Annotated in this window: 49 protein-coding genes and 1 pseudogene (1 of these 50 running past the window's edge); 38 read left to right on the top strand and 12 right to left on the bottom strand. The window is 40.2% G+C overall.

The annotated features are described in order from the left end of the window. Positions 1 to 145, top strand: partial view of a nucleotide pyrophosphohydrolase gene (locus HMPREF9703_RS05960; RefSeq protein ID WP_004636393.1) — the 3' portion only. The gene continues 155 nt to the left of window position 1, outside the view; the window shows 145 of its 300 coding nt (coding positions 156-300); the start codon falls outside the window, past its left edge; it ends in the stop codon at positions 143 to 145. 71 nt (positions 146 to 216) lie between these two features. Here the strand turns inward: HMPREF9703_RS05960 and HMPREF9703_RS05955 are convergent, their stop codons facing one another. Both HMPREF9703_RS05955 and HMPREF9703_RS05950 read right to left on the bottom strand, forming a co-directional pair. Continuing rightward, entirely contained in the window at positions 217 to 405 is a 189-nt protein-coding gene (locus tag HMPREF9703_RS05955; RefSeq protein ID WP_004636391.1) for a hypothetical protein, read from the bottom strand. A 45-nt stretch (positions 406 to 450) separates the two neighbouring features. Continuing rightward, positions 451 to 1,755: a Y-family DNA polymerase gene (locus HMPREF9703_RS05950; RefSeq protein ID WP_004636390.1), complete on the bottom strand. Its 1,305-nt coding sequence runs from the start codon at positions 1,753 to 1,755 to the stop codon at positions 451 to 453. A 152-nt stretch (positions 1,756 to 1,907) separates the two neighbouring features. Here HMPREF9703_RS05950 and HMPREF9703_RS05945 point away from each other — a divergent pair, with 152 nt between their 5' ends. Continuing rightward, the gene (locus HMPREF9703_RS05945) at positions 1,908 to 2,627 is read left to right on the top strand and encodes a pseudouridine synthase (RefSeq protein ID WP_004636387.1); all 720 of its coding nucleotides are present in this window, start codon (positions 1,908 to 1,910) and stop codon (positions 2,625 to 2,627) included. A 65-nt stretch (positions 2,628 to 2,692) separates the two neighbouring features. Here the strand turns inward: HMPREF9703_RS05945 and HMPREF9703_RS08980 are convergent, their stop codons facing one another. Both HMPREF9703_RS08980 and HMPREF9703_RS05940 read right to left on the bottom strand, forming a co-directional pair. After that, the gene (locus HMPREF9703_RS08980) at positions 2,693 to 2,941 is read right to left on the bottom strand and encodes a hypothetical protein (protein ID WP_142970582.1); all 249 of its coding nucleotides are present in this window, start codon (positions 2,939 to 2,941) and stop codon (positions 2,693 to 2,695) included. A gap of 39 nt (positions 2,942 to 2,980) precedes the next feature. Continuing rightward, entirely contained in the window at positions 2,981 to 3,859 is an 879-nt protein-coding gene (locus HMPREF9703_RS05940; protein ID WP_004636386.1) for an NAD(P)H-hydrate dehydratase, read from the bottom strand. A 211-nt stretch (positions 3,860 to 4,070) separates the two neighbouring features. On the opposite strand from HMPREF9703_RS05940, the gene HMPREF9703_RS05935 reads away from it, so the two are divergent. The 16 genes from HMPREF9703_RS05935 to dnaJ all read left to right on the top strand — a co-directional run bounded on the left by HMPREF9703_RS05935 (position 4,071) and on the right by dnaJ (position 20,652). Then, entirely contained in the window at positions 4,071 to 4,325 is a 255-nt protein-coding gene (locus HMPREF9703_RS05935; RefSeq protein ID WP_004636383.1) for a hypothetical protein, read from the top strand. A gap of 189 nt (positions 4,326 to 4,514) precedes the next feature. Beyond that, positions 4,515 to 4,697, top strand: coding sequence for a hypothetical protein (locus tag HMPREF9703_RS05930; RefSeq protein WP_004636382.1), 183 nt, complete (start codon positions 4,515 to 4,517; stop codon positions 4,695 to 4,697). A gap of 167 nt (positions 4,698 to 4,864) precedes the next feature. Next, positions 4,865 to 5,062, top strand: coding sequence for a hypothetical protein (locus tag HMPREF9703_RS05925; RefSeq protein ID WP_004636380.1), 198 nt, complete (start codon positions 4,865 to 4,867; stop codon positions 5,060 to 5,062). Positions 5,063 to 5,237: 175 nt separating this feature from the next. Beyond that, positions 5,238 to 6,653, top strand: a complete 1,416-nt coding sequence (pepV, locus tag HMPREF9703_RS05920; RefSeq protein ID WP_004636379.1) for a dipeptidase PepV — start codon at positions 5,238 to 5,240, stop codon at positions 6,651 to 6,653. 386 nt (positions 6,654 to 7,039) lie between these two features. After that, complete coding sequence (gene gcvT, locus HMPREF9703_RS05915; protein ID WP_004636377.1) at positions 7,040 to 8,143, top strand: glycine cleavage system aminomethyltransferase GcvT; 1,104 nt, start codon at positions 7,040 to 7,042, stop codon at positions 8,141 to 8,143. 49 nt (positions 8,144 to 8,192) lie between these two features. Next, complete coding sequence (gcvH, locus tag HMPREF9703_RS05910) at positions 8,193 to 8,573, top strand: glycine cleavage system protein GcvH (protein ID WP_004636375.1); 381 nt, start codon at positions 8,193 to 8,195, stop codon at positions 8,571 to 8,573. A gap of 42 nt (positions 8,574 to 8,615) precedes the next feature. Continuing rightward, on the top strand, positions 8,616 to 9,971 hold the full coding sequence (gene gcvPA, locus HMPREF9703_RS05905; RefSeq protein WP_004636374.1) for an aminomethyl-transferring glycine dehydrogenase subunit GcvPA: 1,356 nt from the start codon (positions 8,616 to 8,618) through the stop codon (positions 9,969 to 9,971). Further along, positions 9,971 to 11,458 (top strand): aminomethyl-transferring glycine dehydrogenase subunit GcvPB, encoded by a 1,488-nt coding sequence (gcvPB, locus tag HMPREF9703_RS05900; RefSeq protein ID WP_004636371.1) that lies wholly within the window; start codon positions 9,971 to 9,973, stop codon positions 11,456 to 11,458. The genes gcvPA and gcvPB overlap by 1 nt, the downstream gene beginning before the upstream one ends. An 83-nt stretch (positions 11,459 to 11,541) precedes the next feature. Then, on the top strand, positions 11,542 to 12,036 hold the full coding sequence (locus HMPREF9703_RS05895; protein ID WP_004636369.1) for a nucleoside 2-deoxyribosyltransferase: 495 nt from the start codon (positions 11,542 to 11,544) through the stop codon (positions 12,034 to 12,036). A gap of 54 nt (positions 12,037 to 12,090) precedes the next feature. Continuing rightward, positions 12,091 to 13,623, top strand: a complete 1,533-nt coding sequence (locus HMPREF9703_RS05890) for a ClC family H(+)/Cl(-) exchange transporter (protein ID WP_004636367.1) — start codon at positions 12,091 to 12,093, stop codon at positions 13,621 to 13,623. Between the two features lie 129 nt (positions 13,624 to 13,752). Then, the gene (gene truB, locus HMPREF9703_RS05885) at positions 13,753 to 14,664 is read left to right on the top strand and encodes a tRNA pseudouridine(55) synthase TruB (RefSeq protein WP_004636366.1); all 912 of its coding nucleotides are present in this window, start codon (positions 13,753 to 13,755) and stop codon (positions 14,662 to 14,664) included. A 9-nt stretch (positions 14,665 to 14,673) separates the two neighbouring features. After that, positions 14,674 to 15,633, top strand: coding sequence for a riboflavin biosynthesis protein RibF (gene ribF / locus HMPREF9703_RS05880; RefSeq protein WP_004636363.1), 960 nt, complete (start codon positions 14,674 to 14,676; stop codon positions 15,631 to 15,633). A gap of 232 nt (positions 15,634 to 15,865) precedes the next feature. Further along, positions 15,866 to 16,897, top strand: coding sequence for a heat-inducible transcriptional repressor HrcA (gene hrcA / locus HMPREF9703_RS05875; protein WP_004636362.1), 1,032 nt, complete (start codon positions 15,866 to 15,868; stop codon positions 16,895 to 16,897). A gap of 15 nt (positions 16,898 to 16,912) precedes the next feature. Further along, positions 16,913 to 17,488 (top strand): nucleotide exchange factor GrpE, encoded by a 576-nt coding sequence (gene grpE, locus HMPREF9703_RS05870; RefSeq protein ID WP_004636359.1) that lies wholly within the window; start codon positions 16,913 to 16,915, stop codon positions 17,486 to 17,488. A gap of 80 nt (positions 17,489 to 17,568) precedes the next feature. Beyond that, on the top strand, positions 17,569 to 19,401 hold the full coding sequence (dnaK, locus tag HMPREF9703_RS05865; RefSeq protein ID WP_004636357.1) for a molecular chaperone DnaK: 1,833 nt from the start codon (positions 17,569 to 17,571) through the stop codon (positions 19,399 to 19,401). Between the two features lie 93 nt (positions 19,402 to 19,494). After that, the gene (gene dnaJ / locus HMPREF9703_RS05860; protein WP_004636354.1) at positions 19,495 to 20,652 is read left to right on the top strand and encodes a molecular chaperone DnaJ; all 1,158 of its coding nucleotides are present in this window, start codon (positions 19,495 to 19,497) and stop codon (positions 20,650 to 20,652) included. Between the two features lie 103 nt (positions 20,653 to 20,755). Here the strand turns inward: dnaJ and HMPREF9703_RS05855 are convergent, their stop codons facing one another. Next, positions 20,756 to 22,162 carry an aldehyde dehydrogenase family protein gene (locus HMPREF9703_RS05855; protein ID WP_004636352.1) on the bottom strand — a complete coding sequence of 469 codons (1,407 nt, stop codon included), beginning with the start codon at positions 22,160 to 22,162 and terminating at the stop codon, positions 20,756 to 20,758. A gap of 724 nt (positions 22,163 to 22,886) precedes the next feature. Here HMPREF9703_RS05855 and HMPREF9703_RS05850 point away from each other — a divergent pair. From HMPREF9703_RS05850 to HMPREF9703_RS05830, 5 genes and pseudogenes are all read left to right on the top strand, one after another. After that, positions 22,887 to 30,059 carry a S8 family serine peptidase gene (locus HMPREF9703_RS05850; protein ID WP_218914826.1) on the top strand — a complete coding sequence of 2,391 codons (7,173 nt, stop codon included), beginning with the start codon at positions 22,887 to 22,889 and terminating at the stop codon, positions 30,057 to 30,059. A gap of 295 nt (positions 30,060 to 30,354) precedes the next feature. Further along, positions 30,355 to 32,178 carry a translation elongation factor 4 gene (lepA, locus tag HMPREF9703_RS05845; protein ID WP_004636349.1) on the top strand — a complete coding sequence of 608 codons (1,824 nt, stop codon included), beginning with the start codon at positions 30,355 to 30,357 and terminating at the stop codon, positions 32,176 to 32,178. Between the two features lie 55 nt (positions 32,179 to 32,233). After that, positions 32,234 to 32,971 (top strand): NAD-dependent protein deacylase, encoded by a 738-nt coding sequence (locus HMPREF9703_RS05840; protein WP_004636347.1) that lies wholly within the window; start codon positions 32,234 to 32,236, stop codon positions 32,969 to 32,971. A 12-nt stretch (positions 32,972 to 32,983) separates the two neighbouring features. Next, positions 32,984 to 33,610, top strand: a pseudogene (locus HMPREF9703_RS05835) (DNA-3-methyladenine glycosylase). A gap of 172 nt (positions 33,611 to 33,782) precedes the next feature. Further along, positions 33,783 to 34,493, top strand: a complete 711-nt coding sequence (locus tag HMPREF9703_RS05830) for a prepilin peptidase (RefSeq protein WP_004636344.1) — start codon at positions 33,783 to 33,785, stop codon at positions 34,491 to 34,493. Positions 34,494 to 34,564: 71 nt separating this feature from the next. Here HMPREF9703_RS05830 and HMPREF9703_RS05825 read toward each other — a convergent pair whose 3' ends face one another. Beyond that, the gene (locus HMPREF9703_RS05825; RefSeq protein ID WP_004636343.1) at positions 34,565 to 35,101 is read right to left on the bottom strand and encodes a hypothetical protein; all 537 of its coding nucleotides are present in this window, start codon (positions 35,099 to 35,101) and stop codon (positions 34,565 to 34,567) included. Positions 35,102 to 35,391: 290 nt separating this feature from the next. Further along, on the bottom strand, positions 35,392 to 36,318 hold the full coding sequence (locus tag HMPREF9703_RS05820; protein WP_004636341.1) for an alpha/beta hydrolase: 927 nt from the start codon (positions 36,316 to 36,318) through the stop codon (positions 35,392 to 35,394). A gap of 222 nt (positions 36,319 to 36,540) precedes the next feature. Here HMPREF9703_RS05820 and HMPREF9703_RS05815 point away from each other — a divergent pair, with 222 nt between their 5' ends. Further along, positions 36,541 to 37,695 (top strand): hypothetical protein, encoded by a 1,155-nt coding sequence (locus tag HMPREF9703_RS05815; RefSeq protein WP_004636339.1) that lies wholly within the window; start codon positions 36,541 to 36,543, stop codon positions 37,693 to 37,695. 77 nt (positions 37,696 to 37,772) lie between these two features. Here HMPREF9703_RS05815 and HMPREF9703_RS05810 read toward each other — a convergent pair whose 3' ends face one another. Then, the gene (locus HMPREF9703_RS05810) at positions 37,773 to 39,623 is read right to left on the bottom strand and encodes an acyltransferase family protein (protein ID WP_004636338.1); all 1,851 of its coding nucleotides are present in this window, start codon (positions 39,621 to 39,623) and stop codon (positions 37,773 to 37,775) included. A gap of 210 nt (positions 39,624 to 39,833) precedes the next feature. On the opposite strand from HMPREF9703_RS05810, the gene HMPREF9703_RS05805 reads away from it, so the two are divergent. Then, the gene (locus HMPREF9703_RS05805) at positions 39,834 to 41,201 is read left to right on the top strand and encodes an alanine/glycine:cation symporter family protein (RefSeq protein WP_004636335.1); all 1,368 of its coding nucleotides are present in this window, start codon (positions 39,834 to 39,836) and stop codon (positions 41,199 to 41,201) included. Between the two features lie 44 nt (positions 41,202 to 41,245). On the opposite strand, the gene HMPREF9703_RS05800 is transcribed toward HMPREF9703_RS05805, so the two are convergent. Together HMPREF9703_RS05800 and HMPREF9703_RS05795 are read right to left on the bottom strand one after the other, a co-directional pair. Next, positions 41,246 to 41,638, bottom strand: coding sequence for a ribonuclease HI family protein (locus HMPREF9703_RS05800; protein ID WP_004636333.1), 393 nt, complete (start codon positions 41,636 to 41,638; stop codon positions 41,246 to 41,248). Continuing rightward, entirely contained in the window at positions 41,635 to 41,850 is a 216-nt protein-coding gene (locus tag HMPREF9703_RS05795; RefSeq protein WP_004636331.1) for a cold-shock protein, read from the bottom strand. The genes HMPREF9703_RS05800 and HMPREF9703_RS05795 overlap by 4 nt, the downstream gene beginning before the upstream one ends. A gap of 136 nt (positions 41,851 to 41,986) precedes the next feature. Here HMPREF9703_RS05795 and HMPREF9703_RS05790 point away from each other — a divergent pair, with 136 nt between their 5' ends. From HMPREF9703_RS05790 to HMPREF9703_RS05780, 3 genes are read left to right on the top strand one after another with little or no spacing between them, the layout of a single operon-like run. Then, positions 41,987 to 43,888 carry an ABC-F family ATP-binding cassette domain-containing protein gene (locus tag HMPREF9703_RS05790; RefSeq protein ID WP_004636330.1) on the top strand — a complete coding sequence of 634 codons (1,902 nt, stop codon included), beginning with the start codon at positions 41,987 to 41,989 and terminating at the stop codon, positions 43,886 to 43,888. Between the two features lie 10 nt (positions 43,889 to 43,898). Continuing rightward, positions 43,899 to 44,846: a thymidylate synthase gene (locus tag HMPREF9703_RS05785; RefSeq protein ID WP_004636329.1), complete on the top strand. Its 948-nt coding sequence runs from the start codon at positions 43,899 to 43,901 to the stop codon at positions 44,844 to 44,846. A 12-nt stretch (positions 44,847 to 44,858) separates the two neighbouring features. Further along, complete coding sequence (locus tag HMPREF9703_RS05780; protein ID WP_004636328.1) at positions 44,859 to 45,353, top strand: dihydrofolate reductase; 495 nt, start codon at positions 44,859 to 44,861, stop codon at positions 45,351 to 45,353. A gap of 43 nt (positions 45,354 to 45,396) precedes the next feature. Here HMPREF9703_RS05780 and trhA read toward each other — a convergent pair whose 3' ends face one another. Continuing rightward, positions 45,397 to 46,041, bottom strand: a complete 645-nt coding sequence (gene trhA, locus HMPREF9703_RS05775; protein WP_256998278.1) for a PAQR family membrane homeostasis protein TrhA — start codon at positions 46,039 to 46,041, stop codon at positions 45,397 to 45,399. 171 nt (positions 46,042 to 46,212) lie between these two features. Between trhA and rnc the strand changes: the two genes are divergently transcribed. From rnc to trmD, 10 genes are all read left to right on the top strand, one after another. After that, positions 46,213 to 46,911 carry a ribonuclease III gene (rnc, locus tag HMPREF9703_RS05770; protein ID WP_004636326.1) on the top strand — a complete coding sequence of 233 codons (699 nt, stop codon included), beginning with the start codon at positions 46,213 to 46,215 and terminating at the stop codon, positions 46,909 to 46,911. 34 nt (positions 46,912 to 46,945) lie between these two features. Beyond that, positions 46,946 to 50,518, top strand: a complete 3,573-nt coding sequence (gene smc, locus HMPREF9703_RS05765; RefSeq protein WP_004636325.1) for a chromosome segregation protein SMC — start codon at positions 46,946 to 46,948, stop codon at positions 50,516 to 50,518. A gap of 25 nt (positions 50,519 to 50,543) precedes the next feature. Next, positions 50,544 to 51,362 carry a Cof-type HAD-IIB family hydrolase gene (locus HMPREF9703_RS05760; RefSeq protein WP_004636324.1) on the top strand — a complete coding sequence of 273 codons (819 nt, stop codon included), beginning with the start codon at positions 50,544 to 50,546 and terminating at the stop codon, positions 51,360 to 51,362. Positions 51,363 to 51,393: 31 nt separating this feature from the next. After that, a complete protein-coding gene (gene ftsY, locus HMPREF9703_RS05755) occupies positions 51,394 to 52,683 on the top strand; it encodes a signal recognition particle-docking protein FtsY (RefSeq protein WP_004636323.1) in 1,290 nt (429 codons plus the stop codon). Positions 52,684 to 52,709: 26 nt separating this feature from the next. After that, positions 52,710 to 53,036, top strand: a complete 327-nt coding sequence (locus HMPREF9703_RS05750; protein ID WP_004636322.1) for a putative DNA-binding protein — start codon at positions 52,710 to 52,712, stop codon at positions 53,034 to 53,036. Between the two features lie 18 nt (positions 53,037 to 53,054). Beyond that, entirely contained in the window at positions 53,055 to 54,593 is a 1,539-nt protein-coding gene (ffh, locus tag HMPREF9703_RS05745) for a signal recognition particle protein (protein WP_004636321.1), read from the top strand. Positions 54,594 to 54,758: 165 nt separating this feature from the next. Further along, positions 54,759 to 55,031, top strand: coding sequence for a 30S ribosomal protein S16 (gene rpsP / locus HMPREF9703_RS05740; RefSeq protein ID WP_004636320.1), 273 nt, complete (start codon positions 54,759 to 54,761; stop codon positions 55,029 to 55,031). A 24-nt stretch (positions 55,032 to 55,055) separates the two neighbouring features. Then, complete coding sequence (locus tag HMPREF9703_RS05735) at positions 55,056 to 55,301, top strand: KH domain-containing protein (RefSeq protein ID WP_004636319.1); 246 nt, start codon at positions 55,056 to 55,058, stop codon at positions 55,299 to 55,301. A gap of 70 nt (positions 55,302 to 55,371) precedes the next feature. Then, positions 55,372 to 55,890, top strand: coding sequence for a ribosome maturation factor RimM (gene rimM / locus HMPREF9703_RS05730; protein WP_004636318.1), 519 nt, complete (start codon positions 55,372 to 55,374; stop codon positions 55,888 to 55,890). Then, a complete protein-coding gene (gene trmD, locus HMPREF9703_RS05725) occupies positions 55,890 to 56,624 on the top strand; it encodes a tRNA (guanosine(37)-N1)-methyltransferase TrmD (protein WP_004636317.1) in 735 nt (244 codons plus the stop codon). Before rimM ends, trmD begins: the two co-directional genes overlap by 1 nt. 54 nt (positions 56,625 to 56,678) lie before the next feature. Here trmD and HMPREF9703_RS05720 read toward each other — a convergent pair whose 3' ends face one another. Beyond that, a complete protein-coding gene (locus tag HMPREF9703_RS05720; RefSeq protein ID WP_004636316.1) occupies positions 56,679 to 57,434 on the bottom strand; it encodes a helix-turn-helix transcriptional regulator in 756 nt (251 codons plus the stop codon). Positions 57,435 to 57,671: the final 237 nt, after the last annotated feature.

Here is a 57,671-nt window from a genome sequence, read left to right as displayed (position 1 = left end):
AGAGCACTATCAAGATATGAAGGATGAGTTAGCTGATATTTTAATTTATGCAATTACAATTGCAAATAAGCTAGATGTAGACTTAGATACTATTATTGTAGAAAAAATGAAGAAGAATGCACAAAAATATCCAGTTAATGATTAATATAAACTATAATAAAACAAATCAAAAGCTCACTCCCACCATATTAAGGTTAGTGAGCTTTTTTGGCACCTTCATTTCCGTCCATTCCGCTGTTCATCTTGAAAATTTTTAGTTTCCCAGCTGTCAGCTTGGTACACATGGTCATGTTCGAAGAGTTGGTTAAGGGCGTCGGTGTGGTCAGAGAGCATGAGGCCGATCCACTTCTGCTTGCCACGGTCGGTGTAGCCGAGTTCGTCGGGGGTGTAGTAGATGACATTCATGGTTGGTCAGTCCTTTCTGTTGGTTTTTGTTCATGAGTTAGTCAGTTAGTCGGTGTTGGTGTTGGCTTGGTGGCCACCGAGAAGTTTGCTCCGCTTGATGGCAGTGCCGCCTTGGAGTAAGCTGCTGGCGTGCAGGAGCGAGGTGTAGCCGAAGCGTTGACGGATGCTGTCAATGACGTCATCGAGTCGTTCATCGCGCAGGACTTCATCGGGGGCAGTGAATAAGTCGAGCTGGGTGAATTGCTTGGATTGGCGTTTTCCCAGCGAGATATTGACGGTGCGGACAGGGTGATGATCGTAATATTGGTTGAATAGCTGTAGTGCATATTGGATTAGGCGCTGGGTTGAGTCCGTCGCATCGATGCTCATCTGACGGCGAAATCCGGATGCTTCGCAATGTTTACTATAGCCAATGCCGAGTGAGATAAGACGAGTGACTTGCTGATGTTGGCGTAGACGTAGAGCGATTGCTTCGGTCATCTCTCGAATAACGAGTTCGACTTCGCGTGGATCAGTGTAGTCGCGGTCTAAGATTTGATTCTTAGAGAAAGACGTGCTGGACGGACGATAAACGTCGGACAGTCTAGTACGGTCAATGCCGTGTGCGTGGAAGAAGAGTTGTTCGCCCATAACGCCGAATTTTCGCTTCAGCAGCGTTAAATCAGCTTGGGCTAAGTCATAAATACTGCGGATACCAAGTTGATGTAGCGTGCGTTCGGTCTGCTTGCCAATGCCCCAGAAGTCCGAGAGCGGTGTAATGGGCCACAGTTTTTCTTCGACATCTTGATAGTGCCAAGTTGCCCGGTAAGTGGGAGCGTTGTACTTGGCTTCTTGGTCGAGGGCAAGCTTAGCCAGCAAAGGGTTGTCCCCAATGCCAACTGTGGTGACGAGATGTAGTTCACGGAAGATCTGGCGCTGGATCTTGTGGGCGATCTCAACCGCATGTCCGAATAGTTGCTTGGAACCTGTCACGTCAAGGAACGATTCATCGATACTGTAGATATGTAGATCTTCGTCAGGCACATATTGGCGGAAGATTTGGACAATCTCTAAGTTCTTCTGCAAGTATAAGGCCATGCGTGGTTCGACGATCTGGATTTGAGCATACTTGGGAATGTCATAGACACGCGAGCCAGTCTTAATGCCGTAGCGTTCCTTCACGCGAGGAGAAGAGGCGAGTACTAAGCCACCCTCACGATTGGGCTTGCTGACAACGGCAATCATCGCTTTCAGTGGATGAATGCGTCGTTCTACCGCCTCCACGCTGGCGAAGAAGGACTTCACATCGATGCAGAGAATATCACGTACCGGTTCTTGTTCGTAGCGCATTTTAATTATCGGACGAGTCATAATTCCACCACCTAAAGAGAACATTTGTTTGTTTTATTAAGTTTATTATACGAACAAATGTTTGTGTAGTCAAGGGAGAATAAGTGTTTAAAGAGAAAATGTCAACTGACGTGAGGGGGTGTTTTGTGATACAATAGGGAAGAGGTGATAGGATGAGGTTAGATAAGTTATTGGCCCATAGTGGGTTTGGGACGCGCAAGCAAGTGCGAGGAATTATTAAGGATGAATTAGTGCAAGTTGATGGGGAAGTTGTGATTGATCACGGGCAGCATGTGGATCCAGATAAGCAGGAAATTCGCGTACAGAATGTGGTGGTGAATTATCAGGAATTCGTCTACTTCATGTTGAATAAGCCAGCAGGAGTGATTAGTGCGACTGAGGACCGCATGCATGAGACGGTCTTGGATTTGTTGGAGCCGAGTGATATGTATCATGAGCCCCATCCAGTTGGGCGCTTGGACTTGGATACGGAAGGGTTGCTGATTCTGACCAATGATGGGAAGTTGACGCATCACTTAACATCGCCGAATCGTCATGTATCGAAGGCGTACTTTGCAGTAGTGGAAGGGCTTGTGGATGAGTCCGATGTGGCAGCGTTCGCGGAAGGTCTGACGTTGGACGATGGCTATGAGACGCTTCCGGGTGAGTTGACGATCTTAGAGGTTGATGAAGCAGAAGTATACTCACAGATTGAGCTGATTATTCAAGAAGGAAAGTTCCACCAAGTGAAGCGCATGTTCGAAGCAGTAGATAAGGAAGTGCAGTTCTTGAAGCGCTTGAAGATGGGTAAGTTAAGCTTAGATGAGACACTAGCTCCCGGTGAATATCGTCCGTTGACTGCAGAAGAAGTACAGTTATTGCAAGACTCATAATATAGATATAAAAATGGCCCGCCAACTTTTTTAGAAGTTAGCGGGTTATTTAAGTGGGTTGCGTTTTAGGCGAAAGCACCGATAATGCCAGAAATACTGTAAAATAGCGTTAAGAAGACGAGAAAGCGTAAGGTGAACTGGGAGCGTTCCAAGTCGCGCTCATTGGTGACACGGTTGGGGCTTGGCGTCTGGATGAGGATGACGCCGAAGAGTAGAATACAGCCGTAAAAATAAAGTTGTGGGGCGAAAGCCATACTGAAGTATCCAGCTGGCCAGCCGAGTAAGGTAAGTCCATATAAGGTTCGTCGTGACATATTATCTGCCTTTCTGTTAAGGTGTAAAAATTAATGGGATTAGCGGGGTGTTTCTGACCAGAGTGAATAATTCGCTGGTTTGACCGTCGTGGATGATACATGCAAAGAACGCATGGTTTCAGGGATTGCATCAATTAAGCGTGATGGTAAGACGACATATTGAGTGCGATAGAGTTCATCTGCAATGGTGCTGTGTAAGAAGACGGCACTTAAGATGGCTCGGTTCAGTTGGTTGTATTGGCCGGATAATCCAGCAATCATTCCGGCTAATGTATCGCCCATACCACCCGTTGCCATCCCGGGATTGCCCGCTGTATTCGTCCAGATGTGATCTGAACAATAAACTTCGGTTCGGTGCTGCTTCAAGACAATGATTGCGTCAAGTTGATCGCGCCAGGCTTTGTTCTGTGAAGGGTCTTGTGCATCGGGAGTAAGTCCCGTGATACGTTCCCATTCGCCTAGATGTGGTGTGAGAATGAGTTGAGCGGGATGCGCTTGATGGTCTAATTGGGCATAATAGTAGAGCCCATCTGCATCGATAATGAATGTTTGGTGGCTGGAGACGGTTTCCCACGTGTGTTGGAAAACGGTTTTGGCTTGCGGACTGCGACCTAGACCTGGGCCGATTAAGATGGTATCTGCGGCGTTGATTTGTTCGGTTAAGGCGTCCGTATCATGCATATCCACGCACATCATTTCTGGTTGGGCACTATGAATAGCGGAGAAGCCACTCAAGTGAGTTGCTACGGTAGTCAGACCTGCTCCAGCGTGTACACATGCGCGCGCTGCTAGAATAATTGCTCCCGTCATCTGAGACGAGCCGCCGATTAATAACACCCGCCCATACGTTCCTTTATAACTATTATCCTCACGCTCCGGCAACCATGCCCGTACTAATTCACTTGTAATCTCTCGCATGCGCTCACCCCTCAGCATTCTCTTGTCCTAATAAAGTCACCCCTATATTATCACATTTCCCGTCGCTATGCCAATGTAGTGAAGTGTCCAGTAAGACTATGGCTGTATTTACAAGTGTTAATGGAAAGCAGTACAGACGTAATTTGCTTGAGAAGCATTTCCCTATAAGTTATAATTATATTATAGATAAAATCAAAGAGGTCAAGGGCTAATGGAAGTGTTAGATAGTTGGAAAAGAGTGAATAAAAAAAATCGAAAATTTGCAGATATTTTCGGATATCTTTTGGTATATCCAATGTATCCAAAAGCAGCAATCATTGGTCCTCAAAAAGAAAGTGACCAATTCGAAGAAAAATTAGACAAATGTATCGCAGATAAATATGATTATTTCGCCGATGAATATGGGTATGATAGTGAAGAAAAAAGAAAACGTATTGAGACAAATAAATACGTATTTTATGATTAACACAAATGAAATTAAATAATCAAGCATCTATCCGAGTGGGTAGGTGCTAATTTTTTTGCATAAATATCAGTTGGAACTAGATTAATGAGGAAAAAAGGTGTACAATGAAGTTGATAGATAAGAAAGGGCTTTAAATGAAGTGGAAAAAACTATTTGACTTGCCAGATAAAGTTAGAGAGGCGCTTTACTATGGATATTATGACAAAAATGAATAATGAAACGTTAACTTTTATAAGAATAGTGTTACCATGGGCATCTAAAGAAATAGAAGAAAATGGTGGAACTACGTATTTTTTCAAAGAAAATACACCAGACTATATACTAGAACTATTTGAAGAAATAAAGTCCGAAGTTGAATTTAAGATTAATTGATATAGGGATTCTTAGTAGTTATCAGGAAGTTACTAATATGAATATGAGACAGAATAAAGAATTACTAAAAAATTAAAAGTAAACTAATTTTTAAAGTTAATAATTAGGGTAAATTAGGTAACATATTGAATAAATATTATTAAGTAAAGTAGAAGGAGTACTGAAATATGGACATGGACGTGAAACCGAATAATGAAACAATGGTTTTCTTTGATAAAATTGATCCATGGATTAAACGAATAAAATTCGATAAAAATGATGATATGTTATATATATTTCAAGATGATACTCCGAAAGAGGTATTTGAGTTGTTGGATCAGATCCGACCAGAATTAGGGTTTGACGTTATCATTGTAGACGAATAATCAGTAGTATAAATTAAATATAAAGCATCTACCTTAATGGGTGGGTGCTATTTTTGTACATAAAATAAGAAGGTGGAGAGGAGTTGTGTAATTGTAAGCAGTAGCATATTACTTTGTTCAACTGGGAATTCGTGATAAGATAAGGAGAGAGTGAATTATACTGAGGAGGAATACAATGGTTGAATCAACAATTAATTGGAAAGAACAAGCTCAGAAGTATCAAGAAGCGTTCTTGGAAGATTTGAAGGATCTATTGCGAATTGATTCGGTGCGTAAGGATGATGAAGCAACGGATGAATTCCCGGTAGGGCCAGGACCAGCTATTGCGTTGAAGAAGGTGTTGGAGCTTGGTGAACGTGATGGCTTCAAGACAGAACAATTCGAGAACTGGGCCGGACATATCGAATATGGTGAAGGTGATGAGATTCTTGGGATTCTCGGACACGTCGATGTGGTCCCAGTTGGCACAGGTTGGGATACAGATCCGTTCGAGCCAGTGATTAAGGATGGGCGTCTATATGCACGTGGCGCTAGCGATGATAAGGGACCAACCATGGCAGCTTATTATGCGCTGAAGATGATTAAAGATCTGGACTTACCTATCTCGAAGAAAGCACGTGTTATTATTGGAACTGATGAAGAGAGTGATTGGCAAGGAATCAGTCACTATCTAGAAGTGGCAGAAGAGCCAGACTTTGGGTTCTCACCGGATGCGACGTTCCCGATTATTAATGGGGAAAAAGGGAATCATACGATTGAATTAGAATTTGCGGGAACGAATGAAGGTGGCGTTCAGCTGGTCTCGTTCGATTCTGGACTTCGTGCGAATATGGTCCCTCAAGATGCTGAAGCAGTTGTCTTTGCTGAGAAAGCAGACTTGCTGAAGGAACAGTTCAACGCGTATCTCGAGAATACAGATGCTAAGATTCGTGGAGAAGCGTTAGTCAAGGACAATAAAGTGGAACTGAAGGTAGTCGGTCAGGCCGCTCACGGCTCTAAACCGCAAAGTGGTGTGAATGCTGCGACCTACTTAGCAGATTTCTTAACATCTGTAGATTTAGCGGGTGGTGCGAAGACATTCGTTCATGTAGCGAAGACGTACTTGCATGAGGATCCGTTCGGTAAGAAGATCGGTGTCGATCATGAAGATGATGTGATGGGCAAATTGACCTTGAACTCTGGTATTTATGACTTCAAAGATGGGGAGACAGCAACGATTAATATCAATATGCGCTACCCACAAGGCACGACACCAGAAGCGATTGAAGAGCAGTTCAATCAAGCGCTCGCTGATGAAGATGTGAAAGTTGTACCACAACCCGGTGGAAAAGGGCCACATTACGTACCAAAAGATGATCCATTGGTAAAAACTTTACTTGATGTTTATGCACGTCAGACAGGTCTGGAAGCACATGAGCAAGTAATCGGTGGGGGGACGTACGGACGCTTGATGAGCCGAGGAGTTGCATACGGGGCGATGTTCCCAGATAGTATCGATACGATGCACCAAGCCAATGAGTTTATGGCAATCGATGACTTAATGAACGCTATGGCAATCTATGCGGAAGCCATTTATGAATTATTGAAATAACAACGAATCACTAGCGACTAAGAGCCATTCATGGAGGAGAACTTCATGGGGGCTCTTATTTGTCTTATTATAGGAAAATGAAGCTCTTCAAGATAAGTCGGACATGTGGTGAACTCCGACTTATATAAACCGCTTCCTAACGACAATCTTACGATAAAATAAACATTAATGAGAATAATTATCAGTTGCTAGTAAAAATATAAATGCTTGCATTATCTTAGGAGTAAGCGGTTAATTAAGTTAGCAATTCAATAAATTAGTATGTTCATATGTCTATTTATGAGAAACCATAAAGAATCTTTCGAAAAAATTAATGTAAGGGCTTTAAATTTGAATAGAAACATGATACACTGTAAGTAGCAAAAAAATAAAAAGGGGTGGTCATTGTGACTGATGAACTGAAGAAGACGCCTTTATACGACTATAATGTGAGCCAAGATCTGAAGTTGATTGACTTTGGGGGATGGGCGCTACCAGTAAAATATACCAATATTCAAGAAGAACATCATGCTGTGCGGGAAAAAGTGGGGATGTTCGATGTATCGCACATGGGTGAGATTTTTATCACGGGTGAGAAGGCGACTGAATGGATTAATGGCCTGATTACAAATGACTTGACGAAGATGTCCGTGAATCAATGTCAATATACGGCGCTAACTTATGAAGATGGCGGGATGATTGATGACTTGATTTTCTTTAAATTTGCTGAAGATAAGTATTATGTGACACCGAATGCGTCGAATAAGGATAAGGTATTGAAGTGGTTGCAAGATCATAATGATGGGTCGGTGGAGATTGATGATCAATCCGACGATACCGGTTTAATTGCACTACAAGGGCCCGATGCGGAAGCTGTCTTGAGTAAGGTGACGGATACGGATCTGAGCGAGATTAAGTTCTACCGCTTCAAGCCGGCTGTGCAAGTAGGTGAGGTAGAGACCATCTTAGTGTCACGGACGGGCTATACCGGTGAAGATGGGTTTGAGATCTATGTACCGGGTGAGAAGTTAGAAGATGTTTGGAAGTTATTGTTAGAAGCAGGCGAAGCGTTCGGGTTGCAAGAATGTGGACTCGGAGCACGTGATACGTTGCGATTGGAAGCTGGCTTACCGCTTTATGGCCATGAGTTCAATGAAGAGGTTGATCCGTTGACTGGTGGCATTGGGTTCTTCGTGAAGTTGAATAAGGAACAAGCTTTCATCGGTCAAGAGGCACTGAAAGAGATTAATGGTGAAGAGAAGTCAGAGCGCGTGTCACGTGGGTTCGATGTGACGGGAAAAGGTATCGTTCGTGAAGGTGCTAAGGTCTTACTTGATGGCGAAGAGATCGGGGAAGTCACCTCGGGGACAAAATCACCTACCTTGGATAAGGCAATCGGAATGGCAATTGTTGATCGAAAAAAAGCACCAATCGGAACGGAAGTCGAATTCGAAGTGCGGCGTCGAACTATTCCAGGGATTATTACAAAAAAAGATTGGCTAAAACGATAAATGATAAAAGTAGACAACTGATAACATAACTAAGAAAGGAATGGGTATCATGGCGAACAAGCGATTTTTTACAGAGGAACATGAATGGATTGAAGTGCTAGAGGCAAATCGTATTCGGATTGGGATTACCGACCATGCGCAAGATGAGATGGGTGACGTTGTGTTCGTGGAATTACCGTTCGAAGATGATGAATTCGAAGCGGGAGAAGATTTTGCGATGGTGGAGTCCGTTAAGTCTACTTCAGAGATCTTCATTCCAGCAGCGGGTCGCGTAGTTGCAGTTAATGAGCAATTAGAAGATGAGCCGGAGTTAGTGAATGATTCACCGGAAAATGAAGGCTGGATTGCGGAGTTTGAGCTAGAAGAAGACTTCGATGGTAGTGAATTGATGGATCGTGTGGCTTATGATGAATATTTAGACACACTGTAAGTCTAGGCAATTGGTAGGCCTCTAAGTAAAGGAGTGTTAAATGTGTTCAAACACAGATATTTACCTATAACGGAACAAGATCGAAAAGACATGTTAGAGAAAATCGGTGTGGAGTGTGTGGCGGAATTATTCGAAGATATTCCGGTTTCCTCGCAATCGGAGAGTGGTCAAGGAAGTCGTATTCCTGAGGCTATGAGTGAGTTAGAGTTAATGCGTCATATGAAAGACTTGGCGGGCAAAAATGCAACCGCTAGCACGCATGCGATGTTCTTAGGAGCTGGGGTGTATGACCACTTCATTCCAAGTGTCGTTAATCACGTGCTCTTGCGCCAAGAATTCTTCACGGCCTATACACCGTATCAGCCAGAAGCGAGCCAAGGAGAGTTGCAGGCATTATTTGAGTTCCAGTCGATGATTGCTGAGCTGACAGGAATGCCGATTTCGAACTCCAGTCTGTATGATGGGTTTGCAGCGCTAGGAGAAGCAGGGAACTTAGCAGTTGGTGCTGTGCGCAAGACGAACCGTATTCTCGTATCAGAGGGGATTCACCCGCAAGCGATTGAGACACTGAAGACGTACGGTTATGCTGCGAATTATGATGTGGAGCCAGTTGGAATGGCTGGCGACGTGACTGATTTGGCTGAACTAGAAGAGAAGATTGATAAGGACTTGTCAGCTGTTGTGATCGGTTATCCGAACTTCTTAGGGTCCATTGAAGCTATTCATAAAGTGAAAGAACTACTGGATGGGACAAAAGCTTTACTCATTGTTGTCGCTAATCCGCTAGCCTTGGCAAAGTTAGAAGCACCGGGCAAATTAGGAGCTGATATTGTGGTTGGAGATATGCAACCGCTTGGGCTTAATATGTCATTTGGTGGTCCTCACGCGGGCTTCATGACGGTGACGAAGAAATTGATGCGTAAGATGCCAGGACGTATGGTAGGACAGACCGTCGATGAGAATGGCGATCGAGGCTTTGTGATGACCTTGCAGACACGTGAACAGCACATCCGTCGTGAGAAAGCGACCAGTAATTACAGTTCCAATCAAGCCTTATTTGCCTTGGCATCTGGCGTCTTTATGTCGGCGATGGGTAAAGAAGGAATTGTCGAGATGGCTCAACAAAATATTAATAAATCGCACTACTTCAAGCAACAGTTGCAAGAAGCCGGTTTTGAGATTTTCAACGAGCGACCACTCTTTAACGAATTTGTCGTAAAAGTAAGTAAGCCAGTGGAAGCGATCAATGATGCCTTATTCGAGGAAGGATTCATTGGTGGTTATGATGTTTCTGATTATGTTGAGAGTAGTGAAGCCGTCTTATTGTGTGCCACTGAGAAGAGAACGAAAGAAGAAATCGATGCATTCGTTGAGAAATTTGCGGAGGTGGCTAAATAATGTCAACAGTAGTATATAATGACTTGATTTTTGAAATATCTAGCCCGGGTCGAACGGCTTATAGTTTGCCGGCTAATGATGTGGATGATTACGATTTGCAAGCAGACTTACCGGAAGAATTGGTTCGAAAAGAAAAAGCCGAGCTACCGGAAGTGTCTGAGTTGCAATTGATGCGCCATTACACGGGCTTAGCAGACAAAAACTTCGGGGTTGAGACGGGGATTTATCCACTTGGGTCGTGTACGATGAAGTACAATCCGAAAATTAATGAAGATATTGCGCGTTATGATGGTTTTGCGAATATTCATCCACTACAAGATCCAAAGACGGTTCAAGGTGCGCTGGAGCTAACGTATAACTTACAAGAGTATCTAAAAGATGTTACTGGTATGGATGCGATCACGCCACAACCCGCTGCCGGAGCACAAGGCGAGCTAACCGGACTTTTAATCGTGAAGAAATATCACGAAGAGCGTGGTGAAGGCAAGCAACGGAAGACCATCCTAGTTCCGGACTCAGCGCACGGAACGAACCCAGCAACCGCTGCTGTCTGTGGTTACGATGTGCTAGAGATTAAATCAACGGAAGAAGGTCGTGTGGATCTAGAAGCACTGAAGGCAGCAGTTGGTCCAGATACAGCGGGCTTAATGTTGACAAATCCCAATACAGTGGGTATTTTCGAAAAAGATATCGATGAAATTACAACGATTGTCCACGAAGCGGGTGGGTTGCTTTACTATGACGGAGCGAATGCGAATGCAATCTTAGGAAAAGCAACACCGAGACAGATGGGCTTCGATATTGTTCACTTAAACTTGCACAAGACTTTCAGTGGCCCACATGGAGGTGGAGGTCCAGGTTCAGGTCCCGTTGGTGTCGTCGAGAAGTTGGAAAAATACTTGCCCAACCCGCGTGTGCTTAAAGAGGGGGAGCAATATGTTATTGATCGTTCCAGTGAGTCGTCAATCGGCCGCTTAAAAGGATACTTCGGTAACTTTGGTGTTAATGTTCGGGCATATAGCTATATCTGTTCGTATGGTATGGCTGGCTTGAAGCAAGTATCTGAAGATGCGGTCTTGAATGCGAACTACTTGAAGGCACTCTTGGCACCACACTTCGATACACCATTTGACGCCCATTGTAAGCACGAATTCGTCCTCAGTGGAAATCGTCAGAAAAAAGCCCACAATGTCAATACGAAAGATATGACCAAGCGCTTGCTTGACTTTGGCCACTATGCACCGACAGTGTACTTCCCACTTATTGTCGATGAATGTATGATGATCGAGCCGACCGAGACAGAATCGAAAGAAACATTGGACAATTTTGCCAATACATTGATTCAGATTGCCAAAGAAGCCGCTGAAGATCCTGAAACGGTCCAAACAGCGCCACACCGTACACCAGTTCGCCGTCTAGATGAGACAACTGCGAACCGGAATCCAATCATCACCTATGAAAAACCGTCCGAAGATAATGAAGAATAATCAATAATATATTGTGTCAGTTATATCCTCTTGCTATAATGATGTGTAGCAAGAGGATATTTTTATAGAAGGAGCAAGATAGAATGAGTCAATTAATTTACTTCGCAGCACCGTTATTTACCGAGATGGAGCAACGTTATAATGCGTATGTAGTCGAGCGGATTCGAGAGCAGTACGGGGAGGCGGTTGACGTTTACTTACCGCAAGAGAATGAAGCCATTAATGATAAGTCTGGGTTTGCTGATTCGGTGACAATTGCCCAAGGAGACAATGCTTATCTTGAAAAGGCGGACCTAATCATTGCAGTCTTAGATGGCGTTACGCCAGACAGTGGTGTTTCAGCAGAGATTGGATATTTTTATGGTATGAAAAAGCCCATTCTCGGGCTCTATACGGATATGCGCCAAGGTACGCACGGTAATCAAGCTAAGATCGATGCGCTCGATGAAATAGCAGAATCGCAATTTTCGTACATCAACTTGTATACAGTTGGCTTAGTAAAGCAGCGAGGAAAGATTGTGACGAGTTCGGATGAATTAATTGATGAGATCGGAACTTATCTATCAAGCAAGTCATAATGAACAAGTCTATCGAGCAATTATGAGGAAGTGTATATGAGGAGAGGTGTCGCTGTGTCCAAGCTTAACTGGTCGAAGATTGAATTTGTATGGCGTGGTGTGTTAGTTGGAAGTATTGTTGGGTTCGTTATTTCATTATTTCGTTTGGGACTACATTATGCATTGACGTTTGTATTTTGGGCCTATGAGTACATGAATGAACATCCATGGTGGATTATTCCTTGGGTGCTATTAAGCCTTGTTGTGGCAGGCATTGTGATCAAGCTCGTTCAAGACGAACCTGATATAAAGGGATCCGGTGTTCATGATGTTGAAGGTCATCTAGAAGGCGTGATACAACTGGATTGGTTTTCGGTATTGTGGCGAAAATTTATAGGTGGAATATTAGCGATTGGGTCAGGCTTAGCATTAGGACGCCAAGGCCCCGCTATTCAAATTGGAGGAATGGTTGGCTTAGGCTTACATCAGGCGATTGGCGGTAATCGGTCACAAGAAAATATTATGTTATCAGCAGGTGCCGGAGCTGGGTTGGCTGCGATTTTTAACACCCCAGTATCTGGTATAATGTTTATGATTGAAGAAGTTCATCATAAATTATCTACTTCATTAATTTTAACCACATTTTCAGCTACTGTTACAGCTAATTATATTACGAGTTATTTCTTTGGGATTAATCCAGTTTTATATTTTGATGTATTGGAATTCTTCCCGATGCATTATTATGGGTATTTAATTGGAATGGGAATTATATTAGCGATAGTTGGAAAAATTCATAAAGAATTAGCCATGATGATTCCTAATTGGTTACAAAAATTACCCATCCCCTCATATGCTTTGCCCGTGTTATCTTATTTGATGATTATTCCGGTGGGGCTGTTTTTGCCGATGTTACTAGCTGGAGGGTCTAATCTGATTATTAGTTCAGGATCAGGCGATTTTTCGGTGCGAATATTGTTGGCTCTAGCCTTAGCGCGATTTGTTTTAATGCATGCTTCTTATGATACGGGGGTTCCTGGCGGTGGGTTTACGCCGGTGTTAGCTTTAGGCGCTTTACTTGGTGGAGCTTTTGGAACGGTGCTGATTAATCAAGGATATGTAGATGAGATTTTTTTGAGGTCATTTGTAGTGTATGCGATGGGCGGTTTTTTGACATCATTCACGAGAGCCTCATTAACAGCCGTGTTCTTAATGATGGAATTAACAGGTTCAGTGACTCACTTGATGCCACTTGCTGTTGTAGGATTAACGACGTATACAGTCTCAGAAATGCTTAATTCAGAGTCATTCTATCGCATGGCCTTATTGAAAAAAATCAATCAAATGCCATCTGCGTTAGTTGGGGCGATTGAGTCGTTCGAGGTAGTGGTTAATCGGAATAGTGCGTTAGATCAACAGGCTACAGATGAATTGGATATGCCGACTGGAAGCCAGATTGTCAAGATTTCGCGCCATATGAAGGAATTCATCCCACGCACATCAACCGTTCTACAAGCCAATGATATATTATATATTCAAGCAGACTCAGAGATGATCCATCAAACAATGGAGTATATACAGCAACTGAATAGTTATAATGTAAAAAAATAAATTCAAAAAAACCAAACAGTATGATGTTTGGTTTTTTAGGTGAGAGATAGGCAATATGTCGAAATAGATTAGAGATATAATAACAGGTGTGTTATAATCAATGGTGGATTCTAGTTGAGGAGGCGTATTGTGGACGGATTATTACCTTTATGGAAAGAAAAAGGCATGACCAGTCATGATGTTGTATTTAAATTACGCAAGATATTGCGCACGAAAAAAATCGGACATGCGGGCACATTAGATCCTGATGTGGATGGTGTATTGCCGGTTGCGATCGGAAAAGGGACAAAAGTATTAGAGTTCATGGTGGATTCTGATAAGCGCTACATAGGAGAAGTGACGTTAGGAATAGCGACAACAACAGAAGATGCGAGTGGAGAGATCATAGAACAGATAACGATTTCCCCAGGTGAGTTAGATGAAGCAGCAATTGATCAAGCTTTAGCTACTTTTATTGGTCAGATTCAGCAAGTTCCCCCGATGTATTCAGCAGTGAAAGTGAAAGGGAAACGATTGTATGAATATGCTCGTGAAGGGATTGAAGTTGAGCGTCCGGTTCGTCAAGCCATGATACATAGCTTTAAGCGAACTTCATCCGTGACCTATGAGAATCAGATGGCGCGCTTTTCTTTTGAAGTCCATTGTGGGAAGGGAACCTATGTGAGAACCTTAGCCGTTAATCTAGGCGAGCAGTTAGGATATCCGAGTCATATGTCCCAACTAACGCGAACATTAAGTGCGGGTTTCCAGGCAGAAGCTGCGGTAACCTTGGCAGAAGTTGCCGAATTACAAGTGGCTTCTCAGTTAGATCAAGTAATCCAACCGTTAGAGACAGGTCTCTCTCATTTAGAAACAATGCATTTAACCGATCAACAGTGGTCTCAAGTGCAACATGGCGCTGTTTTTAGACAGTCAGACTGGCCCGTTCAGTCATATCCAGTCGTCTGTTATTACCAAGATCAAGCAGTAGCGATCTATGAAGAACATCCGTCTAAAGCAGGATTAGTGAAACCAAAAAAAGTCTTACGAACAGAAGTGTAGGTGTAAAGAGTGGAAGTAAAAAAAATAAATCATCCGTATAATCCCGAGATGATTCATGATGAAGATATTGTATTAATTTTAGGCTTCTTTGATGGCGTACATAGTGGGCATCAATCCGTCATTGAACAAGGTGTAAAATTAGCGACAAAACATAACTTGAAGGCTGTTGTGATGACCTTTAATCGGCATCCATCACTTGTTTATGATAAGTATGATCCGATTAAACATGCCTATTTAACGATTGATGAGCGTAAGGAAGAATTGATGCGGTCTCTTGGTGTCGATATTCTCTATGAAGTAGGGTTTACATCGAGGTTAGGGGCTCTCTCACCAGAAGAATTTGTAAAACAATATATGATTGACTGGCATGTACAATATGTGGTAGCTGGGTTTGATTATACATACGGACCTGGCGAAGTTGCTAATATGGAGAATTTGCCAGAATATGCGCAAGATCAGTTTGAAGTCGTCGTTGTCCAGAAAAAAGTTCAACAAGGTGAAAAAATTAGCTCTACCCGTATTCGTAAGCTGATCGCAGCAGGAGAAGTAGCAGAGGCGAATAGATTACTGGGGTATTATTATCAGACGACTGGTTATGTGGTACATGGTGATGCGCGTGGCCGTGAGATGGGCTATCCGACTGCCAATATTGCCTCGCACCCTGATGTCTTTATTCCGAAGAATGGGATTTATGCGGTTTTATTTAATGTTTGCGGCAAATGGTACGGTGGTATGGCCTCGATCGGGTATAATGTGACATTTGGCTTCCGCAATAATTATTCTTTGGAAGTAAATATTTTTAACTTTGATCAAGAAATTTATGGCGAAGATGTCAAGATTAAGTGGATTAAATACTTGCGTGAGGAAATCAAGTTTGATGAAGTGGATGAATTAATTGCTCAGCTTGATCGAGATAAAGAAGAATCATTAGAGATCTTAGGTGAGATTGATAAGACGATGATGATGTAAGCTGGTCGAATAATCATTAAAATCAGGTCTAAGCACACTAGATATAAGCTGAAAGTTAGTTTTTATCGGTCTTAGGGCTGATTTTTTGGTATTAGTCAAAATTAATCAAACGTAAGTATTGACATAGTGAGCAGAAATTGTTACACTTATTTATGGAGTTAGCAGTCACCCGTTGTGAGTGCTAATTCTTCTCAAAAGAATAAATGAAACGTGTTGTTTGAGGATGATAACCATGCTAACAGCCAGACAATTATTGATTTTAGAGTTTATTATTCAATATTTTACGCTTGAGGGAGAAGCAGTTGGCTCTAAGACGATTGTGGATCAGACAGATATCAATGCAAGTTCTGCAACGGTTCGCAATGAGATGAGTGTGCTAGAAAAAGAAGGCTACATTCAAAAGACACACTTATCATCAGGAAGAATTCCTTCCTTAAAAGGTTATCGCTTCTATCTAGATTACTTGATGACCCCGGAGAAGATTTCAGATGAACATCTGAGACGGATTAACCAAGCTCTAGATCAGCAAGTGAGTCAACTGAACGAGTTAGTGAAACAGTCAGCTCGCATTTTATCGGAGTTGACCAATTATACAGCCATTGTCTTGGAACCCAATCGAGCTGGTAGTCAGTTGAGCGAGTTTCGAATGATTCCTGTCAGCAAGCATCAAGTGATGTTGATCTTGCAGACAACACATCAATCGATGGAGAGTATGATCTTTCATCTGAGTGATGAGATGGATTTGGTCCATCTGCAGCAGTTAAATCAACTATTTAATGAACAATTAGTTGGCTTAGACTTGCCAAGTGTTATTCGCAAACTTCAAACTGATATACCATTATTGGTAAAACAACACATTGCACCAGCGCAACACATTTTACGACAAGTTGAGCACAGCTTGCATACCATCCAACAGAATCAAATTTATGTATCAGGTAAGACTAATTTGTTGGATTTTATGGAAGAGCTGAATCGCGAACAAGTGAAGGATCTGTTCAATTTGTTGGATAATCAAGAAGCAAAGTTAAGCCATTATCTTCACCCCTTGTCGCAAGATATTGAAGTGAAGATGGGAGCTGAGTTAGATAGCGATATGTTTAATAACTTAAGTCTCATTACGGCCACTTATCATGTGGGCCAGTTCGGTCAAGGAAGAATTGCACTGCTTGGACCGACGAATATGGCTTATTCCAAGACATTCGGACTGATGAATGCTGTCCGGAACGAACTTTCTCAAGCGGTGTTGAACTATTACTTTCAATAGAAATGAGGGATTTTCTTGAGTGAAGAACTAAAAAAAGAAGCAACAACTCAAGATAAATCTGATGAGCCAGTGAAGGTAGAAGAAGCTGAAGCACAAGTTGATGAATCAGCAGAAGAAACCTCAGAGGCATCATCAGAACAATCTGAATTAGTCCAATTACAAGCAGATTATGATGAGTTATCTGATCGCTTGATTCGAACGCAAGCAGAAATGCAAAATATCCAACGGCGCCATAAGCGCGATAAAGAGGCAACGTTGAAGTTTCGTGCGCAAGCGTTAGCGAAAGATATAATTCCAGCGATTGACAACTTAGAGCGAGCATTGCAAACAGAAGTGGACACGACATCTGCTGAGAATTTCAAAAAAGGTGTCCAAATGGTGCTCGACAGCTTACAAGCAGCCTTGAAGCAAAATAATATCGAACAAGTCGAGGCGCTCGGCAAGCCATTTGATCCGACTGTACACGAAGCAGTAGCACAAATTCCGGCCTCTGACGGTCAGGAGAGTGGCGAAGTGATTGAAGTCCTAGAGAAAGGCTACACACTTCATGATCGTGTATTGCGTGCAGCTAAAGTTGTTGTCGCAGAATAATAATTAAGCAATTAAAAAATTTATAATTTATAAAGATTGTCAGTTTTGATTAAAAAATCTAAAAAGTAAGGTGATATTAAATGAGTAAAATTATTGGTATTGACTTAGGTACAACGAACTCAGCCGTAGCTGTTCTTGAAGGTGGCGAACCGACTATTATTCCGAACAAAGAAGGAAACCGCACAACTCCTTCTGTCGTTAGCTTCAAAGATGGCGAAATCCAAGTAGGTGAAGCAGCGAAGCGTTCTGCTATCACAAATGAAAACACAATTCTATCAATTAAACGATTGATCGGTACAGACAAAAAAGTAGAAGCTGAAGGTAAAGAATATACTCCACAAGAGATTTCAGCTTATATCTTACAGCACTTAAAAACCTATGCAGAAGACTACTTGGGTGATGAAGTTACGAAAGCAGTTATTACTGTTCCAGCATACTTCAATGATTCACAACGTCAAGCAACAAAAGATGCAGGGAAGATTGCTGGACTTGAAGTTGAACGTATCGTTAACGAACCAACTGCTGCATCACTAGCATATGGATTAGACAAAGAAGAAGCAGAAGAAAATATCCTAGTCTTTGACTTAGGTGGAGGAACGTTCGATGTCTCTATCCTTGAATTAGGTGACGGGGTTTTTGAAGTACTTTCAACTTCTGGAGACAACGAACTTGGTGGAGACGACTTCGACCAAAAAGTTATCGACCACTTAGTGAAAGAATTCAAACAAGAAAATGGCATTGATTTATCGAAAGACAAAAAAGTTGTTCAACGCTTGAAAGATGCAGCTGAAAAAGCGAAAAAAGAATTATCAAGTGTGTCTTCTACTCAAATTAGCTTGCCATTCATTACAGCAGGTGAAGATGGTCCTCTTCACTTAGAGACTACCTTAACACGTGCTAAATTTGATGAATTAACGGTTGATCTGGTAGACCGCACGAAAAAACCAGTTCGTCAAGCGTTGAAAGATGCAGGATTATCTCAATCAGATATTGACCAAGTCGTTCTAGTGGGTGGATCAACTCGTATTCCAGCTGTTGTTGAAGCCGTGAAAAAAGAAACAGGCAAAGAGCCTAACCGTTCTGTTAACCCAGATGAAGTCGTTGCTTTAGGAGCAGCTATTCAAGGGGGCGTCATCTCAGGTGATGTGAAGGATGTTGTTCTACTTGATGTAACACCATTATCACTTGGAATCGAGACAATGGGTGGCGTGTTCACAACCTTAATCGAACGTAACACAACCATCCCAACCAGCAAGTCACAAGTCTTCTCAACTGCTGCTGACAACCAGCCAGCCGTTGATATTCATGTCTTGCAAGGTGAGCGTTCTATGGCGAAAGATAACAAGACACTGGGTCGTTTCCAATTAAGCGATATTCCACCTGCACCACGAGGCGTTCCACAAATCGAAGTCTCATTCGATATTGATAAGAATGGTATCGTAACAGTTTCTGCAAAAGATCAAGGAACTGGTAAAGAGCAAAATATTACTATTAAATCATCATCTGGTCTGAGCGATGACGAAATCGATCGTATGGTTAAAGATGCGGAACAAAATGCAGAAGCGGATAAAAAACGCCGTGAAGAAGTAGAGCTCCGCAATGAAGCCGACCAGCTTGTTTTCCAAGTTGACAAAACCTTAGATGACTTAGAAGGTAAAGTCGATGAAACTGAAGCACAAAAAGCTAAAGATGCTAAAGATGAATTAAAAGAAGCTCTCGAAAATGACGATCTAGATGCAATTAAAACCAAAAAAGATGCACTAAGCGAAATCGTCCAAGAGTTAACAATGAAATTATACGAACAAGCACAACAAGCTCAGCAAGCAGCGCAACAAGCAGGAGCTGCTGATGGAGCAGACAGCGATGATGATGTGGTTGATGCAGACTTTGAAGAAGTGGATGATGACGAATAATCACCACTTGATATTTAATCGCTAATTAAGAAGAATAGAAAGAGCCAAAGCCTTGTGCTTTTGGCTTTTTCTATGATTGATGGGAGGAATAATATGGCACAAAAAGAAGACTTTTATGATGTACTGGGTGTGTCCAAAGATGCCAGTGATAGAGACATAAAAAAAGCTTACCGTAAGCTATCCAAAAAATATCACCCCGATATTAATGATGCACCAGAAGCTGAAAAAAAATTCAAACAAATTACGGAAGCCTATGAAACGTTAAGTGATGATCAGAAACGGGCTGCTTATGATAAATATGGGCATGCTTCAACTGATCCAAACTTCAATGGAGGTGGCTTTGGCGGTTTTGGTGGACAAGGCGGAGGCGGTAGCTTCGGTGGCTTCGAAGATATTTTTGATCAATTCTTTGGTGGGTCGCGCGGTGGTGCATCTCGTCGCAATCCGAATGCACCCCAACAAGGTCAAGACTTACAGTATGTCATGGATCTAGAATTTGATGAAGCGATCTTCGGGAAAGAAACTAAAATTAAATATACGCGTCAGGAAGAATGCGGGAACTGTGACGGAAGTGGTGCGAAGCCAGGGACTAGTCCAGAACAGTGCTCCCGTTGTGGTGGAAGTGGTCAAGTGATCGGTGAGCAGAACACTCCATTTGGCCGTGTACAGACACAACAAGCTTGTCCGAACTGTAATGGGACGGGGCAGGAGATTAAAGAAAAATGTGCTGAATGTCATGGTAAAGGGAAGAAGAAAGAACGTCATACCGTGAAAGTCAATGTTCCAGCTGGTGTTGAAGATGGTAATCAGCTTCGACTGCAAGGTCAAGGAAATGCTGGTAAGAATGGTGGGCCATATGGGGACTTATATGTTGTCTTCCGGGTGAAACCATCAGACATCTTTGAGCGTAATGGCAGCGAGATTTATTATGAATTACCGATTAATATTGTCCAAGCAACACTCGGTGATGAAGTGAAAGTCCCAACCGTTCATGGTAAAGTAAAATTCAAAATTCCAGCAGGTACCCAACCGAATACAACTTTCCGTCTGAAAGGAAAAGGTGCGCCAAGACTTCGCCGTAAAGACAACGGTGACCAGCATATTATGGTGAAAGTTATTGTTCCTGAAAAATTAAACAAGCAACAATCAGAATTATTACGTGAATTTGCTGAAGTGAGCGATTACGATAGTATCAATGAACAATCAGATCAATCATTCTTCTCAAAATTCAAAGATGCATTTAAGGATTAAGTCATAAGTCAATCGTTTAAAAAGTAAAAAGCCAACGCTCTTGATGATTAAACTCATCAGGGGTGTTGGCTTTTTTTGATATATTATTATTTTGGGCTAGTTATTATAGAAAGATACTTTTCAATTCAACATAATCTTCGATGGCGTAAATCCCATTCTCACGACTAATTCCAGATTGCTTATAACCGCCAAATGGTGCTTTGGATGTGCGGTTACCTCCATTGACATAGACGTTACCTGCTTGGATTTGTCGGGCTACTTTGCGAGCTTGCTCATCAGGTCCAACAACTGCCCCGTTCAAGCCATATTTGATATCATTCGCGAGTTCAATAGCTTCTTCAACCGTCTCGTACGTAATAACCACTAAGACGGGACCAAAAATTTCCTCTTGGGCAATTTGCATTTGGTTATCCACGTTAATAAAGACAGTCGGTTCAATAAATAATCCCGTGCCATCTAACGCTTTTCCGCCAATAAAGAGTTCGGCACCTTCATCCTGGCCAATCTTAATATAGTCTAAGACGGTTTCATATTGCTCTTGTGATACCATTGGACCGACGCGATTATCGCGATTTGCTGGATCACCGACCTTCAGTGTAGCATAATGAGCTTCTAAGATTTTTTTCGTATCGTCTAAGCGATGTTTAGGGACAAGTAAGCGAGAGAGCGCGGAGCAAGTTTGACCTTGGTTGTCGATAACTGTATTAGCTGATTGTTTAACAGCTGCTTCTAGGTCGCCCCCATCGAGATAAATTAGCGGTGACTTACCACCAAGTTCCAGCACCAGGCGTTTTACATGATCGCTGGCGATTTCGTACAATCCTTTTCCAACTGCTGTAGAACCGGTAAAGGAGATAATAGAAATATCTTCATGGGAAGCCAAATAATTCCCAACCGTACTGCCTGGTCCAGTGACTAAGTTGAAGACGCCATCTGGTAAGCCAGCTGCTTCGATAATTTCTGCATAGATATAGGCAGTTAACGGTGTTTCGCTAGCAGGTTTAACAACAACCGTGTTACCAGCAAGTAAGGCTGGAGTTACTTTACGTTGGATTTGGTTCAGTGGGTAATTCCACGGTGTAATACAAGCAACAACACCGGATCCTTCTTTGACCACTTTGGCATTATCCACATCTTCTTCGAACTTAAAGTCATCATAGGCATCTAAGGTGGCTTCCATTTCATTGATTGAGATTTGAGATTGTGCATTTTCAGTATAATCGGCAGATGAGCCTAATTCTTGGATAATCGTTTGGTCGATTTCTTCTTTTCGTTCTTTAATGCCATCCAATATTTTTTGGACATAAGCTTTTCGCTCTGCTGGTGTTGTTTCCTTCCAGTGTACGAAAGCATTCTTCGCTGCTTGTACAGCTAGGTTAACATCAGCTTCAGAGGCATTCCGTACCTTAGCAATCACTTCTTCGGTTGCTGAGTTGGTGACTTCTTGATAAGCTTCGCCACTTGCTTCTTGGAATTGTCCATTAATAAATAGACGATTAATTGTTTTCATTTGAATACTCCTTTTTTCTATAGATGTCTGATTGATCATAATTTACTTACTTTTTATACGTATCTATTTTTATTATGAACTAAAGTGATAGAAAATGCAATGGAAACCCCTTCCTAATCTTAACTAAAAATTGTCAATTTATTGAACGTAGCGATTCAATTTGTATCAATAGCACCTAATGGGCAGTCTGTTAATTGCCTCTTATAAGCGGAAAAAAGTGGTATTAATACCGAAAGATGTCAGGATAAGGATGAGTTTTGCGGTCTGGATTATTAAAATATATTAAGCTAACTTAAAAATATATTGACTTATTTATTTTATTTGTTTATACTATTTATGAAGTTTATTTTAGTCTAACTTAAAAAAGGGGGTCTGGTGATTCATTTCTAGTTAGACATGAAGAAATTGAGTAGGAACTGTCAATTATATGAATTAATGTATCGTGCTAGAGTATTCTAGTGGCGTGAAAAAGTCATTGCAATAAACCTATTCATTAATTAGATATATAGTTTAAATAATAAAATGTTTATAAGGTATTTTAATAAAAAATCATTAGGAGGATTATATGAATAAGAAAAGTGTTCTTAAGTCAGTTTTAGTCGCGCCACTTGTGTTATCTGTTTTGTACGGGGAAGCAGTATATGCTAGTGAGGATGTTAAAGACCCCGTTACAGATACGGATAAACCACATAGTGACAATAAACAGTCAACTGATTTAAATGGAATGAATGAAGCGACTGTTGTAGATCAAGCAATTCATACGTCGCTGGAAAATGAATCAAATGAAGAACGTCAGTCAGCAGTAGATGAGAAACAGCTGGCCCCCACAGCCAATGATACAAGTGCAGAAACTCAACCGGCTTCTGCTAAAGAAAAAACTCCTTCAGTAGTAGAAGAAACAGCTACAACGCCAGAACATACCATTACTGAGCCTGAGGAATTCCTTGCTAAAGAAAAGGGAATTGACGGTGAAGAAGCTTCAGGTGAGAAAAAAGAAGAGCCGCATAAAGTAGAAGCACCTGCTCCAGAATCATCAAAAGCTCAAGCACCGAAAGTTGATCAAAAAGAAGATGGTCGATCTGTTTATATCGTTGAATATAATGATGATGCGGGTAAAGAAAAAATTAAACAGGAATTAGGTAAGTTAGAAAACACAGAAATTTTATACGATTATAATGTGTTATTCAAAGGAAATGCAATTAAGACAACTCCAGAGAATATGGAGAAACTGAAACGACTTCAAGTGATGAAGTCTGTTGAACGTGCGCATGAAGTACAACCTATGATGAACAATGCCCGCAAAGAAATTGGGGTTGAAGAATCAATTAATTACTTGAAAGCTATCGGGGCAGCAAGTATTATTAATAAGTTTGACGGTCGTGGAACCGTGATTGCCAATATTGATACGGGGGTAGACCATAGACATAAAGCAATGCGACTAGATGATGATGCGAAGCCGCACATGAAAATTAAAAAAGAAAACCTAAAAGGAACGGATAAAACATACTGGGTTAGCGACAAGATTCCGCATGCCTTCAACTACTACACAGGCGGTAAAGTCACTATGGAGAAACATGATGACGGTTCAGATTATTATGATCCGCATGGTATGCATATTGCAGGGATCTTAGCCGGGAATGATACCGATGAAGATATCAAAAAGAACAATGGTATTGATGGAATAGCTCCAAATGCGCAGATTTTCTCTTACAAGATGTATTCAGATGCAGGGAGTGGTTTTGCTGGAGACGAAACCATGTTCCACGCCTTTGAACATGCCATTAAAAATGGGGTCGATGTTGTCTCTATTTCTTCAGGATTTACAGGAACAGGTTTAGTGGGTGAGAAGTACTGGGAAGCTATCCGTTCGTTAAGAAAAGCAGGTATTCCAGTTGTCGTCGCTACCGGTAACTTTGCAACTTCATCATCTAGCACTTCTTGGGATAATACAGCTAATAATGCGCTGAAAATGACCGACACAGGTAACGTTACTCGAACAGCGGCTCACGAAGATGCGATTGCCGTTGCTTCCGCTCGAAATACCGAAATTATATTTAACAAACTAAAAATTAATGACGAAGACTTTAAGTACACCCATGTGGGAGCATTCTTCGATAAAGACAAAATTGTTACAGAAAATGAAGCAACCCAGACTAAATTTAAATTTGTCTATATCGGACAAGGCCGTGATGAAGATGTAGCCGGCTTGGATCTAAAAGATAAAATTGCCGTAATGGACCGTATTTATACAAAGGATTTAAAACATGCTTTTAAACGAGCCAAAGATAAAGGTGCTCGTGCAGTCATGTTAGTTAATACAGTTAACTTTTATAATCGCGATAATTGGACTGATCTACCAGCAATGGGATATGAAGGGGACACGAAGACAGATGCACAAGTTATGACTGTCTCAGGAGAAGATGGGCTTAAACTCTGGAACATGATTGCCCCTAATAAAAAGAGAGATGTTAAGAAAAATGATATAAAAGACTTTAAAGGAAAAGAAGATCAGTATTACCCAATTGATATGGAGTCATTTAATGCGAACAAACCAAATGTTGGTGACGAAAAAGAATTAACGTTTAATTTCTCTGATGAAAAAGCGATTGTTAAGAACCAACTCGTCCCAGCTGGATCAACATCTTGGGGTCCACGAGTCGACTTATTATTGAAACCTGATGTATCTGCACCAGGTAAAAATATCAAATCTACACTTAATGTCATCAATGGCAAGTCAACTTACGGTTATATGTCAGGAACATCCATGGCTACTCCCGTAGTGGCCGCAGCGACTACATTAATCAAACCTAAATTACAAGAGATGCTAAAAACAGATACCCTTAAAAATTTAACAGGGGATAATGCTATTGATTTTACAACATTAACTAAGATTGTCCTCCAAAATACAGCCACGCCAATGATGGATCCAACTACTTGGGGAGAGTCAGCCGTTCACTATGCCTCGCCAAGACAACAAGGAGCCGGGTTAATTAATGTGGCTAAAGCCCTTAAAAATAATGTCTTAGCAACCTTTAAAAATAAAGACTCTAAGGGATTAGTCAATTCATATGGCTCAATTTCTTTGAAGGAAGTTAAGCATGAAAAACGATTATTCTCAGTGAATTTACACAACACGTCGAATCGTGATTTGACGTTTAAAGTATCCGCTAGTCCGGTGACAACTGATGGTATTGTTAACAAATTAAAACTAGACGAAACGTACCAAGATGAAAAATCAAAAGACGGTAAGAAGATCGTACCAGAAATTCATCCAACAGCTGTTAACAACGCAGGCATTGAATTCGAAAAAGATACCTTTACAATTAAGGCGAATTCTAGTTATGAACTGAAAGGAATTCTTAACTTAGGAGATGCCCACGGTAAGAATCAATTTGTTGAATCCTTCATTAACTTCGAGTCTGTTGAAGAAGCTGAAGACAAAAATAACCCTTCTGCGCAACCATCACTTACGATGCCATTAATGGGATTTGCAGGGGACTGGAATAAAGAACCAATCTTAGATAAATGGGCTTGGGAAGAAGGCTCTCGCGCTAAAAGCATGGAAGGAGTGGACGATACTGGGAAACCCAAAGTTCCGGGTACGTTAAATAAAGGACAAGGTGGAGAACATGGCTTAGATATGTTCACGCCAACTGGTGTTATTCAAAATAGAAAAGATGGTAAGAATAAAGCATTAGACCAAGATCCTGACATCTTTGCCTTTAACAACCATCCTAATTTGAATGCTCCATCAAAGAGTGGCTCAAAAATTATTAATATTACTCCATTAGATAAAGATGGAAATCCACAAGAAGCGAGTGTACAAAAAGATGTCACACCATCGCCATTAGTGCTTCGATCAGCTTTAAATGGTGAAATCTCTATTGTAAATAACACCGGTGAAAACGGTCAAAAACAAAACACCTTAAAAGTCCTCTCGAAAGAGCATTTTGTCCGAGGTATTTTGAACTCTAAGCGAAATGATTCTCATGGAATCAAGAGTTCCGGCCTAAAAGTTTGGGGAGACTTGAAATGGGATGGTTTGATCTATAATCCACGTGGCAAGGAAAATGTAATTGATCCAACTGTTGATAGTGCATCTCCTGAAGGTATCCAAGGACAGTATGAATCTATTGCAGAAGGACAGTACTACTTCAAGTTCAAGTATCGACTGACTGAGGATCACCCATGGCAAGAGTCATATATTCCGGTTAAGATTGACAATACGCCACCAGAAATTGTTTCGGTAGATTTCTCTAATCCAAGTGCAGTTCGTTTATTAGTTAAAGATACTTACCACCGAGCTAAAGAAGCTTACAAAAACGACATGCTCTTCTATAGAGATCAAGTGCTGCATCCGGATAAATTTGAAAAAGTAAACAATAAAGTTTGGTATGCGGGGGCTGCGATTGTAGACCAATACGGACGCCCTGAAAAAATGTTAGATGTTGTCTATGCCGGAGAGGGTGAAGGTAAAAATAGATTGCTCGATAAGGACGGCAATACCGTTTATGAAATTAGAAATGCTGGAGATCTTCGCGGTAAAATTCTTGAAGTGGTTGCACTAGATGGAGCATCTAACTTCACAAAAATTCACCGAATTAAATTTGCCAATAAGGCTGATGAGAATGGCAAGATTACTTATCACTTGATCGATCCTGATGTAGATAGTTCTAAGTATGTTAAGTTAGGTGAGATTGATGAGAGCAAGCTACTAGAAGGCTTGAAAAAACCAGCAGAATCTGCGGTAGCACCTGATGAAGAAACAACACCAGAAGCCCCAACCATTGAAGACACCACACAGCCTACTGGGGAATCAGCAGTTACAATTAACAAAGAGGTCTCGACTATTCGTGACTTTGAAACATCAGACTTGAAGAAAAAAATTAAGCTCAAATACAAAGAGATGCCAGACTTTGTTAATGGTGGGACGAGACAAGTCATTATGGACTACAACTACGATAGTAACTATCAACCAATTAGCTATGAAGATGGTTCGGAATTAGAATATGAAGTAGAAGATGAGGAAAACTTAAAAGATTTCATTGGTGTGGTTAATCCATCAGCTAGCGGTAGTTTTGAAATTATGGGACAAGTGACAAATGTGTCATCTAGTGCCAGTGCTTACATTTCGAATGGCCAACTTCGCAATAAAATTGTAACTAAATATGATCCAACTACCCAGGTAATGACCTTTGACTTATACGGTAATATTAATGATATCGTTAATGGGATGCCATACGCAGGAGATATGAGCATTACTATTACAGATGGTTGGCGTACTAGAAAAGTCCTTAAAGTTCGTATGCCGGAAAGTAAACTAGGAGAGAGAACGGTATATCCTTACGCTTCACAATATGGTAGTATTATTGAACTAGGTCAAGCTGAACTTCGTAAACTACCAACTCGTGAAGATGCTACCTTGGGGACGAATACTGTCTACGAAGATGAACAACAACCTGGTTACTATATTTTAAATGATAAAATTTATGTCCGTGATGGGTATGCATTAAAATTAAGCTCCTATAACCCAGGTAAGACGGATATGATCGATTCGAATGGCGCCTACAGTAAGGAAGATATTAAGAAGATCATAGATTCAGAGCCGAACATGGTGGATATGACTTCTAAATGGGTTTATGGGGATTCAAGATTCAGTAGAGATGGTCGAACAAGCTATGATATACGATTCAAGACCAAGCAAGGATTTAATATCTTACGCTACCAAGTCTTCAAGATTAAGACAGATGAGCAAAACCGTGCTATAGATAAAGATGGCCAATTAATCGATACCACTAGTGCGGACGCGTTGCAAAAACTTGTCTTAATAGGTGAAGATGACAAACCTTATGAAGGTGAATTAGGTGACGTCGCAGCGCTCAATGAAGACGGAAAAGTCTTCTATCTTGATACAAAACCTGTTGAGTTACAACTTGACCGTCGATACTTTAATCCAAGCAATACCAATAAGCTTTATCTTAAGAAAGGACCCTTCTACTTGCGTGGTAGAATTGGAGATAAAGGTGGTTTTTACTGGCAATTGCGGGTTAATGAATCAATCATTGAAGATTATCTCATCTATGGAGATTTACACATCGATAACTCCAGACCGTTTAACGTGGAATTAAAAGTGGCTAACGGTGATGTAATGGATTGGGGAATAAAAGATTACAAATCAAATGGATTCCCAGATGTTGTTTATGATCTTGATGGCAAACCGTTCCTAAAAGCGGGTGAGAATGGTAACCCGAATAAAGCAGCTGTTGGCGTTCACTACCAATTCTTCTACGATAATAAAAAACCAGAGATTAACCTAGAATTATCGAAGGAGAAAAAAGGGGAGTTAGCCTTAACGTATGGAGAGAACAAGTATCTCAACCTTACGATTCAAGACTTGCGTGATGATGGTAAAGCTGGTGAAATTCAAGAGTACCAGGTCTATGTCAATGGTCAAAAAATTGATAACTTTGATTTATCAAACCAAAAAGGACCATTTGATATGACCGTAGTGGCTAAGGACTACGCGGGCAATACTAAAGTAGAGAAATATCACTTCGATGCTGAAAAAGAAACATTAACAAAACTAGCCGATGAAGCGAAAACGAAGACAACGATCGCCTTCAAAGACAATAGTCAGCTTAACTTCGATGTTGTTGCTGGGGAAGATTTTGTCTTGCCAGACTACACCGGCGTTGTTCCAGAAAACAAACTTTTTGCTGGCTACCGAATTAATAATGAAAGTAAGCTAATAGAAGCAGGCGAAACGATTATTTCTAGCTTAGATGCAGAAGGTTATACGGTTGAAGCAGTCTTTAAAGACCGACCAGTCGTTGAAGAACCGGAGTATGTTGAGCCGAAATTCCCTGATAAAAAAGAGAATGACCAAGAAGATCAAATGCCAGAACAAACGCCTCAACCCGAAGCTAAACCAGATAATGATAAGGAACAAACGCCACAACCAGAAATCATAAAAGACTACTTCAAACTTATCGCTGACTTCGATGGGGAACAAGTTGTCTATGACCGCAAAGATTCTGATGTTTGGACCTCAGCGGAACAGGCTCGCGAAGTGTATGATCAATACTTGCCGGAAGCTATTGAACGTGGCGGTAAGGAATATCAACGTGTAGATGTCACTTTTGTAGCATCGGAAAAGGAAGCAATTCTGACCTATGTATTTAAATTAAAAGAAAATCAAACAGAAGTCCCTACACCACCATCTATTGAAGAGAGTGGATCAGATCAAGCGGAAGAAAAGCCACAACAACCTAAGCGACCAGAAATAGATGATAATCAATCAACTGGGGAAATTCCTGATACAACTGATGAGGATGATAAATTACCTGATGATTCGAAGATAGAGACAGGAAAAGGTGAAAGTCTCATTCGTCCGGATCAACCAGCATTTGAAGGTGGAGTGAATCATCATAAAGCAGCTACTCATGAAAAACCGGTATTTCCACATCATCAACTACAAGCATTACTTCAAGTTGAAAAAGATAACGCAATAACATCTATTGCGACATTGCCAAATTTAAATGAAGACGCTATAGCTACTTATCGAATAGCTATACAACAGGCAGAAAATGTGCCTGCTATTGAAACAATTATTCGCCAAGCAGTTGCATTAAATGAAAAACTTGTTGTTAGCACTGAAATGAACAAAATAGCAGATCAGAAAAACAATGAAAGTGGAAAACATACCATACAACAATCAGAGGTGATTACCAATAAATTACCTCAATCATCTAACAAACAACTGACTGAAAAAGCTGAAGAACAAGTTGCAGAAGGTGAGCGATTACCAGATACTGCTACAGGATCATGGATTCTTGGATTAATAGGAATTTTTTCAACGCTGGTAGGAGTGAGCATAGAAAAATTAAGAAAAGACTAGCTAACACCCAATGATGTGTTCCCAAAAAAGTTGGAGTTTTGAATAGTAACAATTAAGCATATAATTGAGTGGTTTATTTCCGGCAATTGACCAGAGATAAGCCACTCGATTTTGTTTTTATCCAATCATTATTATAGTAATACATAAAAGATCATAATAGTTTTGCTTAACTTTCGAGGGTAAGTATATTAGGGGAGTTAGCTTCTTATTAATTTAAGAGCTTCTCGGCTTGTTGATATTTATGTTAAATAAATGGTATAATGAAAAAGAATGTTTATAGAAAGTAGGGGACTTGATGGATAAACAACAAGCGCGTGAGCGACAAGAGCGTATTCGGAATTTTTCGATTATTGCCCATATCGATCATGGGAAATCGACACTGGCAGATCGTATTCTGCAAGTTACGGAAACCGTTAGTGATCGAGAAATGCAAGATCAACTTTTGGACTCAATGGATCTTGAGCGTGAGCGTGGAATTACGATTAAATTAAATACAGTTGAATTGAAATATCAAGCGAAAGATGGTCAAGAATATCTGTTCCACTTAATTGATACACCGGGGCATGTTGACTTTACGTATGAAGTGTCACGTAGTTTGGCTGCTTGTGAGGGAGCTATTTTAGTCGTTGATGCAGCTCAAGGAGTTGAGGCACAAACCTTGGCTAATGTGTACCTAGCGATAGATGCTGACTTGGAAATCGTACCAGTCATTAATAAAATCGACTTGCCAGCAGCGGATCCAGAGCGAGTTAGTCTTGAAGTAGAAAATATGATTGGACTAGATGCAAGTGATGCCGTTCATGCGAGTGCAAAAAATGGGATTGGGATTGAAGATATTCTTGAGCAAATTGTCGACAAAGTACCACCACCAGAAGGCGATATTGATAATCCTGTCCAAGCTTTAATTTTTGATTCGGTATATGATTCTTACCGTGGTGTCGTATTAAGTGTCCGCGTGAAAGAAGGTATGATCGAAAAGGGCGACAAGATAAAACTGATGAATAGTGGGAAGGTCTATGAAGTGACTGAACTAGGTGTGTTCTCACCAAAACCGATTGAAAGAGATGCCCTGATGGTCGGGGATGTTGGCTATATTACAGCAAATATTAAATCTGTTCGAGATGCACGTGTTGGGGATACGATTACATTAGCGAATAATCCAGCTGATAAACCACTACAAGGTTACCGAACTATGATTCCAATGGTATACTGTGGAATGTACCCAACCGATTCAGGGGACTATGAGGACTTACGAGAAGCTCTCGAACGTTTGCAGTTGAATGATTCTTCACTCCAATTCCAAGCAGAAACATCACAAGCATTAGGTTTCGGTTTCCGCTGTGGGTTCCTAGGTATGTTGCATATGGATGTTATTCAGGAGCGTCTGGAGCGCGAGTTTAATTTAGACTTAATTACAACTGCTCCGTCCGTTATTTATCATGTTCAAAAAACAGATGGTGAGATGATCGAAGTCAGCAACCCATCTGAGATGCCAGAACCGACTGAGATTGACTCTATTGAAGAACCTCGTGTTAAAGCAACTGTTACAGTACCGAATGATTATGTGGGTGCTGTGATGGAAATTTGTGAGCGCAAGCGTGGGAACTTTGTTACGATGGAATACTTAGATGATTTACGGGTCAATGTGATTTATAATTTACCACTTTCAGAAATTGTCTTTGATTTCTTCGACCGATTGAAGTCCATGACAAAAGGTTATGCTTCGCTCGACTATGAAGCAGCGGGTTATGAGCAAAGTAACCTTGTGAAGATGGATATTCTCATTCATGGCGATTCGGTGGATGCCTTGAGCTTCATTGTTCATAAAGATTTTTCTTATGAACGGGGCCGAGCAATTGTTGATCAATTGAAAGAAAAAATTCCACGTCAACAATTTGAAATTCCAATCCAAGCAGCAATTGGTCACAATATTGTAGCACGTTCAACGGTTAAGGCTTACCGTAAAGATGTTACAGAGAAACTCTACGGTGGGGATGTTACCCGTCGTCAGAAACTCTTGAAGAAACAAAAAGAAGGTAAGAAACGGATGAAGAATGTTGGTAATGTAGAAATTCCACAAGAAGCATTCATGGCAGTACTTGATTTGGACAGTGATTAATGAACAAAAGCTTTGGCATTGGCCAGAGCTTTTTTAATAGAGAGGAAGCATTTATATGAGTATGGAAGAGAAGTTAGAACGATTTAAGGAAATAATTGATCAGCATCATCGGATTGTATTTTTTGGTGGAGCAGGGGTGTCGACTGCGAGTGGTATTCCAGATTTTCGTTCCTCAGCTGGACTATACGCTGAAGATCAGCATCGACAACTACCAGCTGAAGAAATTGTATCTGCTAGTTTTTTTCGGAAAAATCCAGTACAATTTTTTCAGTTTTACTTTGATAAATTAGTTTATCCAGAAGCAAAACCCAACATTGCCCATCAATTTATGGCACAGTTGGAGGAACAAGGAAAAAATATACAGATTGTCACACAAAATATTGATAATTTGCATAAACAAGCAGGAAGCAGTCACGTCCATCATTTACATGGGACAACAGAACATAATTATTGTATAAATTGTGGACGGTACTATAATTATGAAGAATTAATATTAGATGAGTCTGGCATTCCAAGATGCTCAGCTGATCAAGGCATTGTTCGCCCTGATGTAACGCTCTACGGTGAACAGCTTGATATGACAGTCGTAGATCAGGCAATTCGAGTGATGAAAGAAGCTGAAGTTTTGATTGTAGCGGGAACATCTTTAGTTGTATATCCTGCTGCAGGGTTAATTGATTACTTCAATGGACAGCATGCGATAGTTATTAACAACCAGCCCATCCGTACGCACCGGCTTGAGCCACTTCTGTTCATTCAGGATATGACAGATGTGTTTAGCGTATTAAGTTAGGAAGGAGCATGTATGATGGATACCTTACTAAGTTCAGATCGCTCTACGGTTGAGATTGCTCAAGACTTATTAGGATGTGTACTTCAGAAAGAAACGCATTCAGGGTTAGTAGCAGGTTGGATTGTTGATGTAGAGGCTTATCTTGGTGTGGAAGATCTAGCATCACATAGTTATGGTGGCAAAAGAACGCCACGACTTCGCGCGCAATATAGCCCACCAGGAACCATCTACATCTATCAAATGAGAGGACATCTATTACTCAATATTGTAACAGGAGATACACAGACGCCACAAGGGGTAATGATTCGAGCCATTCAACCTAAAACGGGTCTTGCATTGATTAATCAGCGTCGTCATCCAATTACTGGAGTTGATCAAGTCAATGGTCCGGGTAAATTGACACAGGCACTAGGCATTACGACTGAAGATTAGGGTACGCATATTACTGAAGGTTCCCTTCAATTAACCCAGAATGATCGGCGCTTCCCGCAAAAGATTGTAGCTCTTCCACGCATTGGTATTCCTAATAAAGGTGAGTGGACGGATAAGAAGTTACGATTTGTTGTTGGAGGTAACCCATATATTTCAAAGCAAAGCAAATATAAGGTGAATGAAGAGACAAATGGATGGAGCATGTAATGTTGCATAATACAACTTATTAAACCCCTGTATATCAAGGGTTTAAACCGGCGTAAATATTTATTCTTCGTTAATTTGTATAGCACAACTAATAATATTTAATAAATTTAGAAACTAAACACTAATTCTAGATGAGTTCGTGTATTAATACAATAGGGAAAGGGTGAACGCTATGTCTACTGGGTTCGTTAGCTTAATGTTATTAATATACGGGACTGTACTAGGCTCTTATTTCAATGTTGTTGGTTATCGCTTAACGTGGTGGAGTCACAAGTCATTTCGTTATTCAAAATGCCCACAATGCCAAAAGCGATTAACCGTTAGTGAATTAATTCCGGTAATTTCATACATCATGCAAAAAGGGCGTTGTCGAAATTGTTGGATGACTATTTCGTTAGTGTACCCACTTATTGAATTACTGACAGGCGTCCTATTTGTATGGAGCTATCTAAAAGTGGGTTGGTCGGAAGAATTAATTTTTTACTTATTGTTGATTAGCTTTTCTGCCATTATTTCAGTTAGTGATTATTGGCATTATCGCATTCCTAATCATTTTTTACTTATGTTTGCGCCAATATTAGTGATGTTATCACCTGTTTCTTGGCAAGCTGCTTTGCTAGGAGCTGTCATACAACTAATTATGTTAGTTATAGTAATGGTCTGTACGAAGAAAGAATCATTAGGAATGGGAGATGTGAAGTTATTAATTCTTTTAGGAGCAATCTTTGGCTGGAAAAGTAGTCTCTGGATTGTATGGTGGGCTTCTGTATTAGCATTGATTAGTTTTTATAAACAATATAGACGACATGCTTGTTTGGAAGTAAGATTGCCATTTGGTCCTTATATTTGTCTGGGAGCTATGATTGTCTTATTTACTCAATAAAGGTTAAATAAAGCAGTTCATCTTAGGTCAGATGAGCTGCTTTATGTAGATATTTATCAGAAAGGACTTCTTTATATTCGGGGTTGTTTATTAATTAGTTCGGTAAGTTTGTGTGCACATTGCCCAACACTTTCCTTTACTTGTTCAATGTCGGTATTGAGTTCTTTTGCAATCTCTTTGTAGGAAGAGTTCAATAAGTATGAAGCAAATACCTTTTGTTCAAGAGCACTAAACGAATTTGGCTGACTGACATTATGAATAACTGAATTATTAAGTTTATTGTTATCACTAGCTTGGTATTCAGTAATTTCAGCATACAACTTTTGCTCTAAACACAATTCATAATAGGCTTTAAATCCTGTGAAGTTCTTTGTGCAATGTTGATCGGTTGTTTTGTAAGATTGTACAGCCTCGCTTAGTATCTTTTTTGCTTGAGAGATAATGGTTGGTTGGTGAACAGGTGGAATATGATGTTTCTTCAAAAATAATTGTACAACAGGACGGCATAATTCTTCCAGTGCGTGTTCTAGTTGTCTGCGATTATTCTGTCCAACAATTGCCAGTAGTTCTGACATATTGATATCGTCCGGGTTAATGTGTTGTCTCATAAATCCTCTCCCCTTCTATTAAAGTTTACATAACGGTATTAACACTTAAATTCAAATATAAGCGCTAATAATGAACGACATCTTAATTATAACTCATTTAAATCCCATTTTCTAGTGAAAGTATCAAATTTATTAAAATGATTTATGTGTAAAGTTTTTTTAATAGTATTTTTTATAAAAAAATATAATAGAAAGTTGATTAAGTAGTTTGGTTGCGCTAATAAAGAAACGTCATCGTCGAGAGAATACCTCTCAATGATAGCGTATTTAGGTTAAATTATGTGTGAAAATTATATATATTTAGCTAAGAAAGATGCAATGCGTTGGCGATAGGTCTCTTTATCAAGGACATAAGCATATCCATGAGTTGCTTCTTCTACAAAATAAAGCTCTTTCGGTTCATCAGCCGCTTCATATAGTTCATGCACCATCCAACTTGGGACAATTTCATCTTTTCCTCCATGAATGAATAAGATAGGTAGCTGGCTTTTTTGAATTTGCTCAAGTGGACTAGCTTCTTTAAAGGAATAATTTGCGCGATATTTTGTGTAGATACTTGTTAGTGGTAAGAAAGGGAAAGCAGGAAGTTTGTATTGAGCACGGAGTTGGTAAGCTAATTCTTCATAAGTTGAACTATAGCCACAATCTTCGATAATCGCTTTAACATTATCAGGAAGGGGCTCACCACTAACATTCATAACGGTTGAAGCTCCCATACTTAAGCCAAATAAGACAGTATTAGGATGATCGTAGGTACTGTTCAACCAATCTATCCATTCTAGATAATCTAGCCGTTCGTGCCAGCCAAAACCAATATAATTTCCTTGACTTTTGCCGTGGCCACGCGCATCGGGTAACAAAATACTATACCCTAAATCATAAAATAAATGAACCCAAGGCGCCATATCTAGATTACTTTGTCCGTATCCATGAGCAATTATGACTACGCGCTCTGGGTGTTCTTCGTGTGGAATAAATTTTCCATATAAAGTCAAATCATCATAGGATTGAATGGTGTACTCTTCATATTCGACTGAATGAAACCATTTTTTGGCCTCTTTCCAAGGATCTTCAGCATAGACTTGGCGCATCGAGTGATCAGCGACTTCATTCAAGCCTTGATTATCAACTGCATTTTTGTAGAGAAGATGACTGATATAAGCGATGGTACCACTTAATAGTGTTGCTCCTGTTACAATTTTCCAACGTAATTTCATTAATAGGTGCTCCTTTTTTTATCATTTTCCTAACACTTATTATTTTAACGCAAATGGATGAAAATAGCATGAATAGACTCTATAAAAATAATAAAGCAAGATGTTGAGTGATTAATGTCATTAAAAATCAATTAAAATATAACAGGAAAAGAATTCTACTAGATTAATTGTGATATAATGAACTTGTAAATAAATTAAGGGGACTAAAGGGAGGAATACAGGATGAAAAAGATTTATCAAACATTGGGTGTTATGTCAGTTACATTCTTGTTAGCAAGTTGTAGTAATAATACTCAAAATGGATCAGAAGATACAGTGAATTCTGATGAAGTTATTGAACAAATGGATGAAAGCACAGAGTCAGCAACAGATAAGGTAGAAGAATCGGAAGATATTGAAGACTCCGCGTCAGCAGATTCAATGGTAGAAGAGAATCAAGAACATCAGATGACATTGAAGCTCGGGTATGGCGCACCTCACGGCGAACGATCTTTCTCAGCTATTTTTGTGGGATTAGAGGGAGATACAATTACAAATGTCAGTATCGATGAATTTCAATTTATAGATGCAAGTGAAAATTATCAAGGTGTACCCAATTCAGATAATGACTTTGGTGAAGGCTATGATGAGAATCAAGTCTTGATCAGTAAAGTTGAGAATAATGAGGCATATTCTAAGTTGATGACTGAAAAAGCTGAAGCAACAAATTCTCTTGTAGAGGGTTATCAAGCCATTAGCGAGTTTGCAGAAGGAAAAACAATTAGTGAACTGGAAGAAGCCATCGATGACTTACATCGTGTTGAGGATCCAAGTGGTATGAGTGATGTTATCTCTGGTGCAACATTAGTAGATACGCCCGGATACTTGGAAGAAATCGTTCGTGTGGCAAAAGATGGATTCGAATTTTCTACTGATGGAGTGGAAGATATTGAAAATGCAGAGTTGTCTTATTCACTACAAGCTCCACATGGCTCAAAATCTTTTGCATTAGTAGGTGTTCTGCATCAAGATGACATGATTATAGCAGCTATTCAAGATGAGCTGCAATTTATGGACGATGCAGATGTGGAAGGGGTGCCTAATAGCGATCAGGCCTTTGGGGAAGCTTACCAAGAAAATTCAATATTAATATCAAAACGAGCTAATACTGAATCCTATTCAGAATTAATGGCTGATAAGGGCAATGCGACTATGACGTATGACGAGAACCATCAGGCTATTTCTGAATTTGTTGTGGGGATGACCGTGCAAGAATTACAAGAAGTCATTGATCAATTAGCTGGAAAAGAATCGGAAGAGACCACTGATACGGTATCGGGAGCGACTTTTGCTGATGAAACAGGCTATTTGGAAGCTATCTTAAATACAATTCAGTAAAAGATACATGTGAATAAAGCGAAAGCCCCCTATGTAGACTGATTATGCCTACATAGGGAGCTTTCATTTATTTGTGATTAAGCATTACTATTATTATCTACACGTCCATTATTTAAAGTATCGAGCAATTGTGATTCGATAAAGTCAATCCATACGCTGATACCATCATAATTTAAGTGGATTCCATCAGGTTCATAGAGGTAGCCTTCATAGCTAAAATTATTTGCCCAATCCATGAGATAAATATTATCGTGCGTTTCAGCCATTTGTCGAAATTGTGCATTAACATCGGCTGCCCATGGTCGACTGACATGTGTGGTGAGTAAGAAAATTTTTGTGTCATCGTCAAGTTGATTGATTAATTGTTCTAAGTGATCATTGCTGAAGCCACCATTTGCCCCTAATGAGAAGACAATAATGTCATGTAATTGGCCACTTTGTCTCATCGCATTGAGCTGTGGCATGGCGTTATAAAGTTGTAAGCCCACTTCTCCATAAACTGTTGCTAGAGGGAAACGATCATAAAATTGTTCAGATCCGCTAAGAACAGTTGAGTCTCCAAAGAAAGTTACTTCAACATTCTCTGCCGTATAGATATGTTCAGGCTCTTGTGCTTCTTCTGCTTCCTCTGGCTCTTCAGTGGGTTCAGAAGTTGTTGCACGCTGTTGGTTTTGTTCTAATAAATCTTCATGACGCTGGGTATAAGTTGCTTCTAATCCAGCTGCTACTTCATCACTTTGCATAGCTGAGACCCCCAAGCTAATTAAGAAAAATAATAGGAGGCTAGCATATGAACTGAGTGTAATTTTACGCCGCGCTGAGGCATGTAGCCAGTCTTCTTTTAGTGTAGTTAAGGACAGCGAGGTAAAAGGTGGGAATTTTACAATCCCTAATTTTTTGTCAAATAAGAAGTACGTTCCGACGCTTAATCCAAGAATAACAGCCAATTGAACTGGAATATGAAGGAAGAAAGCGGGTAGTTGTCCGGCGTGATTATACAGACCGATGTAGACAGGATAGTACCATAGATACATCGGATAAGATAGACGGCCCAATATCGTAGTTGCTCTAAAAGATAACACGCGTTGAATCATTGTATCATAATATAAAAGAGATAAGACAGCTAGTGCAGTTACAATGTCGAATAAGTACATTCCTCCCCAGTAAGTGAAGGTACTACTATCTTCTATCATAAATAACATGACAACCATAATGGCTAGTAGCCCCCCTTGTAAAAGAAGAGGGCGAATTTCATCCTTACCATGCGTTGAACGATAGAGCGGATTTATACAGACAAGTCCTGCTCCAAGTAACATAGAGAACAAGCGAGTATCCGTTCCATAATAGACACGTGTGGGATCACTTCCAGGTTCAAACAATAGGACCATTGTTAGTAAGCTAAGCAGTGATAATCCAATTAAGGTGTATCCAAAATAATGTCGACGTGAAAACAGTGGACGCACAAACTTAAACAATAGTTGGATAACGATGATTGATTGAACATATAAACTAAGATACCATAAATGGGTCAACAATGATGGTTGGATAATTTCGGCAAAGTAAGAGGCACCTTGGGAAATTTGGTACCAATTATTAAAGAAAAAGACAGTAGAGAAGGTTTGCATGAACCAATTTGTTAAGAATTCATGCCGGAAAAATAAAAGAACCGCCGAAAGCAATCCAATCACAAACAGAACAGGTGGGATCAATTTTTGGATGGTTCGCTTTAAATTGTAAAATAATGTGACTTCTTCCCCGTTAAAATAGTTTTTCTCAAGCTTAATGCCTAATAAGATACCGGAGATAACAAGAAAAATATTTACACCTAAAAATCCCCCTGAATATCTAAATTTCTGATAATGGTACATAATAATAAACAAAATACTGATAAATCGTAATGTGTCAATTTGTTGATAACGTTTTGTCATAAAAGTCATACTTTCTATACTTTTTTAGTAGCTTAATTATAGATCAAATCGGAAGAATGATAAAGCATAAAATTAAAATGTTACGAAATTGTCAAATGTAATATGACTATTTGAAATTAAAATGGTGTCTGTTATTAATTTGACAATTATATCTTCATTTTGTTAAGATAATATAGATGCACATTTTTAAGAAGGAGTTTGATAAACAAAATGTTAGAGCGAATTATGGCAATAAATGATGTGATCAATGAAATCATTTGGGGTGCACCGATTTTATTTTTAATTGTAGGTGGCGGAATTTTCTTTACTATTTTTACGAATTTTATAACGTTTCGAAAATTCGGATATGCAATAAAACAAACAGGATTAAGTATTTTTAATGATGATGAAGAAGGTGAAGGGCAAGTCTCGGCTTTTGAAGCTGTGTCGACATCTTTGGCTGCTTCGGTTGGGACTGGAAATATTGCCGGCGTTGGAACGGCCATTGCAATTGGTGGACCTGGAGCTGTTTTTTGGATGTGGTTAGCTGCCATTTTTGGTATGGCAACAAAATATGCTGAAATTGTGTTAACCATTGAGTATCGTGATCGAACGAAGGATTTTCGCTTTGTTGGAGGACCGATGTATTATATTGAGCGTGGAACAGGTCAGAAGTGGTTAGCTATAATTTTTGCATTCCTTGGGGGAGTGGCTACTCTAGGAATCGGGAATATGGTACAGTCTAATTCGGTTGCGGATGTGTTAGAATCATCAATTGGGATTGATCCGTTGATGACGGGGATTGTGCTTGCTGTTTTAAGTGCACTCGTTATTTTTGGTGGTTTGAATGCGATCAGTAAGGTGACAGCAAAAGTTGTGCCACTGATGGCGGGCTTATATATTTTCGGCGGGGTACTCGTTATTTTACTGAATTATGACCAAATTATTCCAGCATTTCAGATGATTTTTGTCGATGCATTCACTGGAACAGCAGCATTCGGTGGGTTTGCCGGAGCAGGGCTATCAATGGTGATTCGTTATGGTGTCGCTCGTGGAGTGTTTACTAATGAGGCGGGGTTAGGTAGTGGGCCGATTGCACATGCTGCAGCAACTACTGATCACCCGGTAAGACAAGGACTTTGGGGAATATTTGAAGTGTTTTTTGATACTATAGTTACGTGTACGATTACGGCACTTGTTATTATAATGACCGGTGTTTGGACATCTGGAGAGGTCGGAGCTGCATTGACATCGCTAGGGTTTAGTGAAGGTATTCCTTATGGTGAGCACATGGTTTCGATTGGCTTAGTTTTCTTTGCATTTTCAACGATTCTTGGTTGGTCATATTACGGAGAACGGTGCTTTGAATATTTATTTGGTCCGTCTAGTAAAGTAATTTACCGAATTATTTATATTCCAGTTATTGCAGTTGGCGCTATCGGCGGCTTGCAAGAGATTTGGGATATTGCTGATACCTTGAATGGCTTGATGATTATTCCAAACTTCATTGGCTTATTATGGCTGAGTCCAGTCGTTGTCCGCTTGACGAAAGATTTCTTCGGGTCAGGCGGTATTTATGAAAAAGAACAACAACACTAATAAAAAGCGTCTCAATCTGTCTATCACATAGATTGAGACGCTTTTTATTGTCGTAAGGCTTGTTTTGCTAAGTTATCAGCTCCGCGATTATTCTTCTCTGGCACCCAGATGAACTCTAAAATAGGGAATTGATTTTTTAAAGTTAAGATGGTCTCTAAATAGGGAAGGTAATCCGTATTTTTGGTGAATTCTTTTTGGAGAACGTCAGCAGCAACTTTACTGTCGGTCTGCACGAAAACCATCTGATCGGTAAGCTGATTGTCAATTAACCATTCCAGAGCGTATTGAATGGCCAGAAATTCAGCTGTATGGTTATTATAATGGCCGACAATGGGTTGGGCGACTTGGTGATAGAGTGAATCACCGGCCACTACAAAACCAATACCGACTTTTCCTGTTTTTGTATTAACGGCACCATCTGTATGTAATCGAATCATTGTGAATGATCTGTTTCAATGATAGTTACATCAGTCGCTTGCTTGCCACGTGGTCCTTCTGCAATATTGAATTCAACCGTCTGACCATCATTTAGGGACTTGAATCCTTCTTGGTTAATACCGGTGAAGTGAACAAAAATATCTTCATGGTTACTTTCAATAAACCCATACCCTTTTCCGGCGTCGAACCATTTTACAATACCTGTCTGCATCAAAATCTTCCTCTCTTATAGTATAGTCTTATTATAGCTACTGTAAGCGATTATTTCAATAATTAAGGGAGTGAAGGCTTATTTTTTTGTCAAAATATGTTACACTAAAAAAGAAGAAAAGTGAGGTAGTGAGATTATGAAAGAATTGAAAGCAAGCGGTATTTCACAATCAATAGGGGTGAAAGTGTTGTTCGATGGAGTCGATCTGTCGCTTCAGAGCGGGGATAAGGTTGGATTAATCGGGATTAATGGAACTGGAAAAACAACACTCTTAGATACGTTGGTGGGGATGAACGCACCAGAATCGGGTCAAATAACGAGTCCGAAAGATTATAAAATTGCATATTTGAAACAAGCGAATACGTTGGATCAGGAGTTGACAGTTCTTCAGACTGTTTTTGCTGGGGATAATCTACTGATGAACACAGTACGTGACTATGAGGAAGTTGTTGGGAAACTGAATCAAGATCCGACGAATGAAAAACTACAAAATCGATTTACCAAAATGCAGCAAGCCATGGATCGGGTGGATGGTTGGACGGCGAGTTCGCAAGCCCAAACCATTCTAACCAAGCTCGGGATTTATGAGATGGATAAATGCATTTATGAACTATCTGGTGGTCAGCAAAAACGCGTACAATTGGCTCAGGTGCTGATCCAGCAATCAGATTTATTGATTTTAGATGAACCGACGAACCACTTAGATTATGAGATGATTGCTTGGCTAGAGAAGTTCTTAAGTCAATATAAAGGAGCCTTGTTGTTGGTGACGCACGATCGGTATTTCTTAGATCATGTGGTGCAATCAATTGTAGAACTCTCTGGAGGGCAACTACATCGCTATAGTGGGAACTATCAAGACTATGTGCAAGAGCGGGCGCATCGCGAGGAATTAGCAGCTGAGCAAGCTCATAAAGCCAACCAATTATATAAACAAGAGTTAGCTTGGATGCGTGAAGGCGTACGAGCGCGTGGAACAAAGCAACAAGCGCGTAAAGATCGCTTCGAAGACTTAAAAGAGACCGTCCAAAATCAGACCACTCGAGGAACAATGACCTTGAACTTGGCCGGCAGTCGCTTGGGGAAAAAAGTTTTGGAACTGCAAGAAGCATCGTTTGCTCGTAACGGTAAGCAACTACTTCAACAACTTGATTTGTTAATTCAAGCCGATACACGACTTGGAATTACTGGGGAGAATGGGTCTGGAAAAACCACATTACTTAATATTTTGGCTGGGCGTCAGTCGCTTGATAGTGGGCAGCTAGAAGTAGGTGAGACGGTTAAGATTGCTTATTATACTCAGACCAATGAAGGAATGACGGATGATTTACGGGTGATCGATTATGTACGAGAGATGGCCGAAGAAGTGACGATGGCGAATGGTTCTGTTGCGACCGCTGAGCAAGTATTAGAACAATTCTTGTTCCCGCGCTCAATGCAACAGTCTTATATCTCAAGTTTGTCGGGTGGCGAGAAGCGGCGTTTATATTTGGCACGCTTGCTAATGACTTCGCCGAACGTTTTATTATTAGATGAGCCAACCAATGATTTGGACACAGAGACATTGACTATTTTGGAAGAGTATATTGATCATTTTACGGGCGCGGTGATTGCTGTGAGTCACGATCGCTATTTCTTGGATAAAACGTGTGAAAAATTATTGATTTTTGAAGGAGCGGGACAACTTCGCGAATATTGGGGCAAAGTGAGCGATTATTTAAAAGAAGCGAATGACTCCTCAGCTCGTCGTTCTGATAAAGCGGCGAAATCTGCGCAAGATAAGTCACTGTCGACATCGGAAGCGAGTTCGTCTCAAGAGAAAACCCGCCTGACTTATATGGAAAAGAAAGAGTGGGAAACGATTGAAGATGAGATAACAAAACTTGAAAACAAAATCGAAGCTGTCGAACAAGAGATGTTGGAAGTGAAAGCAGATGATTATGGGATGTTGAATGAACTGAATGGAAAAAAACAAGAATTGGAAACAGCCCTCGAAGAAAAAATGGCACGATGGGAATATTTAGCTGAATTTGTATAGGAGATAGAGAATGGAACAACATTATTTAAACTTAGCACGTGATATATTGGCGAATGGAATCGATCGAGATGACCGAACGCATACAGGAACGCGTTCGGTGTTTGGACGACAGATGCGGTTTAATTTACAGGAAGGTTTTCCGCTACTGACAACGAAACGGGTGCCGTTTGGGTTAATTAAGTCCGAGTTGTTGTGGTTTTTACGTGGGGAGACGAATATTAAGTTTTTACTCGAACATAATAATCATATATGGGATGAGTGGGCATTTGAACGGTTTGTCGAGAGTGAGGATTATCATGGCCCAGATATGACAAATTTTGGCCGACGCGCACAGGAAGATGAAGATTTCAATGCGGTTTATCAAGCAACACTAAAAAGTTTTACCGATCAAATTTTAACGGATGAAGCATTTGCTGATATATATGGTGATTTAGGGCATGTATATGGCGCACAATGGCGGTCATGGCGTGGTGCGGATGGTCAAGTCGTCGATCAAATTCAACAAGTCATTGATCAAATTAAGCATAATCCGAATTCACGTCGTTTAATTGTCTCGGCTTGGAATCCAGCTGAAGTGGACGAAATGGCATTACCACCTTGCCATGCTTTTTTCCAATTTTATGTGGCGGATGGGAAGTTAAGTTGTCAGCTGTATCAGCGCAGTGGAGATGTATTTTTAGGTGTTCCGTTTAACATTGCTAGTTATGCCTTGTTGACGCATCTTATTGCTCATGAGACCGGCTTGGACGTTGGTGAATTTGTGCATACATTGGGTGATGCTCATATTTATCATAATCACTTCGACCAAATTCAGTTACAGTTAAGTCGTGAGTCACGTGCATTACCAACCTTGAGATTAAATATGGAGAAATCAAGTGTGTTTGAGTTTGAGATGGATGATATTCAATTGGAGAATTACAATCCACATGGTCGAATTAAAGCGCCTGTTGCGGTTTAGGGAGGAGTCGATATGTTAACATTCGTATGGATCGAAGATGAGAACCAATTAATCGGTCAAGCAAATCAATTGCCGTGGCATTTGCCTGCTGATTTGAAGCACTTTAAGGCGGTAACAATGGGTGATGCTGTCTTGATGGGCCGAAAAACTTATGAGGCCTTACCGATTAAACCACTGCCTAATCGTCGTAATATCATTCTGACCCGGAATAAAGATTATGTTGCTCCGGGTGCCGAGGTATTTCACTCGAAAGAAGCCATTCTGTCCGCTGTGGATACTGATCAGCAGACACTTCATATTATTGGAGGCGGGGAAATATTTAGCTTGTTTATTGATGAGGTAGATGAGTTGTACCAGACCATTATTGAAGGAGACTTTGAGGGAGATACGTACTTTCCAACGTTAGACTTTTCAGAGTTTGAATTATTATCTAAAAAAGAAGGTATTGTCGATGAAGCTAATCGCCATCCCCATACGTTTTACCATTATCGACGTAAAAATACCTAATAAAAAAGCTAGTCACTAGAGGAAGTGGCTAGCTTTTACGCATTTAAGTATAAAGATAGATCGATATAAACATAAAGATGGTGCCTAACATGACGAATAAATGCCAGATGACATGCATAAATTTAACCTGCTTTAAGCTGTAAAAAATGGTTCCAATCGTGAAGGCTAAACCGCCTGCCCCTAGCCAAATAATGCCATAGGTGCCCAGTCCTTGATAGAGATAATGCATCAAAAAGAGTGAAATCCATCCCATACCGATATACAGCCAAGTCGATAGTCCTTGGAATTTTTGGAACCAAAATGCTTTGTATAAAACTCCAGATAAGGCAATCAGCCAGATGACAGTGGTTGCTATAATTCCGATAGTTCCGCCAATAGTAATGAGCGTGTAAGGCGTATACGTTCCGGCAATTAACAGGAAGATGCTGGCATGATCCATCCGGCGCATAAAATATTTGGCCTTCGTAAACTTCAAACTGTGATACAGCGTTGAGTTCAGATAGAGTAAAATTAAGGTGGCCCCATAGACGATGTAGGCGATCAGTTTCAAGCTACTACCCATATCAAGCGCCTTAAAAATTAAAAAGACAAGACCGACAGTACTTAAAACAGCACCAATGCCATGAGTTACAGCATTCAATACTTCATTGACAATTAAATAAGTTTTTGAGAGATGAGAATTATTCATACATTTATCGACTCCATTCATTGCGTTTTCCTTATTATAGCATATATCGAGTGAAAATAGTTTAGAAGACTCGTGTTAAAGTAATCTCTTATTAAATGAGCGGGTGATTATTTTATTTTTCAGAGAATTTGGGGTATAATAGGCGGTGCATGTTAGGAGGATGGGAAGATAATGAATGCATTAAAACAACATATAAAAGATAACTTTAATATAGTATTTAACGATGATCGGATTTTGATAGAAGCCTTTACGCACGCTTCGTATGCCAATGATCATCGTCATTTAGTTGATGAACCGATTAAAAATTTGGAGCGTCTTGAATTTTTAGGGGATGCGGTCATTGAATTATTTGTGTCAGATTATCTGTTTAATCAATTTAAGGAATTACCGGAAGGGCAGTTAACACGCTTGCGAGCTTCGATTGTTCGAGCAGAGAGCTTGGCCGAATTAGCGACTGAATGTCAATTAGCTCAGTTTATTCGTTTAGGTAAAGGAGAAGAGAAAATGGGCGGTCGTCAACGGCCAGCCTTGCTTTGTGATGTGTTTGAAGCTTTTGTTGGCGCAATTTATCAAGATCAAGGAGTCGAGAGCGTTCGACGTTTCTTACGCCAGGTGATGTTTTCTAAAGTTGAGCAAAATAGTTTTTCCTATGATACAGATTATAAGACGGCGCTGCAGGAATTTATGCAACAGAGTGGTGTTGTTAATATTGAATATACAGTCTTAGAGACATCAGGGCCGGATCATGACCGTGAATTTACGGTAGAAGTGTCGATTGAAGGTGATTATCACGGAGTCGGTATGGGTAAGTCGAAGAAGTTGGCAGAACAAAAAGCAGCTAAACAAGCATTAGAAGCGCTCTCATCTTAATTGAAACAAATAACCGAAAGGAGGTGGCTAATTAATGCAACTAAAAACATTAAAAATTAAAGGCTTCAAGTCCTTCGCTGATCCGACAACCATTCAGTTTGGTGCAGGAGTGACGGCTGTTGTAGGCCCGAACGGTAGCGGCAAGTCTAATGTTATTGAAGCAATTCGCTGGGTGATGGGTGAGCAGTCGGCTAAGAGCTTGCGTGGTGGACGCATGAATGATGTTATTTTTTCGGGAACCAATGAGCGCAAGGCGATGAACCAAGCGGAAGTAACGTTAACATTGGATAATTCAACGGGATTTTTATCCATTGAAGCTGATGAAGTCAGTATTTCTAGGCGATTAGGACGAGATGGTACGTCTGATTATTTTATAAATAAACAGAACTGTCGTCTAAAAGATGTTGTTGAATTATTTATGGATTCTGGGTTAGGGAAGGAATCATTCTCCGTTATTTCGCAAGGCCAAGTTGAATCTATTTTTAATTCAAAACCAGAAGATCGGCGTGCTATTTTTGAAGAAGCAGCGGGAGTTTTTAAATACAAAGTACAAAAACAAGAAGCAGAGAAAAAGTTAGATAAAGCGCAAGATAACTTGGACCGAGTAGAAGATATCTTATATGAGTTAAAAGCACAAGCGGAACCGCTTGAGGAACAAGCGAAACGAGCAGAAATCTACTTAGAAAAACGAGAGCAGCTCATCGAAGTTGATACGGGACTCACTGTGATGAAGATCAATCGGTACAAAGAAGAACTAGAAGCAGCTAACGAAGATATGAAGCAAATTGAATCCGGTTTGGAACAGAAACGTACTCAGAGTGAGCAGGTGCAGCAACAACAATTAGCGTTAAAAGAAAATCTGAAAGAATTAAAAGCCCAGCGCGAAGTAGCACACTCTGATATTTTGGAAATTGTCCAAGCAGTAGAGCGAACAGAATCTGATTTAGCGTTGTTGGAAGAGAAAACTAAGCATAAAGAAGCCTTTCTTAATGAAAAACAAGCAAGTATAGCCAAAGCAGAGGCCCAGCAACAAATGCTCAGAGAAAAAATCGAAACGGTGCAGGCCCAAAAAAGGTACGCTCAGTCAGAAGCTAACCAAATAACAGAGCAACTTCATCAAGCAAAAGAACGATTGACGTACTTAAAAGATGGGGCTGACGATCGTATCGAAGAACTTCGCTATGAATATGTTGATCTAATGCAAGAGAAAGCCACCTTAAATAATGATGTAAAGACACTTGAATCAAGTGTGGAGAAGGTGACTCGGCAAGTTCAAAAAAATAAAAATGAGCACCAAGAAGCTGTAAAAGAGCTAACCAGTACTGAAGAAAAGTTAGCTCGTAAAGAAGCCGAATTAGCTGAGATTCAAGTTGAACTAGATGAATTATTGCAGGAATTTAAACAACTTAAAGCTTCCATTACTCAAAAAGAAGCCAAATTAGCTGAGCAAGCTGATGCAATCGAAAAAAATCAGCGTGAGTTAGAACAAGTGAAAGCTAAGCGCGAAAGTCTAGCCCAAATGACAGAACACTATGCTGGGTACTTTGCTGGAGTTAAAGCGGTAATGAAGAATCGGCGGCAATTATCAGGTGTGGTGGGAACCGTAGCGGATTTGATTCAAATTCCAGAGCAGTACCTGACAGCCATTGATACTTCGCTCGGCTCAAGTAGTCAATTTATTGTGGTCGAGCAAGAAAAAGATGGACGCGAAGCGATTAACTTCCTGAAGCGAGCACAATCAGGTCGTGCTACGTTTCTACCATTGACAACGATTAAACCGCGCCACATCAACCACAATGCCTTACAATCGGCAGAAGCAGTGGCTGGTTTTGTTGGGGTTGGATCGGACTTAATTGACTATGAGAAACAGGTCAGTCAAATTATTGAAAACTTGTTAGGTAATACGCTAATTGCAGCAGACTTGAAGTCAGCAAACAAGATTGCAAAAGCTGTTAATTACCGTTATCGTGTGGTCAGCCTTGATGGAAACATGATGAATGCTGGTGGATCAATGACTGGTGGAGGTAGTAAGTCCAATAATTCGCATATCTTTACTCAGAAAAAAGAGTTAGAAGACTTGCGCGAGCGCCAAAACGTATTGGAAGAAAAATTGGCCGATAAAACTTCTGGGGATCAATCTCTTAAACAAGAACACCAAAAATTGAATGAAAAGACAGAAAAAATCAAAGAAATCGGTGAACAGAAGCGGTATAAAGAGCAAGATGTCGCCAAAGATGTAAAACTATTGCAGGATACAACTGATCGACTAAGGAAACAAGTGAAAGTGTTAAACTACGAACAAACTGAATTATTAGCTGAAGCAGAAATGCTTAAAAAATCGTTAACTGAGACAAAACAGCAACAAATAGTAATTTCTGAGCAGGTTGAAAGTGTAGATGAGGAATTAACAGCTTTAAAATCAGCTCAGGATGATTCAGAACAGATTCAAGAAACATTGTTGGCCGAAATGGAAACTTTACGTGAACAGCTAAGTCGCCATAATGAAGAAGTTGCTTCAACCACTGCAACTTTAAAAAACTTCCGCCAACAATTAGTATCTAGTCAAGAAGAGGAAGAAGCCTTAAAAGAAGCGATTCAGCGCTTTGAAACAGGTGAAGAACTACTCTCTGAAGATCAATTGCAAACACAGTTACAGCAACAACTTGCACAAAAAGAGGAAAAACAAGCACAAGAAAAAGACTTGAAACAAGCCATTAGTGCGTATGAAATGAATTTAGATGACTTGCAAACAGAGCTTGATAACTTGCAAGAAGCAGTAGATAAGTTAGTGAGCCAAAAGAACCAAATTGATGTGAAATTATCGCGGTTAGATGTGAATATTGATCATCAATTAGCTCATCTTGCCGAAGAATATCAAGTTAGTTATGAAGATGCTCGATTGCATCCTGAATTGGAACTTAGCTTCGACCAAGCAAGTGCTCGGGTGAAGCAATTAAAACAAGCGATTGCCACTTTAGGCCACGTGAATATTGATGCGATTGAAGAGTACCAACAATTAGCTGAACGCTTAGAATTTTTAGGTGGGCAACAACAAGATTTACTTGATGCCAAAGCACAACTCAGACAAACCATGGAGCGAATGGATCAAGAAGTGAAAATTCGCTTTAAAGAGATGTTTGACCAGATTAAAGAACAGTTCTCCTACGTTTTCCCGAAACTATTTAAAGGAGGCCGTGCGCAATTAGAACTGACTGATCCAGATAATCTTCTAGAAACCGGAGTTGAAATTATTGCTCAACCTCCCGGCAAGCAATTAACTTCCTTAAGCTTGCTTTCAGGTGGGGAGCGAGCATTGACGGCTATTTCGCTACTGTTCGCGATCATTCATGTCAATCCAATTCCATTTTGTATTTTAGACGAAGCAGAGGCTGCCTTAGATGAGTCTAATGTTTTCCGTTTTGGGAAGTATTTACAGTCTTTTGAGACGGATACGCAGTTTATTGTGATTACGCACCGAAAAGGCACAATGGAGCAAGCGGATAGTTTATATGGTATTACGATGCAAGAGCGTGGGGTATCTAAGTTGGTCTCGATTCAGTTGGAAGAAGCACTTGACTTACAAGAAGATTTTGAGACGCAATCTTAGATCGAATAAGATAAAAGGAGTCTATATGAAAACACAACTTATTGGAATTGATATTGATGGCACACTGGTGGATGATCACAATCAAGTCTCTACCGCTAATAAGGACGCTATTAAACGAGCAAAACAGGCAGGAATAAAAGTTGTATTATGCACCGGTCGTCCACTGAAAGCAATCAGTCATGTATTGGAAGCTTGTGATTTAACTGATGCCGGTGATTATGCCATTACGTATAACGGTGGCTTGATTCAGGCAACTGATACAGGGGAAATTATTCAGCATATTGTCTTAAGTCAGGATGATGTTGTTTCACTATACAACTTATCAAAAACACTTGATATGCCGATAAGCTTAGTCGGTATGGAGGATGTGAAAGTCTTGCAAAATCATCATGATCGACCATGCTTGTATTATACAATTAATAAATGGTTGTCTCATCATCCCTTTCAGTTTGATGACTATACCGGTCAACAAGTGGTAAATAAAATGGTGATAGCACGACCAGAAGCAGAGATTGAAGAGGCTCTAAAGAAAATTCCCGAGCACTATTTTGAACAATTTTTTATTGTCAAAAGTCGCCCGAATTTACTTGAGTTTATGCCGAAGACGGTTAATAAAGGAGCTGCTCTGAAACGCTTAGGCCAACAGTTAGGAATCGTCCCCGAGGCAATGATGGGTATTGGTGACATGGATAATGATTTAACAATGATTGAAATAGTCGGTAAAGGTGTCGTGATGGGACAAGCCCCTGATTATATGAAAGATGTAGCCGACTGTATCACGAAGTCGAATAACGAAAGCGGTGTAGCTCACGCCATTGAGCAATGGGCGCTTAATATGTTATAATAAGACTAGATTCAAGTGAAGAGGGGATATTATGGGACTATTTGATAAAATAAAGAGTATATTTACAAGTGAAGAGCAAGAAAAAAAGTCAGAAGAACAGGATACGCCTACTGAAGTTTCTGAATCGGATGACGCCACTGATGATAGTGATCTTGAAACGATAGAAACGATTGATCAAGAAAAAGTAGAAGAACCACTTTCAAAAGAAGAAGTGAAATCACTTGAAGATGAGGTGGCTGTTACATCTGATGAAACAGTCAAACAGGTTGATAAACCAGAAGTTGAAGGCCTTCATTCATCTGAAGAATCCAACACTGCAGAAACTTCCGATGAACCACAACGCAAGACTCAAACATTTAGCGAAGTGGAAGCATCAGCTCGAGCAGAGGCTGAGCAATATAAAGAAGGCTTGAAAAAGTCACGCCGCTCATTTACACGTCGATTGAATGAATTATTCTCAAACTTCCGCTATGAAGACGAGGAATTTTTCGAAGAATTAGAAGATTTGTTAATCGAATCGGATGTTGGGTTTGAAGCGACTATGTATATTTCTGAAGTTATGCGTTATGAAGCCAAAGTTGAGAATATCCGTAGTATGAAGGATGCTGAACGTGTCTTAGTGCGGACGATGGTTGATTTATATGGAGATACCAATCCGGATTATGTTGAATTTAATGAGAATTCAACCGGGCTAACGGTCTTATTATTTGTTGGTGTCAATGGTGTAGGTAAAACGACCACAATCGCTAAAATGGCTCACCAATATATTAAAGCAGGCAAAAAAGTGATGCTTGCTGCTGGGGACACCTTCCGAGCAGGAGCGATTGAACAACTTCATGTCTGGGGCGAGCGAGTCGGCGCCGAAGTCATCTCAAGTCAACAAGGAGGCGACCCTGCTGCTGTAGTCTATGATGGATTAGAACAAGCAAAGAAAAATGGAGCCGATGTGTTAATGATTGATACAGCTGGTCGTCTACAGAATAAGAAAAACTTGATGAATGAATTGGAAAAAATGAAGCGAGTTGTTTCAAGGGAAGTGCCAGATGCGCCACATGAGACGCTGCTTGTCTTAGATGCAACAACGGGTCAGAATGCCTTAAATCAGGCAAAAATATTCAAGGATACAACGGATGTAACTGGAATTGTGCTCACAAAAATGGATGGAACCGCAAAAGGTGGTATTGTACTCGCGATTGGGAAAGAACTTGGGATTCCAGTCAAATTTGTGGGCCTAGGTGAGACAATGGAAGATCTGCATAAATTTGATACAGAGAAGTTTGCGTATGGCTTATTCCGTGATCTCTTAGAACAGACAGTTTAGTAACTAATAGTGAAGGAGCCTCGCATATGCAGTTAGAGAAGACACTCAAGATGAATCTATTGTTTGATTTTTATGGCGAGCTATTGACCAATAAACAACAAGATTATTTACATTATTATTACCGGGAAGATTATTCACTCGGTGAAATAGCGGAGCAGACGGGTGTTACTCGGCAAGCTGTCTTTGATAATATTCGGCGTTCTGAAGCCCTCTTAACTGACTATGAACAGTCACTGCAGCTCTATAAAAAACATAAAGAACGCCAGTTGAAGATAAATCAATTAAGTGCTTATATAAAGGAGCAGTATGCTCAAGATCAGGAATTACAAGCCTTAGTGCAAGCACTTAAATAGTGGGAGAAAGGTGATATAATGGCATTTGAAGGATTACAGAATCGATTGCAAGATGCATTCTCGGTGCTGAAGAAAAAAGGTAAAATTACAGAACAAGATATAAAAGAGGCGATGCGTGAAGTTCGTCTGGCTCTCTTGGAGGCAGATGTTAACTATAAAGTTGTCCGTGAATTTATTAAATCTGTCCGCGAAAAAGCAATTGGATCAGAAGTGTTGGAAAATGTTGAAGGTGGCCATCAAGTTGTTAAAATTGTGAGTGATGAATTAACTGAACTCATGGGAGGCGAGCGCCAAGATATTATTACGGCTTCTGAACCGGGTGAAATAACCGTTTATATGATGGTAGGATTGCAAGGGGCCGGGAAGACCACTACAGCTGGTAAGTTAAGTAACTACTTGCGTAAACATGAAAATATGAAACCGATGTTAGTGGCGGCTGATATTTATCGTCCCGCTGCAATTGACCAATTGCAACAAGTTGGTAAAGAGTTAAATATTCCCGTCTTCAGTATGGGGGATGATGTTAGCCCTGTAGAAATTGCTCGCCGTGGAGTACAAGAAGCTAAAGATGAAAATCGCAATGTTGTTATTATCGATACGGCAGGGCGTCTGCACATTGATGATGCTTTAATGACAGAGCTATCTGATATTAAGTCTGAAGTAAATCCGCATGAGATTTTCTTAGTTGTTGATGCGATGACTGGTCAAGATGCAGTCAATGTGAGTGATACATTCAACAAACAGCTTGATATTTCTAGTGTTATCTTGACGAAACTCGATGGTGATACGCGTGGTGGAGCAGCGCTATCAATTAGTAAAGTGACTAATAAACCGATTAAATTTACCGGAACGGGTGAAAAATTAGATGCGTTAGAACCGTTCTACCCTGAACGTATGGCTAATCGTATTCTCGGGATGGGAGATATCCTTACCTTAGTTGAGCGAGCTCAACAAGAAATGGATGACAAACGAGCGGAAGAGCTTGCCCAAAAAATGGCCGAACAAACCTATGATTTCAATGATTTTATCGAACAGATGGATCAGATGCGAAATATGGGACCACTAGAGGACTTAATCAAAATGATTCCGGGGATGAGTAACTTACCGGGAATGGATCAGTTCGAAGTCGATGAGAAAGATCTTGACCGAATGAAGGCAATCGTGCTTTCCATGACACCGGAAGAACGAAAAAATCCAGATATCCTTTCTCAAAATCGACGTAAGCGTATTGCTGATGGTGCGGGCCGAACCTTACTTGATGTGAATAAATTAATTACACAATTCAAACAATCCAAAGAGTTAATGGGTGATATGTCAAGTGGCAAGATGTCCGGCGGTTTAGGCAAAATGATGAAAGGTGCCGGCAAAGGGATGATGAATAAGATGAAAAATAAACTTCCTGGGTTTGGTGGTAGTGATCAAGAGATGCCTGATTTATCTGAATTACAGAATATGCCAGGAATGGATGATATGAATGGTCAAGGAAGTTCTCTAATTTCCAAAGATAAGCGCCAAAAACGAAAACGTAAGAAGAAAAAAATTAAAAAGAAAAAATAAATAGTAGACAAGAGGCCTCTGCAATAGCGTCAGGAACGTTAATGACAGGGGCTTTTTTGAAAAAACACTGTAAAGAGAAAACACTTGACAGGTGATGTATCCCATGATAGAATAATTGTTGTGAGTGATTCAGTTACTCAATAAAATTTAAAGGAGATGAATAATATGGCAGTAAGAATTCGTATGAAACGTATGGGAGCTAAGAAACGTCCATTTTACCGATTAATGGTATCAGACTCACGTCGTCATGTATCTAAAGGGGCGATTGAGCAAATCGGAACATACAACCCGACTGAAGAAGGCGAAGAAGCATTGAAAATTGATGAAGAATTAGCGCTTAAATGGTTACACAATGGTGCACAACCATCAGATTCAGTTCACAAGTTACTTTCTCGTAAAGGGATTATGGAGAAATTCCACAACGAAAAAAACAACTAATTTAACAAATAAAGGATGAGTGCGATGACTGATCAAGAGATGAGACAGTTAATTCATACAATCATTGAGCCATTAGTCAGTCAACCCGATGACATCAATTTAGAGTTGAAAGAGACCGATGATTTTCATGAATACCTATTATCTGTTCATCCTGATGATATCGGCCGAGTTATTGGTAAAGGTGGACGTATTGCCAAGGCGATTCGTGCGATTGTCTACAGCATTCGCTACGATGGTCCCAAACGTGTACGTCTCACTATTGTAGATTAATTGTTTTCGGTGAAGAGATGCATTTTAGCATCTCTTTTTGTACATATAACTTAGAAAAAGGAGATAGAGCATGACAGCTTATGTAAATGTAGGAAAAATTGTGAACACCCATGGAATTAAGGGAGAGGTGCGTGTAATTTCAGATACTGATTTTCCTGAAGAACGCTATCAACCGGGAGCTGAGCTTGTTTGGTTAGGTGATAGTGAGGCTAATACACTCACTTTAACAGTAGCTTCACATCGACAACATAAACAGTTTGATTTAGTAAAATTTGAGTCATATCCGACTATTAATGAAGCAGAATCCCTAGTAGGCGGTACGTTAAATGTGACAGAAGCTGATTTAGCGACACTCGATGATGATACATTTTACTGGCATGATATTGTTGGCTTAACAGCTTATGACGAAGCAGGTGCAGAAATCGGCCAAGTGAAAGAAATTCTGTCGTCTGGGGCCAATGATGTTTGGGTAATTAGCCGTCATGGACAAAAAGATCTCTTGTTACCTTACATTGATGATGTCATTAAAGCAGTTGATTTAGCAGAAGGAACAATTACTGTACATGTGTTGGAAGGATTGGATGATTAATGCAGATTGATGTCTTAACATTATTTCCCGAGATGATCCAAGAGCCGATGAATCATTCAATGATGAAACGAGCGGTTGAAAAGGGATTAGTCGATATCAATATTGTGAATTTTCGTCAGTTCGGTCAAGGGAAGCATTCTCAAGTGGATGATACTCCATATGGCGGAGGAGCAGGCATGTTGTTGAAGCCAGAACCTATTTTTGAAGCGGTGGATGCAGTCAAATCTGCTCGTGAAACGAAATCACCTCGTATCGTCTTGATGGATCCAGCAGGGCGACGTTTTGACCAACAAGTTGCAGAGGAGTTTTCTAAGGAAGAGCATTTAATTTTTATTTGTGGTCATTATGAAGGGTATGATGAGCGAATTCGTTCGATTGTAACTGATGAAGTGTCACTGGGTGATTATGTATTGACTGGGGGCGAGCTTGCTGCTTTGGTCATGATGGATGCCTCAATTCGGCTGATTCCCGGTGTGTTGGGAAATCAAGACTCTGCTGTTCAAGATTCGCATAGTTCTGGCTTGCTAGAACATCCACATTATACACGTCCAGCTGAGTATCGTGGGATGGAAGTACCGGAAGTCTTAATGAACGGCAATCACGCATTAATTGATCAATGGCGCCGTGATGAGTCAATTAAGCGAACTGCGCGACGACGACCGGATATGTTAGCGAATATTGAATTAACCCCGCGCGAACAAGAGATAGTCAATGATATGTTGAATAATAGATAGAAAAAGCGCCACTGAATCGTGTATTCGGTGGCGTTAAATGATGTATAGGTGAATTTATAGAGGGAGTTGTTTGATATACTTGGTTGGTGTTAGTCCAGTTATTTTTTTGAAAACTTTTGTGAAGTAAGAATGACTGTTGAATCCAGCTAAGTAGGCCACATCACTCAACTCATATGTTTGTAAGTGGAACAAATATTGGGCTAGGAAGATACGCTGATTATTCATATATGAGACGTATGTAATCCCAGTTTCTTGTTTGAATTTTCGCGCGAGATGAACGGGGTGCATATCAAATTTTTCCGCGATATCTTTTAAGGTTAAGTCAACGGTTAAGTGATCAGTCACAAACTTAATAATATCCTTCATCGTATTGGAATAGGATGTAATCGAGTACTTATAGACAAACTCGCAGTAATCTTTTGGCATTTGGTAAAAAATATTTTCCATCAAAAACTCAATGCTGTCAGCACTCTCAATTAGACGGTTATATTGTTCGGATAGTAGGTACAAATATAATGGAAGGACATCTCCATTTTTTGCAGCTAAACGGCAATATGTATTATTACTCAACAATACGTTTTTATACGTACGCAATTTGGATTCAATTGAGATGTTCTCGATGTGTTGTACATAGCTATCCATATCAATTTTATCTAATGCTTGTTGTAATAGTTCTTGATCCCCGTTAGCAATAGCTTCTGTGGCTAAATCCTCAATAATATAACGTTGGCTGCTAGCTTCAGTATTGATGTGCTCTAGCAGCTCTCGGCGCGCATTTTCTCGATGTGTTAAGTCTGTATGAGTTGACACGTTTATCTCCTCCTTGAATATATTCCTTAGATTTATTTATAAAAATATTAATATGGTTATTATGTCACAAAAATAGTAAAAAATCTAGCATTTCATCATAGAATTCATATTATTTTAACAAAACTTAGGGATATAGTGTCCATTCTTCATAAGTCATAAGAGTTGAAACCGGTTAGGGATGTATATTATAATGTGATTGGATACGATAAAATTAATGTAATGGAAGAGGAGGAAAAG

It is taken from the genome of Dolosigranulum pigrum ATCC 51524 (genome assembly GCF_000245815.1).
Taxonomy (GTDB): Bacteria; Bacillota; Bacilli; order Lactobacillales; family Carnobacteriaceae_A; genus Dolosigranulum; species Dolosigranulum pigrum.
This window is presented reverse-complemented; position numbering and strand designations above follow the sequence as displayed.

Coding starts and splice junctions, on each gene's coding strand:
- HMPREF9703_RS05735 (WP_004636319.1), top strand. CDS start 55,056: ATGACTGATCAAGAGATGAGACAGTTAATTCATACAATCATTGAGCCA.
- HMPREF9703_RS05945 (WP_004636387.1), top strand. CDS start 1,908: ATGAGGTTAGATAAGTTATTGGCCCATAGTGGGTTTGGGACGCGCAAG.
- rimM (WP_004636318.1), top strand. CDS start 55,372: ATGACAGCTTATGTAAATGTAGGAAAAATTGTGAACACCCATGGAATT.
- HMPREF9703_RS05855 (WP_004636352.1), bottom strand. CDS start 22,162: ATGAAAACAATTAATCGTCTATTTATTAATGGACAATTCCAAGAAGCA.
- rnc (WP_004636326.1), top strand. CDS start 46,213: ATGAATGCATTAAAACAACATATAAAAGATAACTTTAATATAGTATTT.
- HMPREF9703_RS05760 (WP_004636324.1), top strand. CDS start 50,544: ATGAAAACACAACTTATTGGAATTGATATTGATGGCACACTGGTGGAT.
- lepA (WP_004636349.1), top strand. CDS start 30,355: ATGGATAAACAACAAGCGCGTGAGCGACAAGAGCGTATTCGGAATTTT.
- smc (WP_004636325.1), top strand. CDS start 46,946: ATGCAACTAAAAACATTAAAAATTAAAGGCTTCAAGTCCTTCGCTGAT.
- HMPREF9703_RS05795 (WP_004636331.1), bottom strand. CDS start 41,850: ATGCAGACAGGTATTGTAAAATGGTTCGACGCCGGAAAAGGGTATGGG.
- rpsP (WP_004636320.1), top strand. CDS start 54,759: ATGGCAGTAAGAATTCGTATGAAACGTATGGGAGCTAAGAAACGTCCA.
- HMPREF9703_RS05820 (WP_004636341.1), bottom strand. CDS start 36,318: ATGAAATTACGTTGGAAAATTGTAACAGGAGCAACACTATTAAGTGGT.
- HMPREF9703_RS05940 (WP_004636386.1), bottom strand. CDS start 3,859: ATGCGAGAGATTACAAGTGAATTAGTACGGGCATGGTTGCCGGAGCGT.
- trmD (WP_004636317.1), top strand. CDS start 55,890: ATGCAGATTGATGTCTTAACATTATTTCCCGAGATGATCCAAGAGCCG.
- gcvH (WP_004636375.1), top strand. CDS start 8,193: ATGGCGAACAAGCGATTTTTTACAGAGGAACATGAATGGATTGAAGTG.
- HMPREF9703_RS05850 (WP_218914826.1), top strand. CDS start 22,887: ATGAATGAAGCGACTGTTGTAGATCAAGCAATTCATACGTCGCTGGAA.
- HMPREF9703_RS05830 (WP_004636344.1), top strand. CDS start 33,783: ATGTCTACTGGGTTCGTTAGCTTAATGTTATTAATATACGGGACTGTA.
- ffh (WP_004636321.1), top strand. CDS start 53,055: ATGGCATTTGAAGGATTACAGAATCGATTGCAAGATGCATTCTCGGTG.
- HMPREF9703_RS05955 (WP_004636391.1), bottom strand. CDS start 405: ATGAATGTCATCTACTACACCCCCGACGAACTCGGCTACACCGACCGT.
- dnaK (WP_004636357.1), top strand. CDS start 17,569: ATGAGTAAAATTATTGGTATTGACTTAGGTACAACGAACTCAGCCGTA.
- gcvPB (WP_004636371.1), top strand. CDS start 9,971: ATGTCAACAGTAGTATATAATGACTTGATTTTTGAAATATCTAGCCCG.
- HMPREF9703_RS05950 (WP_004636390.1), bottom strand. CDS start 1,755: ATGACTCGTCCGATAATTAAAATGCGCTACGAACAAGAACCGGTACGT.
- trhA (WP_256998278.1), bottom strand. CDS start 46,041: ATGAATAATTCTCATCTCTCAAAAACTTATTTAATTGTCAATGAAGTA.
- HMPREF9703_RS05895 (WP_004636369.1), top strand. CDS start 11,542: ATGAGTCAATTAATTTACTTCGCAGCACCGTTATTTACCGAGATGGAG.
- HMPREF9703_RS05840 (WP_004636347.1), top strand. CDS start 32,234: ATGAGTATGGAAGAGAAGTTAGAACGATTTAAGGAAATAATTGATCAG.
- pepV (WP_004636379.1), top strand. CDS start 5,238: ATGGTTGAATCAACAATTAATTGGAAAGAACAAGCTCAGAAGTATCAA.
- HMPREF9703_RS05815 (WP_004636339.1), top strand. CDS start 36,541: ATGAAAAAGATTTATCAAACATTGGGTGTTATGTCAGTTACATTCTTG.
- ftsY (WP_004636323.1), top strand. CDS start 51,394: ATGGGACTATTTGATAAAATAAAGAGTATATTTACAAGTGAAGAGCAA.
- HMPREF9703_RS05750 (WP_004636322.1), top strand. CDS start 52,710: ATGCAGTTAGAGAAGACACTCAAGATGAATCTATTGTTTGATTTTTAT.
- HMPREF9703_RS05925 (WP_004636380.1), top strand. CDS start 4,865: ATGGACATGGACGTGAAACCGAATAATGAAACAATGGTTTTCTTTGAT.
- HMPREF9703_RS05790 (WP_004636330.1), top strand. CDS start 41,987: ATGAAAGAATTGAAAGCAAGCGGTATTTCACAATCAATAGGGGTGAAA.
- HMPREF9703_RS05800 (WP_004636333.1), bottom strand. CDS start 41,638: ATGATTCGATTACATACAGATGGTGCCGTTAATACAAAAACAGGAAAA.
- HMPREF9703_RS05930 (WP_004636382.1), top strand. CDS start 4,515: ATGGATATTATGACAAAAATGAATAATGAAACGTTAACTTTTATAAGA.
- HMPREF9703_RS05825 (WP_004636343.1), bottom strand. CDS start 35,101: ATGAGACAACACATTAACCCGGACGATATCAATATGTCAGAACTACTG.
- HMPREF9703_RS05785 (WP_004636329.1), top strand. CDS start 43,899: ATGGAACAACATTATTTAAACTTAGCACGTGATATATTGGCGAATGGA.
- HMPREF9703_RS05935 (WP_004636383.1), top strand. CDS start 4,071: ATGGAAGTGTTAGATAGTTGGAAAAGAGTGAATAAAAAAAATCGAAAA.
- hrcA (WP_004636362.1), top strand. CDS start 15,866: ATGCTAACAGCCAGACAATTATTGATTTTAGAGTTTATTATTCAATAT.
- dnaJ (WP_004636354.1), top strand. CDS start 19,495: ATGGCACAAAAAGAAGACTTTTATGATGTACTGGGTGTGTCCAAAGAT.
- HMPREF9703_RS05780 (WP_004636328.1), top strand. CDS start 44,859: ATGTTAACATTCGTATGGATCGAAGATGAGAACCAATTAATCGGTCAA.
- HMPREF9703_RS08980 (WP_142970582.1), bottom strand. CDS start 2,941: ATGTCACGACGAACCTTATATGGACTTACCTTACTCGGCTGGCCAGCT.
- HMPREF9703_RS05805 (WP_004636335.1), top strand. CDS start 39,834: ATGTTAGAGCGAATTATGGCAATAAATGATGTGATCAATGAAATCATT.
- HMPREF9703_RS05810 (WP_004636338.1), bottom strand. CDS start 39,623: ATGACAAAACGTTATCAACAAATTGACACATTACGATTTATCAGTATT.